The following is a 56,837-nucleotide window of genomic DNA, read 5'->3' as shown; positions in this document are numbered from 1 at the left end:
GGGTGAGCTCACGCTCGCCGCCCCGGGCGCGCCGCATCTCCGTCGCGCCCGACAACTCCCGCGCGTCCGGGCCCCGTTGCGCTTCCCGCCCTTCAGCCGGACCCACCACATCGGCCCCGCGGCCGGGGGCGGGCGGCCTCGGCACGCGGGCCGTACGGACGGCGAGGGCCCGCCCCCGCCGGAGCGGAAGCGGGCCGGGGCGTGAGCGGGCCGGGCCGGGGCGGGGGCCATCGGAGCGACGGTACGCCGGGGCGGATGCCGGTCAGGCCGGGCGGACGGCACCCATGTACGGCATCGCGGAGATCGGCAGCACCTCGATGTTCTTGCCGCTGCGCGGCGCGTGGATCATCTTGCCGTCGCCGATGTACAGGCCGACGTGGTGCAGGTCGTTGTAGAAGAAGACCAGGTCGCCCGGCTGGAGGTTGGCGCGGTCGACGTGCGGGCCGTCGTTCCACTGGTCCTGGGACATCCGCGGGATGGTGACGCCCGCCGCGCGGTACGCCTGGCTGGTGAGCCCCGAGCAGTCGAAGCTGGCCGGGCCGCTCTTGCCCCAGCCGTACGGCTTGCCGAGCTGGGCCTGGGCGAAGGCGATGATGGCGGCGGCCCGGCCGCCGGCGGCCGGCACCGGGGCGTTCATGTCCGGGCGCTCGGAGGAGCGGGAGGCCCGGTCGGCCGCGGCGGCGCTCGCGGCCTGCTTGGCCTCGGCCTTGGCCTTCTCGGCGGACTGCTGGGCGTTGATCTTGGCGCGGTCCTCGGCGCTGAGCTTGTTGAGCATCTCCTGCGCCTGCGCCAGCTTGGTCTGGATGTCGTTCTTCTGCTCCACCAGCTGCTTGCCGACCGAGTCGAGCTGGGCGAGCGTCGCCGTGGCCTCGGCACGGTCCTGGTCGAGCCTGCGCTGCTCGTCCTGGGCCTGCTTGAGCAGGTTCGCCTGGGAGTCGGAGACCTGGTTCTGCACCGCCGCCCGCTCCAGGTAGCCGGCCGGGTCGGAGTCGAGCATCAGCTGGACCGAGGCGTCGATGCCGTTGGAGCGGTACTGCTCGGCGGCGACCGCGCCGAGCCGGGTGCGCAGCTCGTTCATGGTCTCCTGGCCGCGGACGACCTTCTCCTGGATCCGGTTGGCCTCGCCCTGGAGCTTCTGCTGCTTCTCCTGGAAGCCGTTGTAGCGCTCGATGGCCTGCTCGGCCTGCTCGTTGAGCTGGTCCACCTGCTCCTTCACGGAGGCGAGGGTGGGCGTCGGCTCGGCGTGCGCGGTGCCGGAGGCGAGGACCGCGCCGCCGGCCGCCATGGCCGTGGTGAGGACCGCCATGCGGGCCCGGCTCGGGGGGCTGGGCTTGCGGCGCTTTCCCATCGCGGCGGCTCTCCTTCGGGGGAATTTCGGCGGCGGATCCGGGGGACGGCTCGGTCGGACCAGGGGACGGCGCGGTCGGGCCGGGCCACGGCGAAGGCGGGCAGGACGGGCAACGGGGGGATGCCGACCTCCCGCCCGCCTTCTTCGAAGTAACTTAATAGATGAGGGCAGGGGTTCCGCAATCCCCCTGATCATGACGTTTCAGGGCCATGACGGGACATCGACCGCGTTCCGTGCCATCGGTGTTGACTACGGACGCCGCGCGGACCTCGGTTCAACAGCACCGCGGCACCCCGGCCGCGGCTCGCGGCACTCCCCGCCGCACGGAGTGCTGAGAACACGCCAAAATCGAGGGCAAGGTCACACGCGTCTCCCCTCCTACGGCTCTGCGAACGGGCGCTAACCTGCGGACATGAAGGTCCCGCCCGAAGGGCTCCCCCTCGCCGCCGAATTCCCGGCCGCGCACCGTGAGCAGTGGCAGCAGCTCGTCCAGGGCGTGCTGCGCAAGTCCGGTGCCCAGCCCGAGGACGGCGCCGCGGCCGAGCAGGCACTCACCAGCACGCTCCAGGACGGGCTCAGCGCGCGCCCGCTGTACACGGCCGAGGACACGACCGTCGATCCCGGCTACCCGGGCTTCCCGCCCTTCGTCCGCGGTGGACGGCCGCAGGGCTCGGCCGTCGCCGGGTGGGACGTCCGGCAGCGGCACGCCGACCCGGACCGCCGACGCACCAACGAGGCCGTCCTGGCCGACCTGGAGAACGGTGTCGGCTCGCTCTGGCTGGAACTGGGCGGCGGGGCCCTCCCGGTGGACGCCCTGCCCGAGGCGCTGACCGGCGTGTACCTCGACCTGGCCGCCGTGGCGCTCGACGCCGGACCGGAATTCACCGCCGCCGCCGGGCAGTTGTTCGCGCTCTACGAGCAGCGCGAGGTCTCCCCCGCCGCCGCCTCCGGCAACCTCGGCGCCGACCCGCTGGGCCTGCAGGCCCGGACCGGCGACACCGCCCGCACCGACGCGCTGCTCGCCGAGGCCACCGCGCTGGCCGCCCGCTGCGCCGCCGGCTACCCGCACGTCCGGGCGCTGACCGTGGACGCCCTGCCCTACCACGAGGCCGGCGCCTCCCCGGCCCAGGAACTCGCCTGTTCGCTCGCCACCGGCGTGGCCTACCTGCGCGCGCTCACCGCGGCCGGGCTGTCGGTGGACGCCGCGCTCGGCCAGCTGGAGTTCCGCTACGCCGCGGACGCCGACCAGTTCCTGACCATCGCCAAGTTCCGCGCCGCGCGCCGGCTCTGGGCCCGCGTCGCGCAGGCGTCCGGGGCATCCCCGGAGGCCTCGGCGCAGCGCCAGCACGCCGTCACCTCCCGGGTGATGATGACCGCCCGCGACCCGTGGGTGAACATGCTGCGCACCACCGTGGCCTGCCTGGCCGCCGGGGTCGGCGGCGCCGACGCCGTCACCGTGCTGCCCTTCGACACCGCCCTCGGCCTGCCGGACGCCTTCGCCCGCCGGATCGCCCGCAACACCCAGTCGATCCTGCTGGAGGAGTCGCACCTGGCCCGGGTCGTCGACCCGGCCGGCGGCTCCTGGTACGTCGAGCAGCTCGGCGAGGAGCTGGCCAGGGCCGCCTGGGCCTGGTTCCAGGAGATCGAGCGGGCCGGCGGCCAGCAAGCCGCGCTCGGTTCGGGCCTGGTCGGGGAGCGGATCGCCGCGACCTGGGCCGAGCGCTCGGTCTGGCTCGCCCGGCGGCGCGAACCGGTCACCGGCGTCAGCGAGTTCCCGCACCTGGACGAGCAGCCGCTGGTCCGCGAGCCCGCCCCCGCCGCGCTCGGCGGCGGCCTGCCGCAGGTGCGCCGCGCCGAGGCGTACGAGGCGCTGCGGGACCGCTCGGACGCCCGGCTCGCCGCGACCGGCGAGCGGCCGACGCTGTTCCTCGCCTCGATCGGCACCGCCGCCGCGCACACCGCGCGCACCACCTTCGCGGCCAACCTGTTCCAGGCCGGCGGCATCGCCACCACCGCCCTGGAGTCCGTCGACCCGGCCGCCTTCGCCGAGGCCTTCCGGGCCTCCGGCGCCACCGTCGCCTGCCTCTGCTCCAGCGACGCCCTGTACGGCGAGCACGCCGCGCCCGTCGCCGAGGCCCTGAAGGCGGCCGGCGCCCGGCGGGTGCTGCTGGCCGGACGGCTCGGCGAACTTCCCGACGGAGTGGACGCGTTCATCCACGCGGGCGGGGACGCGGTCGCCGTCCTCACCTCCCTGCTGGACCTGATCACCGGCGCGAGCGGCGCCGACGAGAGCGAGGCGGCCCGATGATCCCCGACTTCACCGGCATCGGGCTGGACGGCGACGCCGCCCCGGACGCCACCGAGGACCAGTGGCGGTCCGCCTGGCGGCAGTCCACCGGCAAGGACGTCGACGAGCTGGTCTGGGACACCCCCGAGGGGATCGGCGTCAAGCCGCTGTACACCGCGGCCGACCTCGCCGGGCTGGACTTCCTGGAGACGTACCCCGGCATCGCCCCGTACCTGCGCGGGCCGTACCCGACCATGTACGTCAACCAGCCGTGGACCGTCCGCCAGTACGCGGGCTTCTCCACCGCCGAGGAGTCCAACGCCTTCTACCGCCGCAACCTCGCCGCCGGGCAGAAGGGCCTGTCGGTCGCCTTCGACCTGCCGACCCACCGCGGCTACGACAGCGACCACCCGCGCGTCACCGGCGACGTCGGCATGGCGGGCGTCGCCATCGACTCGATCTACGACATGCGCCAGCTGTTCGACGGCATCCCGCTGGACCGGATGTCGGTGTCGATGACCATGAACGGCGCCGTGCTCCCCGTGCTGGCGCTGTACATCGTCGCGGCCGAGGAGCAGGGCGTGCCGCCGGAGAAGCTGGCCGGGACCATCCAGAACGACATCCTCAAGGAGTTCATGGTCCGCAACACGTACATCTACCCGCCGCAGCCGTCGATGCGGATCATCTCGGACATCTTCGCGTACACCTCGCAGAAGATGCCCCGGTACAACTCGATCTCCATCTCCGGCTACCACATCCAGGAGGCCGGTGCGACGGCCGACCTGGAGCTGGCCTACACCCTGGCCGACGGGGTGGAGTACCTGCGCGCGGGCCTGGACGTGGGACTGGACGTGGACGCCTTCGCGCCCCGGCTGTCGTTCTTCTGGGCGATCGGCATGAACTTCTTCATGGAGGTCGCCAAGCTGCGCGCGGCCCGGCTGCTCTGGGCCAAGCTGGTCAAGCAGTTCGACCCGAAGAACCCCAAGTCGCTGTCGCTGCGCACCCATTCGCAGACCTCCGGCTGGTCGCTCACCGCGCAGGACGTGTTCAACAACGTCACCCGCACCTGCGTCGAGGCGATGGCCGCCACCCAGGGCCACACCCAGTCGCTGCACACCAACGCCCTCGACGAGGCGCTCGCCCTGCCCACCGACTTCTCCGCGCGCATCGCCCGCAACACCCAGCTGCTGCTGCAGCAGGAGTCGGGCACCTGCCGGGTCATCGACCCGTGGGGCGGCTCGGCGTACGTCGAGAAGCTCACCCACGACCTCGCCGCCCGGGCCTGGCAGCACATCCAGGAGGTCGAGGCGGCCGGCGGCATGGCCAAGGCGATCGACGCCGGCATCCCCAAGATGCGCGTCGAGGAGGCCGCCGCCCGCACCCAGGCACGCATCGACTCAGGCCGCCAACCCGTGATCGGCGTCAACAAGTACCGGGTGGAGAGCGACGAGCAGATCGACGTGCTCAAGGTCGACAACTCCGCGGTGCGGGCCCGGCAGATCGAGAAGCTGCGCCGGCTGCGCGCGGAGCGCGACGAGGCCGTCTGCCAGGACGCCCTGCGCGCGCTGACGGCGGCCGCCGAGGCCGGTCCGCAGCGCGGCGGCTCGCTGGACGGCAACCTGCTGCACCTGGCCGTCAACGCGGCCAGGGCCAAGGCCACCGTGGGCGAGATCTCGGACGCCCTGGAGAAGGTGTACGGCCGCCACTCCGGCCAGATCCGTACCATCTCCGGTGTGTACCGAGACGAAGCGGGCCCGTCGGCCTCCCTGCAGCGCACCCGCGACCTGGTCGAGCGGTTCGAGCGGGCCGAGGGCCGCCGGCCGCGCATCCTGGTCGCCAAGATGGGCCAGGACGGCCACGACCGCGGCCAGAAGGTGATCGCCACCGCCTTCGCCGACCTGGGCTTCACCGTGGACGTCGGCCCGCTGTTCCAGACCCCGGCCGAGGTCGCCCGCCAGGCCGTCGAGGCGGACGTGCACATCGTCGGCGTCTCCTCGCTGGCCGCCGGCCACCTCACCCTGGTGCCCGCCCTGCGCGCCGAACTCGCCGCGGCGGGCCGCGAGGACATCACCATCGTGGTGGGCGGGGTCATCCCCCCGCAGGACTTCGAGGCGCTCCACGCGGCGGGCGCGGCGGCGGTCTTCCCGCCCGGCACGGTCATCCCGGACGCGGCGTACGACCTGCTGAAGTCCCTGGCGGCCGACCTCGGCCACGAGCTGTGAGCCGGGACCTCTAGGCCATGCCTCCTCGGACGATCGACCTCGACGCGTATGTGACGGGTGTCCTGGACGGCTCGCGCGCCTGGATCGCGCGGGCCGTCACCCTCGTCGAGTCCACCCGGCCCGACCACCGCGCGCTCGCGCAGCAGCTGCTCCGGCGGCTGCTGCCGCACGCGGGCGGCGCGGTCCGGGTGGGTGTCACCGGGGTGCCCGGGGTCGGCAAGTCGACCTTCATCGACTCCTTCGGGACCATGCTGACCGGGCTGGGGCACCGCGTCGCGGTGCTCGCCGTCGACCCGACCTCCAGCCGCACCGGCGGGTCCATCCTGGGCGACAAGACCCGGATGGAACGCCTCGCCGTCGACCCCGACGCCTTCGTCCGCCCCTCCCCCACCTCCGGGACGCTCGGCGGGGTCGCCAAGGCCACCCGTGAGTCCATGGTGGTGATGGAGGCCGCCGGGTACGACGTGGTGCTCATCGAGACGGTGGGCGTCGGCCAGTCCGAGACGGCGGTGGCCGGGATGGTGGACACCTTCCTGCTCCTCAGCCTCGCCCGCACGGGCGACCAGCTGCAGGGCATCAAGAAGGGTGTCCTGGAGCTCGCCGACGTCATCGCGATCAACAAGGCCGACGGCCCGCACGAACGCGACGCCAAGGCGGCTGCCCGCGAACTCGCGGGCGCGTTGCGGCTGTTGCACTCCCCCGACGCGGCCTGGACCCCGCCCGTGCTCACCTGCAGCGGCCGCGAGAACATCGGCCTCGACGTGCTCTGGGAGCGCCTGCAGCAGCACCGCAAGGTGCTGGACGCGACGGGCGCCCTGGCGGCGAAGCGCCGCGAGCAGCAGGTGGAGTGGACCTGGGCCATGGTCCACGACCAGCTGTTCGCGCGGCTCCACGAGCACCCCGAAGTGCAGCGCCTGGCGCCGGAGTTGGAGACCCAGGTCCGCGCCGGCACCCTCCCGGCGGGACTGGCCGCCCAACAGATCCTGGACGCCTTCTTCGGCTGACCGACGGCAGGAAGGCCGAGCGCCGTGCCCCACCCGCGCGTGGGGCACGGCGCTTCGCCGGTTTCGCGGCACTCGAACCACACCACCGTGCCCGCCCCGCCGTGCCCGCCCCGAGCGTGCGCCGGCCCCTCCACGGGCATGAGCCCACGTCCGCTCGTCGCCTCGTCGTCACGCCCGCTATCCGGCGGCTCCGCACGCCGGTCGGGAGACGCGGTTCGGGCGGCCCGGGCGGCCTCGGGACGCTGCGGCATCGCGCCCGGACGTCGGCGGGCTCCTCGACTGGACCTGCCGGGCGGCAAGGTGGGGGGCGCAGCGGTTCAGGGGGTGGTCTGGACGGGGAAGCCGGTGGGGCGGCCCTGGGCCTTCAGCCAGGTGAGGACCTGGTCGAGGGCTTCGACGGTCTGCTGGCGGTCGCCGCCGCCGTCGTGGAAGAGGATGGTCGGGCCGAGGTGGAGTTCCTTCTTGACCGTGTCGACGATGGCGGCGGTGCCGGGCTTGTTGAAGTCCTTGGAGTCGACGTTCCAGCCGAGCGGGCGCATGCCGTTCGCGGCGGCGATGCGGCGGCTGTCGGGGGTGAAGGAGCCGCCGGGGGCGCGGTAGTAGAGCACCTTGGCCCCGCCCGCGGCGTCCTCGATCATCTTCTTCGCGTCCAGGATCTCCTTCTCCTGGTAGGCGACGGGCTTCTTGTCCATGGTGGTGTCGTGGTGCACGGTGTGGTCGCAGAGCCGGTGGCCGGCGGCGACGACCTGCTTGACCAGGTCGGGGTGGGCCTTGGCCTGCGGTCCGATCATGCAGAACGTCGCCGTCACGCCGTGCCGCTTGAGGACGTCGAGGACCTTCGGGGTCCAGGTGGGGTCGGGGCCGTCGTCGATGGTGATGTTGACGGCGTTGCCGCCGCTCTCGGAGGCGTGGGCGATGCCGTCGGGTATGCCGCTGCCCTGCTGGGTGCCGCCGTCGCCGCCCTTGGCGCCGTCCCCGCCGCCCTCCCCGCTGCCGTCGGAGGAGGCGTCCTGGGCGATGCTCTGCCGGGGGACGCCGTCCGGCCCGGCGAGGGTGGCGACTCCCCAGGCTCCCGCCGCCAGGGCGACGGCCGCCACCGCGAAGGCCACCCGACTGCCGGCCAGGTCCTGCACGCGTCCTTTGAGGTCCATCGATCGACCGCTCCCCCACACCTGTACGAACTCTCCGAGGTTCATGACGCGAACCCCGTCGGCCGGGTTGCACCGGGGCGGGCCCCGGACCGCCCGACCGGTCCGGGGCCCGCCACCTCACCGGACGCGGTCAGGCGCCCTGGACGGCCGCGAAGCGGGCCGACACGTCCTGCCAGTTGACGACGTCCCACAGGCGGGTGACGTAGTCCGGGCGGACGTTGCGGTACTGCAGGTAGTAGGCGTGCTCCCAGGCGTCGAAGGCCAGCAGCGGGGTGGTGTTCTGGCCCACGTTGCCGTGGTGGTCGTAGACCTGCTCCACGATCAGGCGCTTGCCGAGCGGCTCCCAGGAGAGGATGCCCCAACCGGAGCCCTGGACGCCGGTGGTGGCGTTGGTGAGCTGCTTCTTGAAGGCCTCGAAGCTGCCGAAGTGCTCGGTGATGGCGTCGGCCAGCTCGCCCTCGGGGCGGTCGCCGCCCTCCGGGGAGAGGTTCTGCCAGAACAGCGAGTGCAGCACGTGGCCGGACAGGTGGAAGGCGAAGGTCTTCTGCAGGCCGACCAGGCCGCCGAACTGCTCCTTGTCGCGCGCCTCGGCGAGCTGCTCCAGGGTGTCGTTGGCGCCCTTGACGTAGGCGGCGTGGTGCTTGGAGTGGTGCAGCTCCAGGATCTCGGCCGACATGGCCCGCTTCAGCGCGGAGTAGTCGTACGGGAGGTCGGGAAGCGTGTAGGTGCCCATCAGGACACGGCCCCTTTCGGCGGGTTGGACGTTGCTGATCGTGCCGGGACAACACTATTGCGTATGGGTTGCAGGAACGAGGCATGGGCTCCTGCTTATTCCTCACATCGCGTCGGGCACAATGGTCCCCGGTATCGGTAATGGGCGAAACGGGTGGCTGACCATGACGGGCGCAGCGGTGGTGCTGGGCATCGAGTCCTCCTGCGACGAGACCGGCGCGGGCCTGGTGCGCGACGGCGTGCTGCTCGGGCAGGCGGTGGCGTCGAGCATGGACGAGCACGCCCGGTACGGCGGAGTGGTGCCCGAGATCGCCGCCCGGGCACACGTCCACGCGGTGGCTCCGGTGGTCGGGGAGGCGCTGCGACGGGCCGGACTGACGCTGGGTGACGTCGGCGCGGTCGCCGTGACGACCGGTCCGGGTCTGGCGGGCGCCCTGCAGGTCGGGGTGGCGGCGGCGAAGGCGTACGCCTTCTCGCTGGGCGTCCCGCTGTACGGGGTGCACCACCTGGCCGGGCACGTCGCCGCGGCCGGCCTGGAGGGCGGGCCGCTGCCGGACCCGTGCGTGGTGCTGATCGTCTCCGGCGGGCACACCTCGCTGCTCCTGGTCCGGGACCTCGCCCGCGACCGAATCGTCCACCTCGGGGACACCCGGGACGACGCGGCCGGCGAGTGCTTCGACAAGGTGGCCCGGATCCTGGGGCTCCCCTACCCGGGCGGACCGGCCGTCGACCGGGCCGCCCGGGACGGCGATCCGGCGGCCGTCCGCCTGCCGCGCCCGCTGACGGGGCCCCAGGACGACCCGTACGCCTTCTCGTTCTCCGGACTGAAGACCGCCGCCGCCCGCTGGGTCGAGGCGCAGCGGGAGCCGCACGTGCCGGACGCGGCGGCCGCGCTGCAGGAGGCGATCGCGGACGTGCTGACCCGCAAGGCCGTCCGGGCGTGCACCGATCACGGGATCGGCACGCTGGTGGTGGTCGGCGGGGTCGCGGCCAACTCCCGGGTGCGGGCGTTGGCAAAGGAGCGCTGCGCGGCGGCCGGGATCGCCCTGCGGGTGCCGCCGTTGCGGCTCTGCACGGACAACGGCGCGATGGTCGCGGCGATCGGGGACCTGCTGGTCCGGTCGGGGGCGGAGCCGGCGCCGGCGGGACTCTCGGTGGACCCGTCGGCGCCGCTGGAGTTCGCAGCCCTGACCCCGACCGTCCGGGCGGCCGCCTGACGGGGCCTCCGGTCCGAGCGCGGGGCGGCGGAGGGGGCGGCGGAGGACGGGGAGCCGGGGAGGCGGGAGACGGCGGCGGGGAGGTGGCGGCGGGGCCGGGCCGGAGACGGCAACGGTTCGGTCAAGCCGGTCGAATTTCCGTTCCCGGGGCTTCCCTCCGCGTCAAGCCGTGTGCCATTTTACATGTCACACATCAGGACCCGTGCGTCCCACACCGCACGAGACCCCCCACGGCCTGGAGGCCCCCACCCCATGCGTCCCTTCCGGATAGCGAAGGCGAACGCGCGCAGGCTCCCTGCGCTCGGCGCCGCCTTCTTCCTCGCCCTCGGACTCTTCGCACCCCAGGCCCACGCCGCCGCCGACACCCCGTCGGCTCCCCCAGCGAAGCCGGCCGCGCCGCACGCGATTCCCGTCCCCAAGTCCCCCGACACCCCCAAGGACGCCCGCCCGCTCGCCGCCGACACGCTCGCCAAGCCCGCCGCTCCGACGGGGGGCAGCACCGTCGGGGCGACCGGGGCGCCGGCCGCGGCGAAGCGGCTCTCCGCCGCGGCGAACGCCTGCGACGTCTCCTCCTTCACCGGCACCTCCGGTGCCGCGCTGGTCCGGCAGGTCGAGTCCGCCAGCCTCGACTGCGTCAACACGCTGTACAACCTGACCGGGACCGACGCCAAGGGCGCCTTCGCCGAGGCCCAGATGGCCACCGTCGCCGACGCCCTGCGCGACGTCTCCGCCGGCTACCCCGGCGACGACTCCACCTCGGCCGGCCAACTGGTCGTCTACCTCCGCGCCGGCTACTACGTCCAGTGGAACAACCCCGACGTGGTCGGCCCGTACGGCACCACCCTGCAGACCGCGATCCGGGGCGCGCTGGACGGCTTCTTCGCCGCCCCGCACAGCAAGGACGTCACCGAGGCCAACGGCCAGACCCTCGCCGAGGCCGTCACCCTGATCGACAGCGCCCAGGAGAACGCCCGCTACACCGGCGTCGTCAAGCGCCTGCTGAACGACTACACCGGAGCCTGGACCGGCTCGATGGCCGCCGCCGTCGCCAACACCGAGACGGTCATCCGCCGGGGCCTCGACCTGCCGGCCTTCACCGCCGCCCTGCAGGCCGACCCGTCGTTCGCCACCGCCATGGCGTCCTTCGTCACCCGCAACAGCGACCAGATCACCGGCGGCGACCCGGTCACCTCGATCGGCATGCAGATCGGCAACCTGCTCACCCAGGACGCGCTCAAGCCCCAGGCCCGCCCGCTGGTCAAGGACCTCGTCAACCGCTACCCGCTGGTCGGCAGGACCGGTCCGCTCACCATGAACCTGCTCTGGTTCGCGGAGAAGAAGGACGCCGGCAACTGCTCCTACTACGGCACCTGCGACGTCCCCGCCAAGCTCGTCCCGCTCGTGCTCACCGTCGACCACACCTGCAACGCGCACCTGCGCATCCGCGCCCAGGACATGACCGCGCAGCAGCTCGCCGACACCTGCACCAGCCTGGTCAACCAGGACGCCTTCTTCCACAAGCTGGTCAAGGACAGCGGGCCGGTCGCCGACGACAACAACACCAGCCTGGAGGTCGTCGTCTTCGACGACTACTACAACTACAGCCTCTACGCCTGGGAGATGTACAAGATCGACGTCGACAACGGCGGCATGTACGAGGAGGGCGACCCGGCCAAGGCGGGCAACCAGGCCCGCTTCATCGCCCACGAGGCCTCCTGGCTGCGCCCCCAGTTCCAGATCTGGAACCTCAACCACGAGTACACCCACTACCTCGACGGCCGCTACGACTTCTACGGCGACTTCGAGGCCGGGATGACGACCCCGACCGTCTGGTGGGTCGAGGGCCTCGCCGAGTACGTCTCCTACAGCTACCGCGGCGTCCACTACGACGACGCGGTCGCCCAGGCCGGCAAGGGCACGTACGCGCTGAGCACCCTCTTCGACAGCACCTACGCCAACGCGGACTCCACCCGGATCTACAACTGGGGCTACCTCGCCGTCCGTTACATGCTCCAGTCGCACCCGCAGGACGTCACCGCGCTGCTCGCCAAGTACCGCGTCGGTGACTGGAACGGCGCCCGCGCCCTGCTCAAGAACACCATCGGCACCGCCTACGACGCCGACTTCGCCGCCTGGCTCAAGCAGTGCGCCGCCGACAACTGCGGCTCCCTGCCCGCCGACCGGGCCCCGCTGTGCACCGCCGCCGACACCCGGCAGTTCGACAAGGACTGCCGCCGCGACGGCGTGGCCGCCACCACCGGGAACTACAGCTACAGCTTCCTGTACCTCCCGGCCGGCGTACAGCAGCTGACCATCACCACCAGCGGCGGCACCGGCGACGCCGACCTCTACTACAACGGCGGCGGCTGGGCCACCACCGGCTCGTACCAGGCCAAGTCCACCAACGACGGCAACGGCGAGACCCTCACCATCGCCAACCCGCCGTCCGGCTGGGTGTACTTCAGCCTCTACGGCCGGCAGGGCTTCGGCGGCGTCACCGTCACGACGACCTACCACTGACGCCGTCCCGACGACCCGTCACCGACCGGCTCCGCCGGCAGGCAGCAGGGCCCCGCGGCGACGCGGGGCCCTGCGCCGTTCGCGGCGGCGCGGGGCCCCGCGCCGTCCGTGGCTACCCCGGGCCGGGGTCGCGCCCCCGGCCCGCGCCGGCTCCACGCCTCACGCGGACTCCCCGCCGCGCTGGACGGGGACGGACCGGTCGCGCTGCAGGTCGAGCAGTTCGCGGAACAGGCCGTCCGGCCGCTCCGCCAGTTCGGCCCAGGTGCCGGCCTGGACGATCCGGCCCTTGTCCATCACGATCACCCGGTCCGCCACCGCCGCGTTGGCGATGTTGTGGGTGACCAGGAGGGTGATCCGGCCCGGGGCGAGGCCGCGCAGGGCGTGCAGGATGCGGTGCTCGGCGCGCGGGTCGAGGTCGGAGGTCGGCTCGTCCAGGATCAGCAGGCCCGGGCTGCGCACCGTCCGGTAGAGCGCCCGGGCGACCGCCGCGCGCTGCCAACCGCCGCCGGACAACTCGGCGCCGCCCCACCAGCCCTGGGCGAGCAGGGTGCGCCAACCGGAGCGCAGCCGGGCGACGGTCTCGTCGAAGCCGGTCCGCTCCGCCGCCCGTTCGACGTCCGCCATCACCCGGTCGGTGAGGTGGCCGAGGTGGATGTTCTCGGCGGCGCCCAGCGGCCAGCGGGCGAACTCCTGCGGCACCCGGGCCACCCGGTTCCACATGCCGTCGGCGTCCAGTTCCTCGACCGGCACGCCGTCCCAGGTGATCCGCCCCGCCTGCGGCAGGTAGAGGCCGGAGAGCAGCTTCAGCAGGGTCGACTTGCCGCTGCCGTTCTGCCCGATGACGGCCACCACCTCGCCCGCCCGCAGGGTCATGCTGACGCCGCGCAGGGCCGGCTCCTGCTGCTCGCCGGGGTAGGCGTGGCTCAGGTCCGTCACCTCGACCAGCTGCGGGGCGCCCGGCACGCGGTGGCCGCGCCGGATCCGGTGGCCGCCGGCCTCGTCCAGGAAGGTGAAGTAGTCGTCCAGGTAGAGACCCATCCGGTACAGCCGGGCGCCGTTGCCGACCAGGCCCTGCAGACCCGAGGAGGCCGTGCGCAGCGCGAAGGTGGCGGTGCCCGCGGCGGCCAGGTCGATCCGGCCGCTCGCCACCAGGTAGAGCAGGGTGCCCCAGATCAGCGCGCTGCCGGCCCCGGTGCCGAGCGCGGCCAGCAGGGACACCTTGGCCGCCTCCCGGGTCGCCCGGTCGGTGGCCGCGACGATCTTGGCCTCGGCACGACGGTACTTGGCCATCAGGAAGGGGGTGACCTGGTCCGAACGGACCTGGTCGGCACGGGTCTTGTCGATCAGGAACCAGCGGTAGACGCGCAGCGCGCCGCGGTCCTCGTTGGTGGTCACCGCCGCCAGGTAGTGGATCCGGGCGGTCCGGACGGCGGCCACGCCGGTCGGCACCGAGCCGAGCAGCAGCAGCGGCACCAGCCAGGGGTGCAGCGTCGCCAGGACGCCGGCCGCGGCGGCGAGCGAGACGGTGGAGGCGATCACGTCCTGGGCGTTGGAGAGCAGGTCGGGCGTGGTTGACGCGCCCCGGTCGGCGGCCTCCCATTGCTCGTTGTAGCTGGGCTCGTCGTACGCCTTCAGCTCCGCCGCGCACCCGGCGGCGATCAGCGCCAGTTCCGCCTCCCGGGTGATCCGCGGCGACACCCGGCCGGACAGGCCGACCACGGCGATGCTCAGGACGGCACGCAGGGCGGCCGAGACGGTCAGCAGGAGCAGCGAGGGCGCGGCGGTGCGCAGGTGGTCGGTGACCGGGCCGGGGACCAGCAGCGCTGCCAGCGTGCCGGTGGTGGCGTACAGCGCGAGCGCCCCGAACACGCCCGCCAGCGCCTGGCAGACCAGCAGCAGCACGGTGGAGGTCCGGTCCGCCGCCCAGGCCAGGGTCATCGCCCGGCGCACCAGGTGCGGCAGGCGTCGCAGCATGGCGCTCGCGGACATCGAGGCGCCGGCCTGGGCGCGGCGGTCGCCGGGGAAGCGGAGCCGCAGCTCCTCGTCGTGCTCCCGTTCCGGGTGCTCCCGCTCGGGGTGCTCCCGTTCGGGGTGCTCGTCGTGCCGCTCGTCGCCCCGGCCCTCGTGCCGGTTCTCGTCGTGCCGGTCGTCGTCGGGGGTGGTGGCGGGTTTCTCGGGTTCCGCGATCTGCTCGGACACAGTGCTCCCTGTTCCCTGGTACGGCGGCCCCGCGGCCGCGGTGGATCCGCGCCCGAGCAGCCCTCGACGCCGGGTGGGCGTGCGGGGTCGACAGCGGTGCCCGCGGGCACTGCGGGGGTCGGGCCGCCGGTGCGGACCCCGATCCTGGCAGCGGCCCGCGGGGCGCTTCGGCGTGTCCCGGGCGGTCTCACTCGATCCGGGCAATTCCGTGTCGCGGACGGCGAGTTGGTGGCGAACGATCAGCGGCGAGGTATCCGGTGTTCGATTCCGGGAGGCTGGTGCGGCAAGCTGCTCGGCATGCGATCCGACGATCGGAACGCATGCCGAGGGGTCGCCGCCCGGGCGGTGGGCCATCGCCCGAGGGGGCCTCGACGCGACGCCCGGCCGGCGCTCGGCCGGCGCTCGTCCGGCCGGTGTCGAGCCGGTGCCCTCCGTACCGGGTCAGGAGGTCGTCGGCGGGTGCAGGGCGAGGAGGGAGGGGACGCGGTCGGGGGCGGCGAGGCGGAGGAGACCGTGGCCGATGCCGGCCAGCCCGACCATCAGGGACGGGCTGTGGACCCCGTGGGGCAGTCCGCAGACCCAGCCGCGGCGGTCGAGGGCGTCCAGGGTGGCGCGGGCCTGTGCCCGCCAGGGGGCTCCGGCCAGGTGGAGGGCTTCGAGGTTGCCGAGGTCGCCGTGGCACAGGGAGAAATTGAGGCCGAAGCCCTCGCGGCGCACCGTGTCCAGCGCGGTGTCCCGTTCCTTGCCGAGCAACTCGGCACCTTCCGGGAGGAGTTCGGCGAGTTCGACCCGGGCGAGGGCGATCCCGGAGGCGCCGTGGCACCACAGGGTGGGGAAGGAGGGGCCGTCCGGGGCGCCGTCCTCCCGGACGTCGCGCCAGTTGGCGGCGGACGGGTCGAACAGGATGCGCTCGTAGTCGAGGGCGGCCAGGGCGAGTTCGGGAAGGTCGGGGCGGCCGAGGCGGTGGCCCGCACGGGCGAGGGCCCAGGCGATGCCGGAGCCGCCGTGGGCGAAGCCGGCCAGCGGACGCTTCGCCGCCTCGGCGAGGGAGGCGGGGAGCCAGCCGACACCGCCTTCCGGATGCGGAGCGGCGGACCGGGCGAGGCGCTCGGCGCACGCGGCCAGGGCCGCGGTGACGGCCCGGCCGGGTCGGACGGCTTCCCAGGCCAGCAGGCCGCCGATGGTGCCCGCGTTGCCGGAGAGGAGGTCGTGCAGGGTGTCCTCGGACGCGGTGGCCGCGATGCGGTCGAGCACCAGCCCGGCCAGGGCGTCGAGTTCGGGGTCCGGATGGTGGGCGGCCAGCTGGGCGAGCGCGTAGAGCACGCCGCCCGCTCCGGACAGCCCGCCGCCGAGCCGGTCGGCGCGTCGGCGGATCTGGCGACGGAGCGTCAGTTCAGCGGCTCGGGCGGCACTCCGGTACGAGCGGTCACCGGTGACCGCGCCGAGCTGGTGCAGGAAGAGGGTGATGCCGGCCGTGCCGCTGTACAGGTCCGGGCCGAGTTCGGCGGGCGCCCAGCGGCCGGGCGCGGTCCAGTTGGGGCCGGCCCAGGCGAGGTCGGCGCTGCCGCGGAAGGCCTCGCGGAGCAGCTGGTCCCCGGCCTCGACGGCCTTGGCGAGCGCGCGGTCGGCCAGACCGCGATCGGCCGGGGCGCGGTCGGCCGACGCGTGGTCGACCGGCACGCGTTCCGGCTCGGCCGCTGTACCGGGCACCGCCGTCCCGTCGGACACCGTCGTCCTGCCCGGCGCCGCCGCAGCCCCCGGTCGGCGGGGCTCCCGCGCTCCGTCGGCCGTGGTCACCGACAGTCGCAGGAGCTGGAGTTGGCGGGCGAGGTCGCCCTCGCCGAGGCCGTCCGCCTTGGCGAGCGCGAGGTCGAGCGCGGGCCGGTCGGTGACCCCGCGGATCACGGCGCCGGTGGCGGAGCGGGCGTCGACGCCGTCCGGGCGGATGGTGAAGACGGGCACGTCCCCGCGCCACAGGTCGGCGCGCTCGTGCTCGACGAAGGCGACTGCCCGCTCCTCCCAGGCGGCGAGCGCCCAGAGCCGGTCGAGGTGGCGGTCCTGGTCGAGCGCGTCACGGAGCAGGTCGGGGTGGCAGGCGGTGTTGAGCAGGCTGCGGTACTCGTAGGTGTCGCGGCGCAGCATCCGCGTCTCGTCGGCGGCGAACGCCCGCAGCGACGTGCGGAGTCGCTCCTTGTCGGCGGCGAGCAGCCGGTACGCCTCGGTGAAGCCGGCCTCCAACGCCCCGAGGTGGTCGGCCGGTCGCAGCGGCTGTCCGGCCGGCACCGGCCGGCTGCCGGGCGCCTCGACGGGCAACCGGCGGTACTCCAGGCGCAGTTCGTCCGTTCCCTGGCCCACCAGGACGGGCGCGGGCCGGGGTGGCAGGGAGGCCGGGTCCCAGCCGAGGGCGGAGAGGTCGGTGCCGCCGTTGCCCTCGTCCCACATCCGTTCGGGGAGCAGGCCGGAGCGCAGCACGGAGTGCCGGGCGTGCCGGCGGGCGAGGCGCTCGGATTCGGACAGGTCCTTGGCGGGCTCGTGCAGGTCGGGGTGGAGGAGCGCCTCCAGGTCGATGAGGACCGGCTGGTCGCGCACGGCGATCAGGTTCTGGGCGTGGCAGTCGACCGCGTCCAGGACGTACATCAGCGCGGCGAGGGTGCCGGCCCGGTGGTAGAAGGCGCCCAACTCGGTCTCGTCGCGGGCCGGTTCGGCGGTGATGTGGGCGACCCAGCCGTAACCCTGGCCGGCCAGGTGCACGAGTTCGTACAGCGGGAGGCTCAGCTGCGGATTGAGCCAGCGCAGGAGTTCCTGGAAGTGGGTCTCGGCACCGAGCGGGCGCGGCTTGTAGACGATCCGGACGCCGTGCTCGAAGCGGAGCGAGCTGACCGTCTGGCCGCCGCGGTGCGGATCGCCCAGGCCGGTGGCGAGCTCGGTGAGCCGGCCGAGCGGGCGGCCCTGCGCGAAGGCGGCGCGGAGGGCCGGCAGGTCGGCGGCGAGGCGGCGGAACAGGGTGAGGGTGGTGTCCGTCCACTGCTCGGCGGCGGTCGTGAGGCGGTAGGCCAGGACCGGGTACTCGGCGAGGAGTTCCAGCGCCCGTCCGGGGCGGGTGATCCGGTCGAGGAAGTCGCGGTAGCGCAGTTCGGGGGTTTCACCGGCCAACCCGCCGCTGAGGCGGGCGACGTGGAGTTCGGTGATGACGGTCCGGGTGGCCATCCCGTGGACGGCGGCGGTGAGCGCGGGCAGGGCGAGCGCGGTCAGCTCCTCGGGGGTGCCGAGGGCAGGGGTACCGAGTGCGGGCTCGCCGAGGGCGGCGATCCCGGCGCACAGCCGATCGCGGGCGTCGGCGAGCAGGGGGGCGACGAGCCGGGCGAACGCGTGCTCCTCGGGGACCTCCGGGGCCGCCGGGACGTCCCCGGCGGCCCCGCGACGGAACGCGGCGACGAGGCGCTCGGCCCACGGCTGCGCCCCGAGGCGGTCGGCGAGTGCCTCCGGCTGCTCGGCGAGGAGCGCGCGCAGGGCATCCGGGTCGAGTCCGTCGGCGGCGAGACGGCGCTCGAACCAGTCGTCCCGGTCGAACGGTGCCTGGGTGCGCCAGCGCTCCAGCTTCCGGGCGGCCCGCTCGGCACGCTCCGCCCGTTCGTTCCCCTCGTCCCGCTCGTCCCGCTCGTCCCGCTCGGCGGAGTCCGGGCCGGATCCGTCGTCGTCGGGCACCCGGCCGCGGGCGGGCAGCGGGACGGCTCGGGCGGAAGCCCGCAGGAGTTCGGACGCTTCGGCCACGGGGCGGTGCTGCCTCTCTCGTCTGTTCGGCACTGTTCCCTCGATGGGGGCGGGAGGCGCCCCGGCCGGGCCGGAGCGCCTCCCGCGGAGTCGGCTCACCTGCCGCGCGTGCGTCCGCGACTCGACGGACCGCGGCAGGCGGAGGAGCCGCTCTCCGGTCGCGCGGCGGCGGGCGTCAGAAGCTGCAGACGTGCCCGCAGCTCGACCAACCGGCGCAGGTGCTCGCCTGCACCGCGGCGGTCACGTAGAGCTCGTCGGACAGTTCGCCGGCCGGGTGGACCTGGTGGCCCTGGCCGAGGGTGAGCCGGAAGTCCTCGTCCTTGAGCGCGCGAACCTGGTCAGCCGTGGGCTGCATGGTGCCTCCTCCAAGCGTTCGAGTGCGGCACGGATGTGCCGAACCGGGATCCTGGCAGCGCACCACCCGTCACACCAGGGTTCGCGGACCGCCGATCCGAAATTCGGCCAGGATCGAAATAGCGCCCGCTCGGCCGCTTCGCGCCCCTTTCCCAGGCCACACTCCGTCCACTCCCGCCACGTCCCCCCGGAGGCCTCCGTACACCTGGCCGAATCCGCACGTCGACGGCCGGGTCGGCCCCGGCCGAGGTTTGAGCGCCGCCCTCCTGTGGCAGCGCGCCGCGCCGGAGGCCAGGATGAAAGCCCGGCCGAGGCCGGTCCCGGCCCGATCGGAGTGCGATGAGCGAGCAGCACAACGCCGTCCTGCTGACCTTCCCCGACGCCGCCGGCTGGCGTCCGGCCTTCGACGAGGCGGAGCACCTGCCGGGTCTGCGGATGGCGGCCGCGCTGGAGCGCGGCGCGGACGGCGTGCTGGAGGTCAAGGACACCTTCACCCGGGGCGCGGGCGTGGCCACCGTCGGTTCGGGGGTGCTCGGCGGGCTGGTCGGCCTGCTCGGCGGGCCGATCGGCGTGCTGCTGGGCTTCACCGCGGGGGCGGCCCTCGGCAACGCGGCGGAGGAGCGCCTCGCGAGCGGGGCCGGCGCCGCGCTGATCGTGCTCTCGGCCCGGGTGCCGGACGGCGGCGCGCTGATCGCCCTGGACGTCCGGGAGGCCTCCCCCGGCCCGGCCGACGACCTGGCCGCCCGGCACGGGGCGACGGTCGAGCGGATCGACGCGCCCACCTTCGCCGAGCAGGTCCGGGCGGCGGAGCGGAGGGCCGAGCAGCGGACGGCCGAGGAGTCGACGGCCGGGCAGCGAACGGCCGACGAACCGACGGCCGACGAACCGACAGCCGAGCAGCAAACCGCCGAAGCACCGGACGGCGGGCCGCGGTAGGCGTCGTCGGACACGCGCCGGGCGCCCGGCGGGCCGGTGACAACGGCGGGAGCCCGGGGGCCGTGGCCCCCGGGCTCCCGCCGTCCGTTGCGGCCCGTGGGGGCCGGTCGGATCAGGCCAGGTCGAAGCGGTCCGCGTTCATGACCTTGACCCAGGCCGCGACGAAGTCCGTCACGAACTTCTCCTTGGCGTCGTCACTCGCGTACACCTCGGCGATGGCCCGGAGTTCGGCGTTGGAGCCGAAGACCAGGTCGGCCCGGGTGCCGGTCCAGCGGACCTTGCCGGAGGAGTCCCGGCCCTCGAAGGTGTGCGAGTCCTCCGAGGTCGCGGACCACCGGGTGTCCAGGTCGAGCAGGTTGACGAAGAAGTCGTTCGTCAGCACGCCCGGGGTCCCGGTGAACACGCCGTGCGCGGACTGGCCGTGGTTGGCGCCCAGCACGCGCAGGCCGCCGACCAATACGGTCAGCTCGGGGGCGCTCAGGCCCAGCAGGTTGGCCTTGTCGAGCAGCAGGTACTCGGCCGGCAGCCGGTTGCCCTTGCCGACCCAGTTCCGGAACCCGTCGGCCTTGGGCTCCAGCGCGGCGAAGGACTCGGTGTCGGTCAGCTCCTGCGGCGCGTCGACCCGACCGGGCGCGAACGGCACCTCGACGGCGAGGCCGGCCGCCTTGGCCGCCTGCTCGACGCCGACGCCGCCGGCCAGCACCACCAGGTCGGCCAGCGAGACCTGCTTGTCGCCGGCCTGGGCGTTGAACTCCTGCTGCACGCCCTCCAGGGTGCGCAGCACCGAGGCCAGCTTGTCCGGCTCGTTGACCTCCCAGCCGATCTGCGGCTGCAGCCGGATCCGGCCGCCGTTGGCGCCGCCGCGCTTGTCGCTGGAGCGGAAGGAGGAGGCCGCCGCCCAGGCGGTGGAGACCAGCTCGGCCACCGAGAGGCCGGTGGCGCCGATCCGCCGCTTGAGGTCGGCCACGTCGGCCGGCTCGATCGTCCGGTAGGTGGCCTCCGGCAGCGGGTCCTGCCAGAGCAGCTTCTCGGACGGGACCTCGGGGCCGAGGTAGCGGACGACCGGGCCCATGTCGCGGTGGGTGAGCTTGTACCAGGCGCGGGCGAAGGCGTCGGCGAACTGCTCCGGGTGCTCGAGGAAGCGCCGGGAGATCGGCTCGTACACCGGGTCGAAGCGCAGCGACAGGTCGGTGGTGAGCATGATCGGCACGTGCCGCTTGCTCGGGTCGTGCGCGTCCGGGACGGTGCCCTCGCCGGCGCCGTCCTTGGGCTTCCACTGGTGGGCACCGGCCGGGCTCTTGGTGAGCTCCCACTCGTAGCCGAACAGCGTCTCGAAGAAGCTGTTGTCCCAGGTGGTCGGGGTGGGCGTCCATGCGCCCTCCAGGCCGCTGGTGATCGCGTCGCCGCCCACACCGGTGCCGAAGCCGCTCTTCCAGCCGAGGCCCTGCTGCTCGATCGGGGCGGCCTCCGGGTCCGGGCCGACGTGGTCGGCCGGGCCGGCGCCGTGGGTCTTGCCGAAGGTGTGGCCGCCGGCGATCAGCGCGACGGTCTCCTCGTCGTTCATCGCCATCCGGTAGAAGGTCTCGCGGATGTCGCGGGCGGCGGCGATCGGGTCCGGGTTGCCGTTGGGGCCCTCGGGGTTGACGTAGATCAGGCCCATCTGGACGGCGGCCAGCGGGTTCTCCAGCTCGCGGTCGCCGGTGTAGCGCTCGTCGCCCAGCCAGGTGGTCTCCGGGCCCCAGTAGACGTCCTCGTCCGGCTCCCACTCGTCCACCCGGCCGCCGCCGAAGCCGAAGGTCCGCAAGCCCATGGTCTCCAGGGCGACGTTGCCGGCCAGGATCATCAGGTCGGCCCAGGAGAGCGCGCGGCCGTACTTCTTCTTCACCGGCCAGAGCAGCCGGCGGGCCTTGTCCAGGCTGGCGTTGTCCGGCCAGCTGTTCAGCGGGGCGAAGCGCTGCTGGCCGCCGCCGGCGCCGCCGCGGCCGTCACTGATCCGGTAGGTGCCGGCGCTGTGCCAGGCCATCCGGATCATGAACGGGCCGTAGTTGCCGTAGTCGGCCGGCCACCAGTCCCGGGAGGTGGTGAGCACCTCCTGGATGTCCCGCTTGACGGCCGGGAGGTCGAGGGTGTTGAACGCCGCCGCGTAGTCGAAGTCCCCGCCGAGCGGGTTGGCCACCGCGGGGTTCTTGGCGAGGATCTTCAGGTTGAGCCGTTCCGGCCACCACTGGCGGTTGCCCCCGCCCTGGGTGGGGTGCGGCGCGCGCCCGTGGTTCACCGGGCAGCCCTCCGCATTCGCATCCGTGCCGGCTGCATCGTGGATGTCAGACATGGGAACCCTTCCCTCACAAGGCGGATCACGGTGTCTTCTGTGCTACCTACGGCATCTACTGCATCTCGTGCATCTGCTGCTGCTACCTAGGCTAGCGCCGGAGCCGATCCTACGATGGACGGAATCCAAGTCAAGAATGACACCAAACCCATATCCGATCGGGATCCGGATGACTCAGGATGTGTATTGGTAAACTCCGGTCTTCCCCTTGACCTGAATAGGTGAACCGATATGAGTGACCTGCTGGAGCGGCTGCGCGGGCGCGGCTGGCGTCTCACCTCCCAGCGGCGTGTCGTGGCCGAGGTCCTGGACGGCGAGCACGTGCACCTGACCGCGGACGAGGTGCACGCCCGCGCCGCGGAACGCCTCCCGGAGATCTCCCGGGCGACGGTCTACAACACCCTCGGCGAGCTGGTCACCCTCGGCGAGGTCATCGAGGTCTCCACCGACGGGCGCGCCAAGCGCTACGACCCCAACGCCCACCGCCCGCACCAGCACCTGATCTGCACCGGCTGCGGCACCATCCGCGACGTCCACCCGCTCGGCGACCCGCTGGCCGACCTGCCGGCCGAGCAGTGCTTCGGGTTCACCGTCGCGCAGGCCGAGGTCACCTACCGCGGCTTGTGCCCGAACTGCGCGGGCTGACCGCCCCGCCCGCGGGCCCCACGCGCACACGGCGGCGCCACCCGGGTTCGGGTGGCGCCGCCGCCGTGCCGGACGACTCCGCGGACCGGCGGCTCCGCCGCCCGCTCGCAGGCCCGCAGGCCCTCAGGCCGGCAGCAGCGCGCAAGGGGGCGGTGCGACGTCGGGGGCCGCGCATCACGGGAGTCGGAGTCTCCGGTCCCGTGGCTCCTCGGGCCCCCGCTCCGGGCCGCCCGGGGTGACCAGCCCGGTCTCGTAGGCGAGGACGACGGCCTGGGCCCGGTCCCGGAGGTTCAACTTGGCGAAGATCCGGGCCACATGGGTCTTCACCGTCGACTCGCTGAGCGTCAGCTCGTCCGCCAGCTCGGCGTTGGACAGCCCGCGCCCCAACAGGGTGAGCACCTCCGCCTCGCGCGGCGTCAGGGGTGCGAGGTCGCGGTGCGGCGCCGGGCCGTGGCCGGAGGAGGGCCGTGGGGCGCCGGCCGCGAAACGCTCGACCAGACGGCGGGTGATCGACGGCGCGAGCAGCGCGTCACCGGTGTCCACCAGCCGTACGGCTGCGGCGAGGTGGGCCGACGTGACGTCCTTGAGCAGGAAGCCGCTGGCGCCGGCGGCGAGGGCCGCGTACACGTAGTGGTCCAGGTCGAACGTGGTCAGCATGATCACCCGGCAGCGCGGGACCCGGGCGAGGATGCGGCGGGCGGCCTCCAGGCCGTCCATGGTGGGCATCCGGATGTCCAGCAGGGCGACGTCGGGGCGGTGCGCGACGGCCGCCGCGACCGCCTCGGCGCCGTCGGCGGCCTCGGCGACGACGTCGATTCCGCGTGCGGTGAGGATCATGCGGAAGCCGGTGCGCACCAGCTCCTGGTCGTCCGCGATCACCACCCTGGGGCGGCGCTGCGCATCGACCTCCGGGACCGCCCCCGTCACGGCCGGTCCAGAGGGATGCGCGCGCGGACCCGGAAGCCGCCGCCGAGCCGGCGCCGGGCGTCGAGGTCGCCGCCGTACACCGCGACCCGCTCGCGCAGGCCGACCAGCCCGCGCCCGGCACCGTCGGCCGGCTGCCGTCCGGCCGCCGCCTCGCCGGCGAGCACGCTCGGTCCGCTGTTCAGCACCTCCACCCGCAGGTAGTGGTCCGCGTACCGCACCGTCACCTCCGCCGTCACCCCGTCCCCGTGCTTGAGCGCGTTGGTCAGCGCCTCCTGGATGATCCGGTACGCCGTCACGTCGATGCCGGCGGGCAGCGGCTGGGGCTCCCCGGAGATCCGCACCTCCACCGGCAGGCCGGCGAAGGCGAACCGGTCGATCAGCGGGCTGAGCCGGCTCAGGCTCGGCTGCGGCGCGAAGTCGGCCTCCTCCGGCTCGTCACGGCCGTCCGCCGCCGGGGCCAGCAGGCCGAGCAGGTGCCGCAGTTCGGTCATCGCGTCCCGGCCCGCGGATTCGACGGCGGCCATCGCGACGGCCGCCTCCTCCGGCATGGTGGCGAGCACCTCGCGGGCGGCCCCGGCCTGCACCACCATCAGGCTCACGTTGTGGCTGACGATGTCGTGCAACTCGGCCGCGATCCTGGCCCGCTCGGCGTCGACCGCCGTGCGCGCCGCGCTCTCCCGCTCCCGCTCCAGCAGCCAGCCGCGCGCGCCGACGGCCGCCCGGTGGGCCCGCCGCGCCCTGCCGAGCGCGACCCCCGTCCAGCCGGCCGCCCCCGTCGCCACCAGGGCGGCGATCCACCCCGTCTCCGTTCCCCACACGCCGCCAGCCTCCCAGCTCACGCCATGATCCACATCATCCGGGAGTGCCACCCGGGTACATCCCCGGTACTACGCCCCGGACGGTTACACCCGGGGTGGGACGCCCGGGCGGGGGCGCTGCTCCTACGGTCGGGTGCCATGAGCAATGATCACGGTGGTAGCACCCGGCGGGACGGCGCGCAGATCGTCGTCGAGCTGTCCGGGGTCCACAAGGAATTCGGGGACACCAAGGCGCTGGACGGAGTCGACCTGCGGATCGGGGCCGGTGAGGCGGTCGCCGTGATGGGCCCGTCGGGCTGCGGCAAGTCCACCCTGCTGAACATGGTCGCCGGGCTGGACCGGCCCACCTCGGGCACGGTCCACGTGCGCGGCGAGGACCTCGGGAAGCTGAACGAGACCGGGCTGGCGCTGTTCCGCCGCCGCCACATCGGCATGATCTTCCAGTTCTTCAACCTCATCGACGACCTGCCGGCCCTGGACAACGTGGCGCTGGCCGCCCAGCTGACCGGCACCTCCGCCCGCCAGGCGCGCCGCCGGGCACTCGAACTGCTCGACGAACTCGGCGTCGCCCACCGCAGGAACACCTACCCGGCCGCGCTGAGCGGCGGCGAGCGCCAGCGCGTGGCCGTCGCCCGGGCGCTGATGAACCGCCCGGCGCTGCTGCTCGCGGACGAGCCCACCGGCGCCCTGGACAGCCGCTCCGGCGAGCAGGTGATGGATCTGCTGATCGACCTCAACCAGATCGGGCAGACGCTGCTGATCGTCACCCACGACCCGCACCTGGCCACCCGCTGCGCCAGCCGGCTGGTCGAGGTGGCGGACGGCCGGGTGGCCCGCGAGCGGTCCCTGGAGCACACGGCATGACCGGGGCGGTGTGGCGGGCCTCGCGCGCGGCCGTCCGACGGCGCAAGGTCCAGACGATCGTGATCGGACTGGTCGTCTTCTGCTCGACCACCACCATCCTGCTGGCGCTGGCCGTGATGAGCGCCGCCCGGGCGCCGTTCGACGCGGCCTTCGGCGCGCAGCGCGGCGCCCACGTGGTCGCGACCTTCGACGCCGCCCGGGCTCCGGCGGAGCAACTGGCCGCCGGCGCCCGCCGGCCGGGCGTCGAGGCGGCCGCGGGGCCGTTCGCCCAGGTCACCCTGGACATCCCGACCGACTGGTTGGGCCACCCGCCCGGGTCGATCACCCTGGTGGGCCGGGCCGGCCCGGCGGGCCCGGTGGACCGCGTGGAGCTGACGGCAGGCCACTGGGCCACCGGACCGGGCGAGGTCGTCGTCCAGATGGGCTTCCGAGGCACCTTCGACACCCTGCTGGGCCGGACCATCGCGCCCACCGGCGCCCCGCCGCTCACCGTGGTCGGCGTCGCCGACAGCATGAGCGGCTCGGCGGGCGGCTGGGTCACCCCCGAGCAGATGGCCGCCCTGCATCCCACCGCCGAGCAGATGCTCTACCGCTTCGCCGACGCCTCGACGGACGAGGCGCTGACGGCGGGCCTGGCGAAGGCCACCGAGGGCCTGCCCGGGAACGCGCTGACCAGTGCGCAGTCCTACCTCACCCTCAAGCGCGCGTTCTCCGCCTCGGCCGACGCCTACCTGCCGTTCATGTCGGTCTTCGGCGCGCTCGGTCTGGTGGTCGCGGTGTTGATCGTCGGAAACGTGGTCAGCGGTGCGGTGGTGTCCGGCTACCGCCACATCGGCGTGCTCAAGGCGCTCGGCTTCACCCCGCGCCAGGTGGTCGCGGTCTACCTCGCCATGGTCTCGGTACCCGCGATCGCCGGCGCCGTCCTCGGTACGGCCGTCGGCTGGGCGCTGGCCGGCCCGATCATCGACACGGCGTTCAACGGGATCGAGACCGGCACCGCCGCGCTCGCGCCCCCGGCCTGGCTGCCCGTCGCCTCCCTGGTCGCCGTGCCCCTGCTGGTCGCCCTCGCCGCGTTCCTGCCGGCCTCGCGCGCCCACCGGATCTCCGCGGCCGAGGCGATCACCGCCGGCAGCGCGCCGCGCACCGGGCGCGGCCTGCGGGTCCAGCGCCGGCTCAGCGGCACGCGGCTGCCGCGCTCGGTCAGCCTCGGCCTCGGCCAGCCCTTCGCCCGTCCGGCCCGCACGGCGCTCACCATGGCCTCCATCGTGCTGGGCGTGGTCACGGTGACCTTCGCCACCGGCCTGACCGGCACGCTGCTCGCCTCCATGCAGCCGCCGGACGGGGACGACGGCCGCACCTTCGTCCACGTGCAGGTCGGCGCCGCCGACGCCCACCAGACCGTGCCGACGCTGACGGACGCCCAGATCGAGGCCGTGCTGCGCGCCGCGCCCGGATCCGAGCAGGTGACCTCGCGCGCGTTCGAGCGGGTCGGCCTGGTCGGCTACGCCCAGCCGGTGTTCGCCGACTTCTACGGCGGAGACGCCCCCGAGCGGCCGCTGCGCGTGGTCAAGGGGCGCCCGGCGACCGGGCTGGGCGAGGTGATCGCCGGACCGGCGTTCCTGGACCAGCACGGACTCGCGCTCGGCGACCGGATCACCCTGGACGTCAGCGGCCGGCTCCTGCCCGTGACCATCGTCGGCGAGCCCCTTGAGGGCAACGCCCGGGCGGTGGCGTCCAACGCGGCGACGCTGGCCGCCACCGGAGTGCGACTGCACGTGGTCGAGTACGTCGTGCGGCTCGCCCCCGGCGCGGACGCCGACGCCTACGTCAAGGCGGTCAAGGACGCCGACCCCGGCCTCTACCCGAACGCGGTGACGCCCGACGTGAGCGGCCCGATCGCCTCGGTGATCAGCTTCTCGACGATCTTCACCACGCTGCTGTGCACGGTCGCCGCCCTCGGCGTCTTCAACACCGTGCTGCTGAACATCCGGGAGCGCCGCCGGGACCTCGGCATGCTCAAATCGATCGGCATGACGCCGCGCCAGGTGGTCGCGATGACGATGACCTCGGTCGCCGGGCCGGGTCTGGTCAGCGGGATCATCGGCGTCCCGCTCGGGATGGCCGCGCACCGGCTGATCGTCGAGAACATCACCATCCTGGCGTTCACGGACTCGATGATCGACGTGTGGCATGCCCCGCTCCTGACCGCCGTCGCGCTGGCGGGCGTCCTCATCGCCGTCCTGGGCGCCCTGGTCCCCTCCCGCACGGCGGCCCGGCTGCCGATCGCCGAGGTCCTCCACAACGAGTGACACCGCGGGCCGGGCGTTCGGCGGGGGCGGGTGGCGGACGGGGGTCGCCACCCGCCCCCGCCGGCTGGTGGAACCGCTGCGCGGCCGGCCGCCCCGCGCGGAACGGTCGGGGTCCACCGCCCGCGATCGGGGCGCCGCCCGGTCCGTTGCCCCCGCCCGCCCGGCAACCTCACCGGCCGGTTGCGCCGATCGGGCGCCGGGATCCCGTAGGGTCGGCCAATGGCGAAGTACTTCGACGTGCACCCAGAGTCCCCGCAGCCGCGCACCATCGGAACCGTGGCCGACAGCCTCCGGTCCGGGGCCCTCATCGCGTACCCGACCGACTCCTGCTTCGCGCTGGGCTGTCGGCTCGACAACCGGGAGGGCCTCGACCGCATCCGGGCGATCCGGCGCCTCGACGAGCGCCACCACTTCACCCTGATGTGCGAGGACTTCGCGCAGCTGGGGCAGTTCGTGCAACTCGACAACACCGTGTTCCGCGCGGTCAAGGCCGCGACGCCGGGCAGCTACACCTTCATCCTCCCGGCGACCAAGGAGGTGCCCCGCCGCCTGCTGCACCCGAAGAAGAAGACGGTGGGAGTGCGGATCCCCGACCACGCCGTCACCCGGGCCCTGCTCGCCGAGCTCGGTGAGCCGCTGGTCTCCAGCACCCTGGTCCTGCCCGGCGAGGACGAGCCGATGACCCAGGGGTGGGAGATCAAGGAGCGCCTCGACCACGTGCTGGACGCGGTGCTGGACTCGGGTGACTGCGGCACCGAGCCGACCACGGTCGTCGACTTCTCGGGCGGCGGGCCGGAGATCGTCCGCCGGGGCGCCGGGGACCCGAGCCGCTTCGAGTGACCGGCCCGGCACTCCCGCCGTCGCCTCGGCCCCCCGCTCGCCGGGGGACGGTTTCGGCCCGGGAAAGCGCGCGCAGGGGACTCGCCCGCCGAGGGTCGTCGGGAGGAGGATCGGACGGGCACGCACGCCCGGTCGGGGTCACCTCGCCAGGCGGTGCCGCTGAGTCTCCAAGACGGCATGGACGGTGAAGAGTTGTTCGAGATGAGCGGGGTTTTCGGGGCGGTGGACGGCCTCCTCGACGGCGGCCGGGAGGACGGGGCCGCGCAGCCGGTCGGCGAAGGCGCGCTAGCCCGGCGCGCGGCGGTCCCGGAACGCGTTCCGGGGCTCGGTGCCGTTGTGGAGGAGGAACTCGTGCAGGCGCTCGACGGCGGTCGGCGTCGCAAGGGGAGCCCATTCTGCTAGGGCCCGTCGTCAAACCCCCGCCTGCGGGCCGACGCCGGGGCACGCGCGTCGCCGAGGACGTCCTGCCGGAGCGCGTCGAGCAGCCGGCGGAGGTACGGGGCCTCGGGCCGGTCCTGCCACGCCGCCCGGGCGAGCGTGAGGCAGAACGATTCCAGGTCGGGGAAGGCGAGTTCGCCGGTGAGCAGGAGCTGCGGGATGCGGGGCGCGAAGGAGCGCAGGTCCGCCGGGGAGCCGACGGTGGTCAGCGCCGCGGCGGCGTCGTGCGTCCGCGCCGTCGACCGCGAGGTCCGGGAATCGCGGCGGGCACCGCGTGGTTGACCCGGGGCGACGGGCCCGACGACCCGGGACGGACCCCGCGGAGTTCGCAGTCTCCGCGGATCCCACCGGACTCGCAGCATCCGCAGGACTCGCAGCACTCGCAGACGAGGGGCTTTCCATGAAGATCGGCATCATCGGCGCGGGCAACATCGGCGGCAACCTGACCCGGCGGCTGACCGCGCTCGGGCACGACGTCTCGGTCGCCAACTCGCGCGGCCCGGAGACGCTGAAGGAGCTGGTCGAGGAGACCGGCGCCACGGCGGTTCCGGTCACCGAGGCGGCGCGGGACGCGCAGGTCGTGGTGGTGACCGTCCCGCTGAAGAACGTGCCGGACCTGCCCGCCGGGCTGTTCGACGAGGCCGCCGAGGGAGTGGCCGTGATCGACACCGGCAACTACTACCCGAAGGAGCGTGACGGCCGGATCGACGCGATCGAGGACGGCGGGCTCACCGAGAGCCGGTGGACGGAGCAGCACCTGAAGCACCCGGTGGTGAAGGTGTTCAACGGCACCTACGCGCAGGACCTGCTGGACCGCCCGCGCCCGGCGGGCGACCCGGAGCGGCTCGCCGTGCCGGTCGCGGGGGACGACGAGGCGGCCAAGCGGGTCGTCCGGGCCCTGGTCGACGAGCTGGGCTTCGACACGGTGGACGCGGGCGGCCTCGACGAGTCCTGGCGCCAGCAGCCGGGCACCCCGGTGTACGGGCTGCGCGCCGGGGTGGAGGCGGTGACCCGGGCACTCGCGGAGGCGTCCCCCGAGCGGCCGGCGGCGCACCGGGCCTGAGCCCGCCCTGAGCGGGAGGGCCCACTCCTGACCGGACGGGCGACCGGGCGCGCCCGGTCGCCCGGCACCGCACACCGAGGCAACAGGCGCCCGGCGGCCCGGCCACAGGCACCGGCCGGCCCCCCGCACCGTTACCCGCTGCTCCCCCGCACCACCAGCTCGGTCGGCAGCTCCCGCCCCGTGTCCGGCGCCCCTTCCCCGCGCACCTGGCCCAGCAGCCGGCCGACCAGCGCGGCGGCGATCTCCCGCAGCGGGAGCCGGACGGAGGTCAGGGCCGGGTACAGGTGGCGGCAGAGCGGCGTGTCGTGGAAGCCGGTGACGGCCACGCCGCCCGGCCCGACCGCCAGCCCCTCCGCCCGCACCGCCTCGTACACGTCCAGCGCCAGCAGGTCGCTGCCCGCGGCGACGGCGGTCGGACGGTCGGGCCCGCGCAGCAGCGCCCGGACGGCGTCGACCGCCGACGGGGGCACGGGCACCTCGGGAGGGGTCGCGGCCGGCCCGGTGCCGCCGACCGAGGCCGGTCGCACCGTCCCCGCCGCCCCGACCGCGCGCGCCGCCCCGACCGTCCCCGCCGGTCGCCGCCGTCCCGCTGTCCCGGGCGCCGCCACCGCGGTCGCGGCGAGCCCCAGCCGGCCGGCCTCGGCGAGGAAGCCCGCCCGCCGCGCGGCCATCCAGGGCAGCTCCTCGGCCGCCCCGAGGTAGCCGATCCGCCGGTGGCCGAGCGCCGCGAGGTGCCGCACCACCTCGGCCATCGCCGCATCGTTGGCGATGTCCACCCAGTGCTGCGGCCCGCCCGGGCCGGTGCGGCCGAAGCTGACGAAGGGCACGCCGAGTCCGGCCACGTGGGCGATCCGGGCGTCCTCGCGCAGCACGTCCGCCAGCACCAGCCCGTCCACCTGACGGGCCGCCACCAGTTCGTCGATCGCGGCCACCGGATCGGTGCTGCCCTGCCCGGGTCGGAACAGCAGCACCCGCTGCCCCTCGGCCCCGGCCGCGTCGACCAGGGCTTCCAGGAAGCCGGCCATCAGCGGGTTGGGGTCGAGCGGGTCGTCCACCGGGACGAGGTAGCCGAGGGTGCGCCGGGCGCCGCTGCGCAGCGAGCGGGCCGACTGGTCGGGCTGGTAGCCGAGTTCGCGGATCGCCGCGCGCACCCGCTCCAGCGTCTCCGGGCGGACCCGGTGCGCGGCGTTGAGCGCGTTGGAGACGGTCTGCCGGGAGACGCCGGCCGCGCGGGCGACCTCCTCGATCGTGGTGGCGCCGCGGCGGGCTCGCTGCGGTCCCTCGGTCATCCGGTCCTCCAAGCGTGCTCGGTCCCCGACGGCCCTCGGCGGTCGGGCCTTCGGCGGTCGGGCCCTTTCGGCGCGGCCGCCGGCGGTCGGGCCCCGGGGCGCGGTCAGCGGCGCAGGGTCAGCAGCCCGCCGCGCGGCACGGGGATCGCGTCCGCCCGGTCCAGCTCGACCTCGCCCTGCCGGACGATACGCCCTCGGGCGTCCTGCACGGTCATCGCGGCCGTCCCGCTGCCGCCGGTGAGGCGGACGTCGGGATCGGCGTCGGCGTTGGCGACCAGCAGGGTGCGCCAGCCCGCGCCGGAGGCGTCCACGGGCAGGGCCGCGTAGCGGGCGACGGCGACGGTGTCGGCGCCGCGCGCGGTGACCAGCGGGTAGCCGAGGTCGGGGCGGGCCGGCAGCAGTTCGCCGAGCTGCAGGGTCGCGGTGTGCTCGCGGACGACGCCGAGCCAGAAGGCGAGCGCCTCGCGCTGCCCGTCGCTCAGCGCGGTGAGGTCGACGGAGACCTGCGGGACGGAGAACAGCACGTTGATCAGGTGGCAGGCGACCTGCTCGGGCGGCTCGGCCGGGTGCCACATCAGCATGTCGGCGTGCACCGGGACGGGCCCGGCGGCGAGCCGCACGTCGATGGTCCGTTGCCGGTTCTCCTGCGGGCTGAGCGGGCAGTCGGTGGCGCGGACCATGGTGACGTACGGCCACAGCCCCGGGCTCACGTACGGCTGGCGGTGCTCGACCATCGCCTCCGGGTTCGCGGCGGTGATCCGCGCGCGGATCGCGGCGAGCAGCCGCTCCACGCCCTCGTCCACGCTCGCGCAGTCCGCCTCGGGCGAGGGGTGCGGCGCGTCGGCCCGGGCGAACCGGTCGACGAAGTCGATCTTGAGGCCGTCCATGCCCCACTCCTCGACGGCGCGGGCCAGCCGGTCGGTGAGGAACTCCCGGACGGCGGGGTAGCGGGGGTCGGCGACGACCGCCCCGAGGTGGGCCGCGTCGGCGAGCACGTAGCGGCCGATCCGCTCGTGGGCGGCGCTGTCCTTGCCGATGAACGGCAGCGCGTACCAGAGCAGGTAGCGCACCCCGAGGTCGTGGACGCGCCGCACGTGGGCGGCGGTGTCGGGCAGCGAGACCGGCTCCCAGTCGCCGCAGTGGGCGTAGCCGCGGGTGCGGTCGGCGGTCATCCAGCCGTCGTCCACGATGATCACGTCCAGGCCGAGCTCCTTGCCGAGGGCGGCCTGGGCCTCGACGCCCTCGGGCGAGACGTCCTGGTGCATCGCGTACCAGGTGGAGTAGGCGGGGCGGCGGGCCGCGTCGGGGATGCGCACGGCGCGGCCCTCGCCCCACCAGGCGGCCAGGTCGGCCAGGCTGCGGGCGTAGTGCCGGCGCGAGGTGTCGATCCGTACCGTGAGCCGGTCGGCGGCCTGGGCCCAGAACCGGAACTCCCCGCTCTCCTCCACCACGCCGGCGCCGGCCCACACGTCCGGACGCCCGGCGGCGAAGGCGCAGAGCGTGACGTCCCCGGTGCCGACCAGGGCGGCGATCGGCGCGCCCTCGGCCAGGCCGGTACGGCGCGGGGCGCTCCAGGCGGCCGGCAGCCGGGCGGTGCCGCGCGGTTCGGGCGTCCAGAAGGCGGTGGCTTCGACGCAGGGCACCCGCCACTCGATCCGGACCGGGCCGGCGCCCTCGGCGCTCACCTCGACCACGCCGTCGGCGAGTTCCCGGGCGGTGGCGGCGCCGCTCACCCGCAGGTCCAGCCCCTGGGCGTGCAGCGCACGCAGGCCACCGGCGGGGGTGGGGGCGTGCGGCTCCCAGATGTCGGGCGTGCTCTCCGTCATGTCTAGCCCTTCGTCGCGCCGGCCAGCAGGCCGGAGATGAACTGCCGCTGCAGGACCAGGAAGAGGACCATCATCGGCAGGGTGGACAGCGCGGTGCCCGAGAGGATCGCGCCGTAGTCGGTGTTGGACTTGTTGCCCTGCAGGGTGGCCAGGGCGACCGGCAGGGTGTGCATCTCGGGGCTGCGCAGGGCGATCAGCGGCCAGACGAACTGGTTCCAGGAGCCCAGGAAGAGGAAGATCGCCAGGGCCGCCAGCACCGGGCGCATGACCGGCACCACCACGCTGAACAGCACCCGGAGTTCGCCCGCGCCGTCGACCCGGGCGGCGTCCAGGAGCTCGTCCGGCAGGCTGCTCAGCGACTGCCGCATCAGGAAGACGGCGAAGGGCACGCACAGCCCCGGCAGGATCAGCGCCTGGTAGGTGTCGAGCAGGCCGAAGTCCGTCATCATCGTGAACAGCGGCACCAGCATGACCTGTTCGGGCACCACCAGGGTGGACAGCAGCAGCGCGAACAGCAGGGTGCGGCCGCGGAAGCGGAACTTGGCGTAGGCGTAGCCCGCCAGCAGCGCCACGACCAGGGCGCCGAGGGTCTGGGCCCCGGCCACCAGCAGGGAGTTGCCGACCACCCGCAGCAGGCCGATCTTGTGCTGGAGGTGGCTGAGGTTCTCGCCGAGGCTCCCGCCGGGCAGCAGCGCGGGCGGCCAGTCGAAGATCTCGGTGTCCTTGCGGGTGGCGGCGGTCACCAGCCAGGAGAAGGGGCCGACGGACAGTCCGGTGACGCCGGCCAGCAGGAGGGTCAGCGGCCAGCCGCGCAGCTTCCGCAGGGCCGGGTGCCCGGTCCTCGCGCGCCCGGGATCGGCGTGCCCGGGGTCCGCGCGCCCCGGATCGGCGTGCCCGGGGTCCGCATGTCCGGGGTTCACACGCGTGGGGGTCATGTCTCACGCTCTCCCATCAGGCGCATCTGGACCGCGCCGAGCACCGACACCAGCAGGGTGAGCGCGTAGGCGATGGCCGAGGCGTAGCCGAAGTCGAAGTACCGGAAGCCGTTCTGGTACAGGTACATGGACACGGTGAGGGTGGCGTTGTCCGGGCCGCCTCCGGTCAACACGTACGGCTCGTCGAAGAGTTGGAGCGTGCCGATGGTGGACAGGACGAGCGTGAAGAGCAGCACCGGGCGCAGGCCGGGCAGCGTGATCGCGGTGAAGCGGCGCAGCGGGCCGGCCCCGTCGACCATCGCCGCCTCGTACAACTCCCGTGGGATGGACTGCAGTCCGGCGAGGTAGATGACGGCGTTGTAGCCGGTGTAGTGCCAGGTGAGCACCAGGACGACGGCCATCCGGGCCCAGAACGGCTGGCCCAGCCAGTCGACGGCGGGCAGGCCGACGGCGCCCAGCAGCCGGTTGACCGCGCCGTCGTCGGCCCTGAGCAGGAAGGCGAAGATCACGCCGGTGGCGACCAGTCCGGTGACGGAGGGCATGAAGACGCCGAGCCGCCACACCGCGCGCCACCGCACCAGCGCGGAGTTGATCCCGACGGCCATCAGCACGGCCAGCGTGAGCATCAGCGGGACTTGGACGACCAGGATCTCGGCGGTGTTGCGCAGCGCCGTCCAGAACAGTGGATCGTCCAGCAGGCGGCGGTAGTTGGCGAGTCCGGCGCCGTGGGTGGCCGCGCCGGAGCCGGTGGTGAAGGAGAGCAGCAGGGAGTCGACGACCGGGTAGGCCTTGAACACGCCGAAGGTGAGCAGGGCCGGCGCGAGCAGCAGGTACGGCACGGCGGTGCGGCGCCACCCGGGGGCGCGGCGCGACCGCGCGGCCGCGGCGAGGGGGACGGACGGGGTGTCGGCGGTCATGCGAGGCCGCGCCCGGTCTGCTGGGCGAGCTGCTTGGCGGCGTCCTGGAGGACGGCGGCCGGGTCGGCGCCCTTGAGCAGGACCTTGGTCTGGGCGTCGCTGACGAGCTTGAGCGCGCGAGCGTAGTCGCCGGAGTAGTTGGTGGGGTCGCCGCCCTCGGTGGCGAGGTCCGCGAAGGTCCTGAGCACCGGCTGACCGCCGTAGAAGGCGCTCGGCGCCGAGTACAGCGGGTCGGTGTAGGCCGCGGTGAGGGCGGGGAAGACGCCGCCGGCGTTGAACATGGCGTTCACCGAGGCGGGGCGGGTGAGCGCGTACTCGACGAACCTCCACGCGGCGCGGCGGCGCGGACTGGAGGCGGACACGGCCAGGTGGGTCGAGTTGACCAGGGCGGTGCGCCTGCCGCCGGGGGTGACCGCCAGCGGCTTGGCGAGGCGCCAGTCGCCGCTCTGGTCGGGGAACTTCTTCTCCAGGTAGTGCGCGACCCAGACGGGCATCGCGGCCACCGCGAGCTTGCCGGCCTTCATCACGGGCGGCCAGCTCTGCACCCCGGGGGTGTCGCCGATCAGCCCGGCCTCCTCCAGCCGCTTGACGACGGTCAGGGCGCGGACGGCCGGCTCCGAGCCGACGGTGATCCTCCCCTGCAGGTCGAAGTAGAAGGCGCCCTGGAGCTGCATCAGGGACTGCGCGAAGTCCAGGTCGGGGGTGGGGTTGGCGGCCTTGTTGAGGCCGATCAGGGCGATGCCGGGGTTGGCGGCCTTGAAGCGGTCGGCGGTGGCGATCAGGTCGTCCCAGGTGGTGAGGGAGTCGACGTCGATGCCGGCCTTGTCGAAGTAGTCCTTGCGGTAGAAGAACCCGAGCGGGTTGACCTCCCAGGGCAGCGCGTAGGCGTGGCCGTCCTTGCCGGTGACGACCGGCCACAGGCCCTTGGCGAACGCGTCCTTGTGCGCGTCGGCGCCGAAGCCGGAGAGGTCGGCGAGGCCGCCGGGGAACTTCTCCAGGTACCCGGGCAGGTAGTCGCAGCCGATGTGCAGGACGTCGCCGAGGCCCTGCCCGCCGGCCGCCAGGCCGACGGTGATCTTGTCCCAGATGGCGGGTTCGCCGATGTCCTGGACGTCGACCTTGATGCCGGGGTTGTCCTTCTCGAAGGCCGGGACGACGCCGCGCAGGGCCTCGGCGGCGGTGGCCCAGGACCAGACGGTGACGGTGCCGCTGTCGGCGTCCCCGCCCGAGGAGCTCCCCGCGCCGGAACCCCCGCAGGCCGTGAGGGCGCCGCCGGCGGTGAGGGCCAGCAGGCCGGCTCCGGAGGCGCGGAACAGGTCGCGACGGGAAAGGTGTGACATTGCATTCCTCTCGATGGAGCGGCGAGGGGTGGGAGAAGGGGGCGGGTTCCACGCTCGAGGCGGCGGTTGAGCAATGCTTTGAACGTTCAAACACACACAACAAACCAGAACCGAACAGGTTCCAACGAGCGGGACACAGCAAACGCCCGCCCTCCCCGCGCCGTCAAGACCTGCGCACGGGAAGGACGGGCTCCGCAACCGTTCCGTTATCCGCTCGTTCCGTTATCCGCTCGTACCGTCATCCGCTCGTCAGCGCCCGACCTCGCGCGACCGGAAGTCCTCGACCGTCTCCCGCCGGATCAGCAGCCGCGCCCGGCCGTCCCGCACCGCGGCCACCGCCGGACGGCCGACCAGGTTGTAGCCGGAGGCCATCGACAGCTGGTAGGCGCCGGCCGCGGGCATCGCCAGCAGGTCACCCGGGCGCAGGTCGGCGGGCAGGGCGGCGTCGCGCACCAGCACGTCGCCCGCCTCGCAGTGGCGCCCGACCACGTCCGTCCGCGCCTCGCCCGCCTCCGAGCGACGGCCCACCAGCCGCACGCCGTACGGCGACCCGTACAGCGCCGGGCGCGGGTTGTCGCTCATGCCGCCGTCCACCGCGGCGAAGCAGCGGCCGTCCGCGGCGTGCTTCACCGACAGCACCCGGTACACCGCCACCGCCGCCGGCCCGGCGATCGCCCGGCCGGGCTCGACCAGCAGCCGCGGCACCTCCAGGCCCGCCTCGGCGCAGCGCACCGCCAACCGGTCGGTCACCCGGACGGCGAAGTCGGCGAGGTCCAGCTCGGCGTCCCCGGGCAGGTAGCGGATGCCGTGGCCGCCGCCGAGGTCCAGTTCGGGCAGCTCGACGCCGTGCCGCTCCCGCACCTCCGCGAGCAGCCGCACCAGCGCGTCCACCTCCCGCAGGAACGGCTCGACCTCGGTGATCTGCGAGCCCAGGTGGCAGTGCAGACCGGCGAGTTCCAACCCCGGCTGGTCGAGCACCCGGGCGATCGCGTCGGCCGCCTCGCCGCCCTCGGTCGGGAAGCCGAACTTCTGCCCGCCGACCCCGGTCCGGACCGCCGCGTGGTGCCCGGCCGCGATCCCCGGGACGACCCGCACCAGCACCCTCTGCGGCGCGTCGGCCGCCACCAGCGCGGCCAGCCGGGCGATCTCCGCCGGACCGTCGATCACGATCCGCCCGACCCGCAGCCGGCGGGCCAGCCGCAGCTCCTCCGGGGACTTCGCGTTGCCGTGCAGCAGGATCCGCTGCGCCGGGAAGCCGGCCGCCACCGCCAGCCACAACTCCCCGGCCGAGCAGACGTCCAGGCCCAGGCCCTCGTCGGCCACCCAGTCGGCCATCGCGCTGCACAGGAAGGCCTTGGCCGCGTACAGCACCTCGGCGTGCGGCAGCGCCCGCCGGTACGCCCGCGCCCTCGCCCGCACCTCGCCCTCGTCCAGCACGTAGAGCGGCGTGCCGAACCGTTCGGCGGCCTCGGCCAGCCCGACGCCGCCGACCAGCACCTCGGCCCCCCGGCCGGGCCGCGCCGAGGCGGGCCAGGGGGCGCCGAGCGCGTCGGCGGGGGCGGTGCCGACGCGCCCGGCGGGGGCGGTCACCGAGGAGGGGGCGACCGCCGGAGAGGGGACGGACGGGGCGGTGAGCTGGGTCATGGCTGCTGCTCCTACGGACGGGTCGTGCGGGGTGGGTCGTCGCCTCGGGTCGTCGGCTCGGGGCCGTCGGCCCGGGGCGGTGCCTCGGGCGGTGCCTCGGGCGGTGCCTCCGGCCGTCGCCTCGGGGCGGTGCGTCGGGGTGCGCGGGACGGGGCGACGGGGCGCCAGGGCGTCGGGGCCTGTCCTGGGCGTCGGGGCCGGTCCTGGGGGTCAGTCCTCGTAGTGCATCGCGAAGCGGCAGTGCGCGGGCCGGGCGCGGAGGCGGTCGCGGTCGTCCCCGGCCGCCGAGCCGGCCGGCCCGACCGGTTCCGGCGGCTCGGGGCGGTCCCGGCGTCCGGCGGCGGACACCAGGCGGACGGTGCGCTCCAGCGGCTGGTCGACGGCGATGACGGCGGTGGCGGTGGTCACGGCGGGCTCCTCGGGTCCTTCGGCGGGCCGCCGGGCGCGGCCCCGCATCCAGTGGAGACCCTCCGCGGGCCGTCGGCACCCGGCCTTGACGCCCGGCCTACGCGTCGGGGGCGCACCTTGACGGTTTCCTGACATCCACGGGGCCGTTCCGCCGGCCTCCGCCCCACGAACGCCCGTGCGTGCCGGCAGCAAACCTGGATCGGCCGGGGAAGGGGCCCGGGACCGGCCTCGGGGGGAGGCCGGCGCGGCCCGGCCCGGCCGCCGTGTCAGGGAAACATCAAGGACCGTCGGCCCGGCGCCAATCCCGCGTCAAGACCGGCATGGCGGAGGGGAATCCGGTGGTGGGCTGTCCGCCGTCCCCCGCCGTTCCCGAACCGCCGCCCCACCCGACCGGGCGGCCCGGAAGGTCCCCCGAGACGATGCGCCGTTCGGCCCGCAGCACACCGGACTCCACCACCGCCCCCGCCACCCGAACCGACTGGTTCCGCCGCCCGGAGCGCGGTCCCGAGCACCCCGCCGGGCAGGCCCCGGGGCACCACCCGACCCACGACCCGTACCACAGGCACGGCTCCGGCTCCGGCTCCGGCACCGGCTCCGGCCACCGGCCGAGCCACCGCCCGTCCGGCCACGGCACCGGCCGCCGCCGGCTCATCACCCGCCGGCAGTTGGCCGAGGCCCTGCCCGCCGCCGTCCGCAAGCTCCACCCGCGGGTCATGCTGCGCAACCCGGTGATGCTGGTGGTCGAGACCGGATCGGCGCTCACCACCATCAGCGCCGTCGTCCACCCGAGCGTCTTCGCCTGGGTCATCTCCTTCTGGCTCTGGCTGACCGTGCTCTTCGCCAACCTCGCCGAGGCCGTCGCGGAGAGCCGCGGCAAGGCGCAGGCCGACTCCCTGCGCCGCGCCCAGGCGGGCACCACCGCGCGGCGGCTGCTGCACTGGCGGGTCGGCACCCGCGACCGGCGCCACGAGGTCATCCCCGCCGAGGAGTTGCTGCTGCACGACATCGTGCTGGTGTCGGCCGGCGAGGTGGTCCCGCAGGACGGCGAGGTCGTCGAGGGCGTCGCGTCGGTGGACGAGTCGGCGATCACCGGGGAGTCCGCGCCCGTCATCCGCGAGTCCGGCGGCGACCGCACCGGCGTCACCGGCGGCACCAAGGTGCTCTCCGACCACCTCGTCGTCCGCGTCACGTCCCGGCCCGGGCAGAGCTTCGTCGACCGGATGATCGCCCTGGTCGAGGGCGCGAACCGGCAGAAGACCCCGAACGAGATCGCGCTCAACATCCTGCTCGCCTCGCTCACCATCGTCTTCCTGCTGTCCGTGGTCTCGCTCCAGCCGATGGCCATCTACGCGAACGCGCCGCAAACCACCATCGTGCTGGTCGCGTTGATGGTCGCGCTCATCCCCACCACGATCGGCGCCCTGCTCTCGGCGATCGGCATCGCCGGCATGGACCGCCTGGTGCAGCGCAACGTGGTCGCCCTCTCCGGGCGCGCCGTGGAGGCCGCCGGGGACGTCGACGTCCTGCTGCTCGACAAGACCGGCACCATCACCCACGGCAACCGCCGGGCCGTCGCCCTGCACCCGCTGCCCGGCGCCACCACCGAACAGCTCGCCGAAGCCGCCCAGTTGGCCTCCACGGCGGACGAGACCCCGGAAGGGCGCTCGCTCGTCGAACTGACGAACCGTCAGTACTGGGTGCCACCCCGCTCCCCCGGTGAACTCGGCGAGCGGCAGCCCGTCCCCTTCACCGCCCACAGCCGGATGAGCGGCGTCGACCTGCGCTGGCCCGACGGCACCACCTGCCTGATCCGCAAGGGCGCGGCGAACGCCGTCGCCCGCTGGGTCGTCGACTCCGGCGGACGCCTCCCGATCGAGGCCAAGCCGCTGGTCGACCGCATCGCCGAAGCCGGCGGCACCCCGCTGCTGGTCGCCGTCCACGACCGGCACGGCGCCCGCGCGCTCGGCGTCGTCGAGCTCAAGGACGTGGTGAAGGAGGGCATCGCCGAACGCTTCGCCGAGCTGCGCCGCATGGGCATCCGCACCGTGATGGTGACCGGCGACAACCCGCTGACCGCCAAGGCGATCGCCGCGGAGGCGGGCGTCGACGGCTACCTCGCCGAAGCCACCCCCGAGGACAAGCTCGCCCACCTGCGGCGCGAGCAGGCCGCCGGGAACATGGTCGCGATGACCGGCGACGGCACCAACGACGCCCCCGCCCTCGCCCAGGCCGACGTCGGCGTCGCCATGAACTCCGGCACCCCAGCCGCCAAGGAGGCCGGCAACATGGTCGACCTCGACTCCAACCCGGCGAAGCTCATCGACATCATCCGGGTCGGCAAACAACTCCTCATCACCCGCGGAGCGTTGACCACCTTCTCGATCACCAACGACGTGGCCAAGTTCTTCGCGATCATCCCCGCGATGTTCGCCGACGCCTACCCCGGGCTGCACCACCTCAACATCATGGAACTGCACAGCCCCACCTCGGCCATCGCCTCCGCGATCATCTTCAACGCCCTGATCATCGTCGCCCTGATCCCCCTCGCGCTGCGCGGCGTCCGCTACCAACCCGCCTCCGCGACCGACCTGCTCCGCCGCAACCTGCGGGTCTACGGCCTCGGCGGGCTGATCCTGCCCTTCCTCGGCATCAAGGCCATCGACCTGCTGGTCCGGTTCGTCCCGGGGCTGGGCTGACCCCTTCGGGGCGGCGCCCGTCAGCGGACCGTCAAGATGGACGTGACCTGCGTCATGGTGGTGTCAGCGGCGGTACGGACGGGGTGGTTCCGGGGTTCACTGGAGTCATCCGAAGCACGGAGCACCGAACCGGAGGACCCCACCGAACCGGAGCACCCCGCCGGCACGAGAACCGGAGCGAAACCGGCCGAACCGGAGCGGACCCGGAGCGAATCCGGAGAGACGGAGGCGAACGGCCATGACCGGGACCACCCGAGTGATCGTCGGCCTGAGCGGGTCACTGAGCAGTCTGGCCGCCCTCTACCACGCCGTCGGCGAGGCGGCCCGGCACCAGGCGGTGCTGGTGCCCGTCGCCGCCTGGACCACCGCCGAGCGGGAGGGGCTGCGCCCGCGCCCCGAACCGGAACACGCCGCCCGCCGCCGTCTCGACGTCGCCTTCGAACAGGCCTACGGCGGCTACCCGTCCGGCCTGGTCATCCACCCGCTGGTGGTCAACGCCGACCCCGGCCCGGCCCTGGTCGGCGCCGTCACCGGCCCGGACGACCTGCTCGTCCTCGGCGCCGCCGGCCGCCGCCGCTTCGACCTCCTGCGCCACGGCTCGGTCGCCCGCCACTGCCGCCACCGCGCCGCCTGCCGCATCGTCGAGGTCTCCCCCTCCGCACTCCTCACCCGCCTCGAACTGCCCGCCCGCACCGGCGCGCCGCTGCCCCTGCTCGCCCGCTGAGCACCGCGCACCGGCGGAGCCCCGGACCACCGGCGCCCCCGCACCAGCGGCGCCCCGGACCACCGGCGGGGGCGGGCGGCTCGAAGCCCCGCCCCCGCCGGGTCACTCCCGCCCCACCCCGGCGCCCCGGGGCGGGGCGATCGGCCCGCAACTTCGACAACGCTGTCGAAGTTGGCATGCTCGGGCTATGCTGGCCGGAGGCGGCCATCGGCCAAACCACGCCATTCGCACAGCTTTTGACGGAACGTCAACTCCGATCCCCGCCGTTCACCGCCACGCCCGCCACGGCGTGCCCCGGGCCGCTCGCCGCCGTTGTACGGAAGGTGAATCGCCGCGCCCGCCCGAACGCCCCGGCTACCCTGCCGAGGAAGAGGTTCCGCATGACGACGTCCCGGCTCCACCCGCGCCCCGCCGAAGCCGCCGTACTGTTCACCGTGCTCGGCCTGCTCGTCCTCGAAGAGATCGCGCTCGGCCTCGCCGAGGACGACGAGCGCCCCGTCATCGGCGGCATCCTGATCGGCGCCTCGGGCGCCGGGCTCCTGCTCGTCGGCGCCGTGCTGCTCAGCCGCTGGTGGGACGCCCGCCGCCCGCTCCCGCTGCCCCCGCTGGGCCCCCACGGCCGCGAGTACAGCGCCCGCGCCCTCGAAGACTTCCCGATGGAGGCCGTGCGCCCACTCCTGCTCGCCGAACACTCGCCCCAGCTCAGCCAGTTGTACTCCGCCTGGATGCTCGCCAAGTCCGGCCGCCCCGCCGCCTGGATCGCCCGCCGCCTGGACATCCCCCTCGACGCCGCCCACCTCCTGGTGGACACCGCCCGCTCGGCGGCGCTCGATCAACCCCGCTGAGCCGAACCGGCGTTCGCCTGCGCCACCAGGAACGGCACCAGCCCGCGCTCGGCCAGCGCCGCCCGCCAGGCCTCCCGCGCCCGCGGCAACTCGCCCGGCCCGTCCGCCTGCACGACCGGCTCCGCCGTCGACCGGGCCGCCGCACCCAGCAGCCCGAGCCCGCCGACCAGCAGGCTCACCGCCGCCACCACGCCGGCCACCCACCCGGCCGTGAGCAACGCGTCGGCCAACACGTCCATGTCCTCGACCAGATCCAGCATCCAGCCCATCAGCAGGAAGACCGCCGCCGCCACCCCGGCGGTGATCGGCACCACCACCCCCAGCACCCCCCACCATCCCGACGCCCGCTCCCGCCCCGGCGCGTCCCCCGGAATCCGCGCCGCCGCGTCCGCGTCCGCCCGTAGCGCCGCGTACCGCTCGTACTCCGCCGCCGCCGCGGCCAGCACGGACTCAGCGTTCTCCCGCGCCGCGCGCCGCAGCCACTCCACCCCCCGCGCCTCGCCCCCGCCGTCCCGCAACGCCGCCCGCACCTGCGGAGCGCCGAGCGCCCGCCCGAGCTCCGTCTCGAAGTCCGCCCGATCCTGCTGCGACAGCCGAAGCGGCTTGGTCATCTCGCGTCCCCGTTCGCCGGTGGATCCGTTCTACAGCACTGTAGAACAAGGGAGCGCATCGTAGCAGGCCCGCTCACCAGCGGGATCACGGTTCCCGGGGGTCCGGAGGCGGCATCGGCGGCGGCAGTGGCGGCGGCAGTGGCGGCGACGACGGCAAGGCCCCGCCGATGGCGAGGCCTTGGGGCGATGCCGGGGTCAGGACGCGGCGCCGGGGGCGCTGGGTGCGGCGGGGGCGGGCGCGGCGAGGGTGACGCGTTTGGCGTCGGCCGCGGCCGGCGGGGTGGCGCCGAGGTTGGCGACGGTGGCCGTGAGGACGGCGTCGGCGCCGGGGATCCAGTTGAAGGTCTTGGACTGGACGACGATCTGGCGCTGCTGTGGCGTCCCGTCGCAGATGACGTCCGCCTCGGCGGTGCGGCTGGAGCCGAAGGCGATCGACGAGGAGTCCTGCGGGTCCTTCTGCTCGACGGAGACGGTGAGCGAGCGGGCCTCGGCGGCGACCGAGCAGAGGTAGCCCACGTCGACCCGGACGCGCCCGGGGAGCTTCGGGTCGATCGTGGCGTCACCGAGGGTGACGGTGGTGGCGGGCGCCGGGTCCGGGTCGGCGGCCCGGGCGGGTGCGGCGAGACCGGTGAGGGCCGCGCCGACGACCGTCAGAATGATCCACCGTTGCACTGCAACCTCCCGCTGCTGGAGACGTGTTGCGCCCGACGCTAACCGTCCGGCCGGACGGCCGCGCGCCGGGCCGTCCGGGTGTCACACCAACAGCCCAGTCCCCCGGCGCCCCGCCCCGGCGCCTCAGCGCCGCCGGAGCCAGACCGCCCAGGTCAGCACCGAGCAGAGCACGTACGCCACGAGGAAGGCCAGGTAGGCCGGGTCCCCGTTGTGGCCGACAAGGAAGGACTGCCGGAACGCCAGGTTCACCAGCACCCCGCCGAACGCCCCGATCGCCCCCGCGAGCCCGATCAGCGCCGCGGAGCGCCGGCGGGAGTCGGCCTCGGCGGTCGCCGGATCGGCGCCGGCCTCGACCGACCGGCGGGCGACGGCCTGGTAGTGCGCCGGGATCAGCTTGTACGTCGAGCCGTTGCCGAGGCCGCTCAGCACGAACAGTGCGATGAATCCGCCGAGGAACAGCGGGAGCGAGCCCTCCCGCGAGGCGACCAGCACCACGCCCGTCCCGGCCCCCATGCCCAGGAAGGTGCAGAGCGTGACCGCCGCCCCGCCGTAGCGGTCCGCGAGCCGCCCGCCGACCGGCCGCAGCAGCGAGCCGAGCAGCGGCCCGAGGAAGGTGAGCGCGGCCGCCTTGACCGGGGTGTCGAAGCGCTCGTGGAACTGCACCTGCAGCACCTGCCCGAAGGCGAAGCCGAAGCCGATGAACGAGCCGAAGGTCCCGATGTACAGCGTCGAGACGGCCCAGCCGTACGGGTCGCGGGCCACCTCGCGCAGGGCGCCGCCCTCGCCCGGCCCCCCGGACGCGACGGGCAGGTTGTCCATCCGCCACCACGCCCCGGCCGCCGCGAGCACGATCAGCGGCAGGTAGAGCAGCGGCAGCAGCCGGGGGTGGGCGGCGCCGGCGGTGGCCAGGACGAGCAGCCCGAGCAGTTGCACGGCCGGCACCCCGAGGTTGCCGCCGCCCGCGTTGACGCCGAGCGCCCAGCCCTTGAGCCGGTGCGGGTAGAAGGCGTTGATGTTGGCCATCGAGGAGGCGAAGTTGCCGCCGCCGACGCCGGCCGCGCAGGCGACGGCCAGCAGCGTGCCGTACCGGACGCCGGGTTCGAGCACCAGGGCGGCGAGCGCGGTGGGGACGAGCAGCAGCAGGGCGCTGATCACCGTCCAGTTGCGGCCGCCGAAGCGGGCGACGGCGAAGGTGTACGGCAGCCGGAGCAGGGCGCCCAGCGCGGTGGGCAGGGCGGTGAGGGTGAACTTCCCGGCGGGGTCGATGTGGTACTCCGGCCCGAGGAAGAGGACGAGCACCGACCAGAGGCTCCACACCGAGAAGCCGATGTGTTCGGAGAGCACCGAGAAGGCCAGGTTGCGGCGGGCGATCCGGGCACCGGTGTGCTGCCAGAACTCCTCGTCCTCCGGGTCCCAACCGGCCGACGGGACGGACCTTCTCGCGTCGAGGGCGGTGGTCACACGGCACCTCCGGGAGCGCCGATCCGCACCGGCCAGCGCCGGAGGACGGCCGGGGCGCCGTCGGGGGCGGTGTCCTCGTCCAGGCAGCGCCCGTCGGTGAGGTCGTAGACCTGCTTGTACATCGGCGAGATGAGCGTCGGGCGGTCGCCGCGGCTGCCGAGCAGGCCGCGGGAAAGGACCGGGGCGCCGCTGAAGGGGTCGAGGTTGTCGACGGCGTGGAGCGTTCCGGCGCGGTCCAGGAAGAGGGCGATCTGCGCGGCCCGGTCGGCTCCCGGCGCGTCCTCCCGGAGCAACACCGCCACGCCGCGGCCGGGTTGGAGCTCGGCGAGGGTGCAGACGGTCTGCCAGCCGCTGCCGTCGTGGATCTGTACGGTCACGGGGTGAGCACCTCCAGTCGGGCCCCGGCGACGAGCACCGGGGAGTCGAGGGTGTGGCCGGCCTCGCCGGGGCGGGCCGGGCGGATCTGGCCGCGTTCGGGGACGAAGGTCACGGCGGGGTCGGGGGTGCCGGGGGCGTTGACGAAGGAGGCGAACCGCCGCAGCCGCTCCGGGTCGGCCAGCGTCTCGGCCCATTCGTCCCGGTAGCCGCCGATGTGGCGGGCCATCTGGTCGTCGAGTTCGGCCGCGATGCCGAGCGAGTCGTCGAGCACGACGGCCCGCAGGTGGTCCAGGCCGCCTTCCAGCCGCTCCAGCCAGACGGAGGTGCGCTCCAGCCGGTCGGCGGTGCGGATGTAGAACATCAGGTAGCGGTCGATGGTGCGGATGAGCGTCTCGCGGTCGAGGTCGGCGGCGAGCAGGTCGCCGTGGCGCGGGGTCATGCCGCCGTTGCCGCCGACGTAGAGGTTCCAGCCGGCCGAGGTGGCGATGATGCCGAAGTCCTTGCTCTGCGCCTCCGCGCACTCGCGGGCGCAGCCGGAGACGGCGGCCTTGAGCTTGTGCGGGGAGCGCAACCCCCGGTAGCGCAGTTCGAGTTCGATGGCGAGGGTGGTGGAGTCCTGGACGCCGAAGCGGCACCACGTCTCGCCGACGCAGGACTTCACGGTGCGCAGCGACTTGCCGTAGGCGTGCCCGGACTCGAAACCGGCGTCGACCAGCTTCCGCCAGATCACCGGGAGTTGGTCTACCGTCGCGCCGAACATGTCGATCCGCTGGCCGCCGGTGATCTTGGTGTAGAGGCCGTGGTCGCGGGCGATCTCACCGATCGCGATCAGGCCCGCGGGGGTGATCTCGCCGCCGGGCACCCGGGGAACGACCGAGTAGGAGCCGTTGCGCTGCAGGTTGGCGAGGAAGTGGTCGTTCGAGTCCTGCAGCGCTGCCTGCTCGCCGTCCAGGATGTGGCCGTTGCCGAGGCTGGCCAGGATGGAGGCGACGGTCGGCTTGCAGATCTCGCAGCCCTCGCCGCCGCTGCCGTGCTCGGCCAGCAAATCGGAGAAGCTGGTCAGCCCGGTGACCCGGGTGATCTCGTACAACTCGGCCCGCGTGTGGGCGAAGTGCTCGCACAGGCCCGTGGCGGTGCTGACCCCGGCGGCCTCCAGCTCCTCGGCGACGACGCTACCGAGCTGCTTGAGACAGCTGCCGCAGCCGGTGCCGGCCCGGGTGCACTTCTTGACGGCGGCGACGCTGTCGGCACCCTGCTCGCGGACGGCGGCCCGCACCGCTGCCTGGGTCACGTGGTGGCAGGAGCAGAGCACCGCGTCGTCGGGCAGCGCGAGCGGTCCGGCCGAGGCGAACCCGGCAGGCAGCACGAGCTGTTCGGGGGCGACGGTGAGCGGCTTGCCGGCCACGGCGAGCGGGCGCAGGGCGCCGTAGCCCTCGGTGTCGCCGACCAGGACGCCGCCGAGCAGGGCGCCGTCGGCACCGATGACGAGCTTGCGGTAAACGCCGCTGCGGCTGTCGCTGTAGAGCACGTCGAGGGCGCCCTCGGCGGTGCCGTGGGGGTCGCCGAAGCTGGCGACGTCCACGCCGAGCAGCTTGAGCTTGGTGGAGGTGTCGGCGCCGGTGAACCCCTGACCGACGGGACCCGAGCCCTCGCCCGCGGGGCCGTCGGCGGTCAGCGCCGCCACCGTGCGCGCCGCGGTCTCGGCCATCTGGTAGCCCGGGGCGACCAGGCCGTAGACCCGGCCGTCGACGGCCTGGGCGCACTCGCCGATGGCGAGGACCGCCGGATCCTCGGTGCGGCAGTGGACGTCCACGACCACGCCGCCGCGCGGGCCGACCGGCAGTCCGCAGTCCCTGGCGAGCTGGTCGCGGGCGCGCACGCCGGCCGAGAACACCACCAGGTTGGCGGCCAGTTCGCGCCCGTCGGAGAGCGCGAGGGCGCGGACGGTGCCGTCCGGGCCGGTGAGCACGCCGGCCGCGCCGACGCCGGTGTGGACGGTGACGCCGAGCTCCTCGATCCTGCGGCGCAGCGCCGCGCCGCCGCCGTCGTCCACCTGAACGGCCATCAGCCGGGGCGCGAACTCCACGACGTGGGTGTCCAGTCCGCCGGCCCGCAGGGCGCCGGCCGCCTCCAGGCCGAGCAGTCCGCCGCCGACCACCACGCCGGTGCCGGCGGTCTGCGCCCCGGCGCGGATCGCCTCGACGTCCTCGATGGTGCGGTAGACGTGGCAGCCTGGGGCGTCCGTGCCGGGCACCGGCGGGACGAACGGCACCGAGCCGGTGGCCAGCACCAGTACGTCGTACCGGACTTCGGCGCCCGAGCGGGTGCGCACCAGCCGGCCGTCCCGGTCGATCGCGGTGGCCGGGTCGCCCAGGCGCAGGTCGATGCCGTGCTCGGCGAGGAAGCCGGGCGGGCAGAGCGCGAGGTCCTCGGCGGCGCTGCCGGAGAACAAGGAGCTGAGGTGGACCCGGTCGTAGGCGGGCCGGGGCTCCTCGGCCAGCACGGTGACCCGCCAGCCGCGCGCGGCCGGCTGTTCGGTCCAGGCCTCCAGGAAGCGCTGGCCGACCATGCCGTGGCCGACCAGGACGAGGTCCCGCGTACTGCGGTGGTCAGGGGTCAACGCGCTACTCCAGTCATGGCGGTTCCTCCGGTGAGCAGGTTCAGGGGGTGGCCGGCCAGTGCGCCGCCGTCGGCGAAGGCGCCGGCCAGCGCGTCCACGGTGGCCAGGTCGCCGAGCAGGACGGCGCCGACCAGCCGGTCGCCGCGTAGGACGAGCTTCTTGTAGCTGCCGCGGGTGGCGTCGGTGAGCCGCAGCACGTCGAGCCCGGGGTCGAGGGTCTCGTCCACGGTGCCGAAGGCCGCGTACTCCAGGTCGCCGGTGCTGAGCCGGGCGCGCGGGCTGGTGCCGGGGTAGCGGGCCTCGGGCTCGGCGCCGGAGAGCCGGCGGGCGAGCACGTCGGCCTGCTCCCAGGCGGGGCCGGCCAGGCCGTGGACGGTGCCGCGGTGTTCGGCGCAGTCGCCGATGGCGTGGACGTGCGGGGCGACGGCGAGCCGGTCGTCCACCCGTACGCCGGTGCCGACGGGCAGTCCGGCGGCGTGGGCGAGCGCGGTGCGCGGGCGGGTGCCGCAGGCGAGCACGACCAGGTCGCAGTCCAGCCGGTAGCCGTTGGCGAGTTCGACGGCGCCGACCCGCTGCGGGCCTTCACCCCGGGGCGCCACCGGGTCGCCGTGCACGGCCCGGGCGCGGTTGCCGGTGTAGCACTCGACACCGAGCGCCCGCAGCCGCCCGCGCAGCACGGTGGCCGCCTCCTCGTCCAGCTGACGATCGACCAGGTACGGTGCCTGGTGGACGATTTCGGTCCGGACCCCGAGCACGGCCAGCGCCCGGGCGGCACTCACCCCGAGCACTCCGCCGCCGATCACCACGGCCCGCTCGGCACCGACGGCCTGCTCGGCCAGCCGGGCGCAGTCCTCCAGGGTGCGCAGCGTGTGCACCCCTTCGGTCAGCCCGTACCCGTCGGTGCGGCGCAGTCCGCGCACGGGCGGCAGCACCGGGTTGGCGCCGGTGGCGAGGACCAGCTCGTCCCACTCCTCGACGCTGCCGTCCGCGAGCCGCAGGGTGCGGGCCGCGGTGTCCAGTGCCACCACCTCGCAGCCGGGCCTGGCCAGCGCTCCGCCGAGCGGCAGCGCGATCGACTCCGCGTCGTAGCGCCCGGTCAGCACCTCGGCGAGCAGCACCCGGTTGTACGGGGCGCGCGGCTCGGCGCCGTACACGGTGACGGCGCCGGGCCCGCCGAGCGCGCCGTAGCGCTCAGCGAAGCGGGCGGCCGCCATGCCGCCGCCCACGACGGCGATCCTCGGGGTCACGGCGTGGCCTCCTTCCTGGCGGGTTCCACCCGCACCGCGCAGAGCTTGAACTCGGGCATCCGCGACACCGGGTCGAGCACCGGATTGGTGAGGCTGTTGGCCCGGCCGGCGCCCGCCCAGTGGAAGGGCATGAAGACGGTGTCCGGCCGGATCCCGTCCGAGAGCCGCGCCGGGGCGACGGCCCGGCCGCGTCGGCTGGTGACGGCCACCGGCTCGCCGTCCGTGATCCCGAGCCGCGCGGCGAGCCCCGGGTGCAGCTCGACGTACGGACCGGGCGCGGCCGCGTTGAGCTCGGCGACCCGACGGGTCTGCGCGCCGCTCTGGTACTGGGAGAGCACCCGGCCGGTGGTCAGGTACAGCGGGTACGCCTCGTCCGGCTCCTCGCCGGCCGGGCGGTGGGTGACGGCGGCGAAGCGGGCCCGGCCGTCCGGGGTGGCGAAGCGGTCCAGGAACAGCCGGGGCGTGCCGGGGTGGTCCTCGGCCGGACAGGGCCAGAACACCCCGTCCTCGGCGGCGATCCGGGCGTAGCTGACGCCCGCGTAGTCGGCGTCGCCACCGGCCGAGGCGCGCCGCAGCTCGTCGAAGACCCGCTCGGCCTCGGCGGGGAAGCCGTCCGCCGGGAAGCCCTCCGGCACCCCGAGCCGGGCGGCCAGTTCGCGCAGCACCCACAGCTCGCTGCGCACGCCCTCCGGAGGATCGAGGGCGCGGCGGCGCAGGATCACCCGGCCCTCCAGGTTGGTGGTGGTGCCGTCCTCCTCGGCCCACTGGGTGACCGGCAGCACGACGTCCGCGAGCCGGGCGGTCTCGGAGAGCACCGGGTCGGCGACGACCAGCAGGTCCAGGGCCCTCAACCGCTCGGTGACGTGCCCGGCGTTCGGGGCGGACACCGCCGGGTTGGAACCCGCCAGCAGCAGCGCCCGCACGCCGCCGGGGCGGCCGAGGCCGTCCAGCAGCTCGTAGGCGGACCTGCCGGGGCCGGGAATCGTCGCCGGGTCGACCCCCCAGACGGCGGCGACGTGCTCCCGCGCCGCCGGGTCCTCGATCGAGCGGTAGCCGGGCAGCTGGTCGGCCTTCTGGCCGTGCTCGCGGCCGCCCTGCCCGTTGCCCTGGCCGGTCAGGCAGCCGTAGCCGCTGAACCGGCGGCCGGCCTTGCCGGTGGCCAGGCAGAGGTCGATCCAGGCGCCCACGGTGTCGGTGCCCTTGCTCTGCTGCTCCGGGCCGCGGGCGGTGAGCACCATGCCGGTCGCAGACTCGCCGAACATCCGCGCGGCTTCCCGGAGTCGGTGCGCCGGGACGCCGGTGATCCGCTCCACCCGGTCCGGCCAGTGGGCCATCGCCGACTCGCGGGCCCGCTCGAAGCCGGTGGTCCGCTCGGCGACGAACTCCTCGTCCACCAGACCGTCCGCGATCACCAGGTGGAGCAGGCCGAGGGCCAGCGCCAGGTCCCCGCCGGGGCGCGGCTGCAGGTGCAGGTCGGCCAGCTCGGCGGTCCTGGTGCGGCGCGGGTCGACCACGATCAACCGCCCGCCGTTCTCCCGTAGTTCGCGGAAGTAGCGGACGGCCGGCGGCATCGTCTCGGCCGGGTTGCCGCCGACCAGGATCAGGCACCCGGTGTGCGGGATGTCGGCGAGCGGGAACGGCAGCCCCCGGTCCAGGCCGAAGGCCCGCCGGTGCGCGGCCGCCGCCGAGGACATGCAGAACCGGCCGTTGTAGTCGATGTTGGCGGTGCCCAGCACCACCCGGGCGAACTTGCCCAGCAGGTACGCCTTCTCGTTGGTCAGCCCGCCCCCGCCGAACACGCCCACCGCGTCCGGCCCGTACGCGGCCCTCGTCCCCGCCAGCCCGGCGGCCACCCGGTCCAGCGCCTCCGGCCAGCCGGCCGAGCGCAGCGGACCGCCCGGGCGGTCCCGCAGCAGCGGACCGGTCAACCGCACGTCGCGGGCCAGCAGCGCGGGCGCCGAACGGCCCTTGCCGCACAGCGCACCCCGGTTCACCGGGAAGTCCGGGCGCTCCAGCACCTCGACCGGGGCGTCTGCCGCCAGGGCGCCGGCGGGCACGGCGGACGCTCCCGGGGCGCCGGGCACGCCGGGTACGCCGGGCACGGGCGCAGTCGGCGACAGCCGCATGCCGCACTGCAGCGAGCAGTACGGGCAGTGCGTGTCGGTGGCGGCGACGGCCGCCTCGGCCCCGGCCTTCGGACTGGTGAGCGTCATGCTGAGAAAGGTCGCCGCCCGCTGTTTCGCGATCGGGTCGCCGGTGTTGCGGGCGCGGTACGCCTCGCTCACACCGCGCCCACCCCGGGGTGCGCGGCCGGACATCTGCCGTAACCGGAGCGGCACTTTCGCTCACCGGCAGGTGACGCCCGGGCAACGCCGCCGTAACACGCACGGCGGAGGCTGACCCCCATGGCAGCAACCCTCCCCCAGCCCGGACCGCTCACCGGCTTCACCGTCGGGGTCACCGCCGCCCGCCGCCGCGAGGAACTCACCGCCCTGCTGAACCGGCGCGGCGCCCAGGTGGTCGAGGCGCCGGTGCTGCGCATCCTGCCGCTCGCCGACGACCTCGCCCTGCGCGAAGCCACCGACCACTGCCTCGCCGCGCCGCTCGACTACGTGGTCGCCACCACCGGGGTCGGCTGGCGCGGCTGGATGAGCGCCGCCGAGGGCTGGGACCGCGGTGCCGCGCTCGCCGAGGCCTGCCGCGGCGCGGTGGTGCTCAGCCGCGGCCCCAAGGCCACCGGCGCGGTGCGGGCGAGCGGCCTGGACGAGAAGTACTCGCCCGGCACCGAGGCCACCGACGAACTGCTCACCTGGCTGCTCGCCCGCCCGCTGGCCGGGCGCCGGATCGCCGTCCAGGAGCACGGTGTCCGGCTGGACGCCTTCGCCGCCGCCCTGCGCGAACGCGGCGCCGAGGTCATCTCCGTCCCGGTCTACCGCTGGGCGCCGCCGGAGGACCCGGGCGCGGTGAGGCGCCTGCTCGACCAGACCGTCCGGCGCCGGCTGCACGCGCTCACCTTCACCAGCGCCCCCGCGATCAGCGCCCTGCTCGCCACCGCCGAGGCCGAGGGCCGGTACGGGGCCCTGGTCGACGCCCTGCGCTCGGACGTGCTGCCGGTGTGCGTCGGCAGCCTGTGCGCGCGCCCGCTCACCGACCTGGGGCTGCCCGCCGTCCACCCCGAACGCGGCCGGCTCGGCGCCCTGGTCCGGCTGCTCGCCGACACCTTGCCGGGCCGCACCCGGCGCGAAGTCGCCCTCGCCGGAAGGGTGTTGACCATCCAGGGGAACGCCGCACTGGTCGACGGCGAGAGCCACTGGCTCAGCCCGCGCGGGGCCGCCGTGCTGCGCGCCCTCGCCGAACGACCCGGCCGGGTGCTCAGCCGCTCCGAACTCCTGCGCGCCGCCTGGCCGGACGCCGCGGCCGACGAACACGCCGTCGAAGCCGCCGTCGGGCGACTGCGAGCCGCCCTGGGGCCGCACGCCGCACTGATCCGCACCGTCCCCAAGCGCGGCTACCGGCTGGCGGCGGGCTGATGCTGCTCGCCGTGGCACACGGCAGCCGGGACCGAGCCGCGAGCGCCTCGATCCGCGCCCTGCTCCGGGCGGTTCGCGCCCTGCGCCCCGAGCTGGCCGTCCGCTGCTGCTTCCTGGACCTCGCCCGCCCCACCCTCGCCGAAGCCCTCGCCCGGCTCTCCGGCGCGCGCCCGATCCTCGTCCCACTGCTTCTCGGCACCGGCTACCACCTGCGGGTCGACATCCCCGGAGCGCTGGCCGCCGCCGGACTCCCGGACGCCCACCTCGCCCCCGCCCTCGGCCCCCACCCGCTGCTCGCCGAAGCCCTCGCCGACCGCCTCACCGAGGCCGGCGCCCCCGCCGACGCCCCCGTCGTCCTGGCCGGAGCCGGCTCCTGCGACCCCACCGCGCTCGCCGACACGACCCGGGCGGCCCACCTCCTGGCCACCCGACTCGGCCGCCCGGTCACCCCCGCCCACCTGTCCGCCGCCACCCCCACTCCCCACCAGGCCGTCACCGACCTCCAGGCCGCCGGCCACCCCCGGGTCGCCCTCGCCACCTACCTCCTCTCCCCCGGCTTCTTCGCCCGCCGCGCCGCCGCCACCCCGGCCACCTGGACCAGCGCCCCCCTCGCCGACCACCCGGCCGTCGCCCGCCTGGTCCTGCACCGCTACGACCAGGCCCGCGCCACCACAACCCTCCCCACCGCCGCCTGACCCTCCCCAGCCCCCCCGCCGCGACCCGGCCCAACACCCCTTCACCAGTCGCCCCGTTCCGCTGCGCTCCTTCCGTCCGCTCGTTAGTGTGAAGACCAGAAGAAGACCGGAGCCGTAGCCGGACTCGGGAGGGCACAGGGTGGGGGGTTACATCTCGGAGCCGGAGCGCCTCCCGGTGGCAGCAGGCAAGCTGGACGAGGCAGCGGACACGCTCTCGCAAGCGGACACCGGCTTCGGCGAGTCGGCGGCCGCCGCCACCCGGCACAACGAATGGACCATCGGCACAGCCCTGGGCACCTGCGTGAACGACTGGTCCAAGGAGACCGGCAAGATCACCGAGGCCGTCCGCCGGCTCGCCGAGGGCCTACGCGTGACCGCGACCCACTACTACCGACAGGAAGCCGCCGTCGCCGAGCAACTGCGCAGCGCTGCCGCCCTCCTGGAAGGCACCGACTGATGCCGTCCGTCTACGCCGAGGATGCGGACGGCCGCCGCAAGGTCTCCGAACCCACCCATGAACGCCGCTTCGCACAGCCGGTCACCCTGCAGCAGATCCGCTCCTGCGACCCGGAGGCCTTCCACCCGGCAGCGGAGGAGTGGGACGAGGTCGCCAGTGACGCCCGGACCAGGAGGCTCTGAGGTGGCGGTCGGGGGTGCCCGTGGCAGGCCGTGGGCGCGTCGCCTGTTGGGGACCTTCCTGGCACTGTGCGTGCTGATCACCGTCGGGTGCGTCTGGTGGGGCGTGGCCGGGTTCCTTCGGAGGGCCGATCCGCCGGAGACCGACGTCGACCGGGCGGAGCGGCTGGCGGGTCTGCACCGCGGACAGCACCCCGGGAAGGGGCGGTACTACATCCCCGAGGACGCCGTGCTGTCCCGGACCGCCGACGGGTCGCCGGTCGCGTACCTGCGCTACGGACTCGCCGGCGGCGACGACGTCAACATCGACGACTTCCTCCGCACCTACGACCTGTCCGAGACCGGCGCCGCCCTCGCCCCGCTGCCGGGGGACCTGCGGGCCGAACTGCCGGGCGACGAGCCGGCCAAGGGCCTGCTGCTGCCGCAGGGGCCGGCCGGGCGGCAGATCTTCGTGGTGGAGCGGCCGCCCGCCGGCACGGTCACGCGGGGCGCCGCCGACGTCTACGTCCGGGCCACCGGTACCTGAAATCCCGCCACTTCCTGAACTGCCGCCCGCACCGTGCCGGTTGAGCCCCTGCGCCGGGCGGCCTCAGGGGGAGGGGACGCCGGGGAGGCCGGTGGGGAGGTCGTCGAGGGCGTGCGAGCAGGGGCAGTCGCGGTCGGCGGGGAGGGCCTCCAGGGCCTTGAACAGGACGGTGCGCAGCCGGTCGACGTTGCCCGCGAAGACCTTCAGCACCTCGGCGTGGGTGACGCCCTCGCCGGTCTCCACTCCCGCGTCGAGGTCGGTGACCAGGGCGAACGAGGTGTAGCAGAGGCCGAGTTCGCGGGCGAGCACGGCCTCCGGGTGCCCGGTCATGCCGACCACCGACCAGCCGTTGGCGGCGAACCAGCGGGACTCGGCGCGGGTGGAGAAGCGCGGGCCCTCGATCACCACCAGGGTGCCGCCGTCCACCGGGGCCCAGGCCGCGTCGCGGGCCGCGTCCAGGGCCGCCCGCCGCCCGGCCGGGCAGTACGGGTCGGCCATCGACACGTGCACCACCTCGGGGACGGAGCCGTCCGGCAGCGGCAGCCCGTCGTAGAAGGTCTGCACCCGCCCCGAGGTCCGGTCGACGAACTGGTCCGGTACCAGCAAGGTGCCCGGCCCGTACTCCGGCCGCAGCCCGCCCACCGCGCACGGCCCGAGCACCTGCCGCACCCCGAGCGAGTGCAGCGCCCACAGGTTGGCCCGGTAGTTGATCCGGTGCGGCGGCAGCCGGTGGCCGCGGCCGTGCCGCGGCAGGAACGCCACCCGGCGCCCCGCCACCTCCCCCACGAACAGCGCGTCGCTCGGCTCGCCGTACGGGGTGTCCACCCGTACCTCGGTCACCTCGTCGAGCAGCGCGTACAGCCCGGAACCGCCGATCACGCCCAACTCGGCCCGCACGGTGCCCAGATCGATCGCCATCGTTCGTACCCCTCCTCATCGGAATGTCCCGCCCGCCACTGTAGAGCGGTGCTCGGAGGACCGTACGGCCGGATGGCCGCGGGCCGGCGGGGTGGTCCGGGACGGCCGTGCGGGTGACTTGCCGGACGTGTCGGCGGCGGCCTGCCCCACCGGTCGTGCGTCGGTGGGAGGGCGCCGCCTCCGGACGGCGCGCGTCCTGTCCCCGGATCTGAGAGCCGCCGATGCCTCCCACCGCTCGACTCCGCCGCCTCGTCCCCACCGCGCTCTGCGCCCTCGCCGTGACGCTCTCCGCTCCCACGGCCCACGCCGCGCCGCCGGGCCACGGCGCCGGGTCCGACCCCGGCCGGCCCGACGGCGACCGGTACGACTGGGACCGGGTGGCGGCCTGCGAGAGCAGTGGCGACTGGCGCGTCAACACCGGCAACGGCTACTTCGGCGGCCTCCAGTTCGACCAGCCCACCTGGCGCGAGAACGGCGGCCTGGCGTACGCCCCGCGCGCCGACCTCGCCACCCGCGACCAGCAGATCGCCGTCGCGGAGCACCTCGCCGGCCGCCGCGGCCTCGCCCCCTGGCCGGTCTGCGGCGCCCGCGCGGTCAGCGGCCCCGGGGCCACCCGCGGCCACGAACGCGATGCCGTGCTGCCGCCGCCCGCTTCCGCGTCCGCCCCCGCGTCGGCGTCCACGGCGGCGTCCAGGGCGGACGGCCGGTGGACCGTCCGCGAGGACGACACCCTCGCCGACCTCGCCGACGACCTCCGCGTCCCCGGCGGCTGGCCCGCCCTCTACGCCCTCAACCGCGCCGCCATCGGCGCGGACCCGGACCTCATCCAGCCGGGCACCGTCCTCGACCTCCCCGCCTGACAGTGAGGATGTGACGTGGTGATGTTGCCGGTGGGTCTGACCCTCCGCCTGACTGACGTCTCGACTGTCCTGTTTGGGATTTGTC

The 56,837-nt window shown here is 74.6% G+C and carries 46 protein-coding genes (1 of these 46 running past the window's edge); 21 read left to right on the top strand and 25 right to left on the bottom strand.

Features of this window, described 5'->3' with window-relative positions:
* Nucleotides 1–37, bottom strand: partial view of a TetR/AcrR family transcriptional regulator gene (locus ACZ6Y7_RS34280; RefSeq protein WP_465761857.1) — the 5' end (the start) only. Its footprint begins 299 nt before the window's first position; 37 of the gene's 336 nt are visible here — the first part of the coding sequence; the start codon lies at nt 35–37; its stop codon lies off the left edge, out of view.
* 225 nt (nt 38–262) lie between these two features.
* Entirely contained in the window at nt 263–1,348 is a 1,086-nt protein-coding gene (locus ACZ6Y7_RS34275) for a C40 family peptidase (RefSeq protein WP_465761856.1), read from the bottom strand.
* A gap of 412 nt (nt 1,349–1,760) precedes the next feature.
* On the opposite strand from ACZ6Y7_RS34275, the gene ACZ6Y7_RS34270 reads away from it, so the two are divergent.
* From ACZ6Y7_RS34270 to meaB, 3 genes are read left to right on the top strand one after another with little or no spacing between them, the layout of a single operon-like run.
* A complete protein-coding gene (locus tag ACZ6Y7_RS34270) occupies nt 1,761–3,656 on the top strand; it encodes a methylmalonyl-CoA mutase family protein (protein WP_465761855.1) in 1,896 nt (631 codons plus the stop codon).
* Nucleotides 3,653–5,857, top strand: a complete 2,205-nt coding sequence (gene scpA / locus ACZ6Y7_RS34265) for a methylmalonyl-CoA mutase (RefSeq protein WP_465761854.1) — start codon at nt 3,653–3,655, stop codon at nt 5,855–5,857. The genes ACZ6Y7_RS34270 and scpA overlap by 4 nt, the downstream gene beginning before the upstream one ends.
* A gap of 17 nt (nt 5,858–5,874) precedes the next feature.
* Complete coding sequence (gene meaB, locus ACZ6Y7_RS34260) at nt 5,875–6,861, top strand: methylmalonyl Co-A mutase-associated GTPase MeaB (RefSeq protein ID WP_465761853.1); 987 nt, start codon at nt 5,875–5,877, stop codon at nt 6,859–6,861.
* Between the two features lie 317 nt (nt 6,862–7,178).
* On the opposite strand, the gene ACZ6Y7_RS34255 is transcribed toward meaB, so the two are convergent.
* Both ACZ6Y7_RS34255 and ACZ6Y7_RS34250 read right to left on the bottom strand, forming a co-directional pair.
* Nucleotides 7,179–8,012, bottom strand: coding sequence for a polysaccharide deacetylase family protein (locus ACZ6Y7_RS34255; protein ID WP_465761852.1), 834 nt, complete (start codon nt 8,010–8,012; stop codon nt 7,179–7,181).
* A gap of 130 nt (nt 8,013–8,142) precedes the next feature.
* A complete protein-coding gene (locus tag ACZ6Y7_RS34250; RefSeq protein ID WP_465761851.1) occupies nt 8,143–8,745 on the bottom strand; it encodes a superoxide dismutase in 603 nt (200 codons plus the stop codon).
* Nucleotides 8,746–8,908: 163 nt separating this feature from the next.
* Here ACZ6Y7_RS34250 and tsaD point away from each other — a divergent pair, with 163 nt between their 5' ends.
* Together tsaD and ACZ6Y7_RS34240 are read left to right on the top strand one after the other, a co-directional pair.
* Entirely contained in the window at nt 8,909–9,961 is a 1,053-nt protein-coding gene (tsaD, locus tag ACZ6Y7_RS34245; RefSeq protein WP_465761850.1) for a tRNA (adenosine(37)-N6)-threonylcarbamoyltransferase complex transferase subunit TsaD, read from the top strand.
* A gap of 252 nt (nt 9,962–10,213) precedes the next feature.
* On the top strand, nt 10,214–12,481 hold the full coding sequence (locus ACZ6Y7_RS34240) for a M9 family metallopeptidase (protein ID WP_465761849.1): 2,268 nt from the start codon (nt 10,214–10,216) through the stop codon (nt 12,479–12,481).
* Nucleotides 12,482–12,640: 159 nt separating this feature from the next.
* Here the strand turns inward: ACZ6Y7_RS34240 and ACZ6Y7_RS34235 are convergent, their stop codons facing one another.
* From ACZ6Y7_RS34235 to ACZ6Y7_RS34225, 3 genes are all read right to left on the bottom strand, one after another.
* Nucleotides 12,641–14,680 (bottom strand): ATP-binding cassette domain-containing protein, encoded by a 2,040-nt coding sequence (locus tag ACZ6Y7_RS34235; RefSeq protein WP_465761848.1) that lies wholly within the window; start codon nt 14,678–14,680, stop codon nt 12,641–12,643.
* A gap of 441 nt (nt 14,681–15,121) precedes the next feature.
* Entirely contained in the window at nt 15,122–18,451 is a 3,330-nt protein-coding gene (locus tag ACZ6Y7_RS34230) for a type 2 lanthipeptide synthetase LanM family protein (protein ID WP_465761847.1), read from the bottom strand.
* 175 nt (nt 18,452–18,626) lie between these two features.
* A complete protein-coding gene (locus ACZ6Y7_RS34225; protein WP_465761846.1) occupies nt 18,627–18,806 on the bottom strand; it encodes a hypothetical protein in 180 nt (59 codons plus the stop codon).
* 338 nt (nt 18,807–19,144) lie between these two features.
* On the opposite strand from ACZ6Y7_RS34225, the gene ACZ6Y7_RS34220 reads away from it, so the two are divergent.
* Nucleotides 19,145–19,741, top strand: coding sequence for a histidine kinase (locus ACZ6Y7_RS34220; protein WP_465761845.1), 597 nt, complete (start codon nt 19,145–19,147; stop codon nt 19,739–19,741).
* A 112-nt stretch (nt 19,742–19,853) separates the two neighbouring features.
* Here the strand turns inward: ACZ6Y7_RS34220 and katG are convergent, their stop codons facing one another.
* Complete coding sequence (katG, locus tag ACZ6Y7_RS34215; RefSeq protein ID WP_465761844.1) at nt 19,854–22,070, bottom strand: catalase/peroxidase HPI; 2,217 nt, start codon at nt 22,068–22,070, stop codon at nt 19,854–19,856.
* A 231-nt stretch (nt 22,071–22,301) separates the two neighbouring features.
* Here katG and ACZ6Y7_RS34210 point away from each other — a divergent pair, with 231 nt between their 5' ends.
* Nucleotides 22,302–22,715, top strand: a complete 414-nt coding sequence (locus ACZ6Y7_RS34210) for a Fur family transcriptional regulator (protein WP_402213325.1) — start codon at nt 22,302–22,304, stop codon at nt 22,713–22,715.
* 174 nt (nt 22,716–22,889) lie between these two features.
* On the opposite strand, the gene ACZ6Y7_RS34205 is transcribed toward ACZ6Y7_RS34210, so the two are convergent.
* The gene (locus tag ACZ6Y7_RS34205) at nt 22,890–23,642 is read right to left on the bottom strand and encodes a response regulator (protein WP_465761843.1); all 753 of its coding nucleotides are present in this window, start codon (nt 23,640–23,642) and stop codon (nt 22,890–22,892) included.
* Nucleotides 23,639–24,481 (bottom strand): sensor histidine kinase, encoded by an 843-nt coding sequence (locus ACZ6Y7_RS34200; protein ID WP_465761842.1) that lies wholly within the window; start codon nt 24,479–24,481, stop codon nt 23,639–23,641. Before ACZ6Y7_RS34200 ends, ACZ6Y7_RS34205 begins: the two co-directional genes overlap by 4 nt.
* 117 nt (nt 24,482–24,598) lie before the next feature.
* On the opposite strand from ACZ6Y7_RS34200, the gene ACZ6Y7_RS34195 reads away from it, so the two are divergent.
* The 5 genes from ACZ6Y7_RS34195 to ACZ6Y7_RS34175 all read left to right on the top strand — a co-directional run bounded on the left by ACZ6Y7_RS34195 (nt 24,599) and on the right by ACZ6Y7_RS34175 (nt 29,974).
* The gene (locus ACZ6Y7_RS34195) at nt 24,599–25,324 is read left to right on the top strand and encodes an ABC transporter ATP-binding protein (protein WP_465761841.1); all 726 of its coding nucleotides are present in this window, start codon (nt 24,599–24,601) and stop codon (nt 25,322–25,324) included.
* Nucleotides 25,321–27,633 carry an FtsX-like permease family protein gene (locus tag ACZ6Y7_RS34190; protein ID WP_465761840.1) on the top strand — a complete coding sequence of 771 codons (2,313 nt, stop codon included), beginning with the start codon at nt 25,321–25,323 and terminating at the stop codon, nt 27,631–27,633. The genes ACZ6Y7_RS34195 and ACZ6Y7_RS34190 overlap by 4 nt, the downstream gene beginning before the upstream one ends.
* Nucleotides 27,634–27,852: 219 nt before the next feature.
* Nucleotides 27,853–28,473: an L-threonylcarbamoyladenylate synthase gene (locus ACZ6Y7_RS34185; RefSeq protein ID WP_465761839.1), complete on the top strand. Its 621-nt coding sequence runs from the start codon at nt 27,853–27,855 to the stop codon at nt 28,471–28,473.
* A gap of 177 nt (nt 28,474–28,650) precedes the next feature.
* On the top strand, nt 28,651–28,875 hold the full coding sequence (locus tag ACZ6Y7_RS34180; protein ID WP_465761838.1) for a hypothetical protein: 225 nt from the start codon (nt 28,651–28,653) through the stop codon (nt 28,873–28,875).
* A gap of 436 nt (nt 28,876–29,311) precedes the next feature.
* Nucleotides 29,312–29,974: an NADPH-dependent F420 reductase gene (locus ACZ6Y7_RS34175; protein WP_465761837.1), complete on the top strand. Its 663-nt coding sequence runs from the start codon at nt 29,312–29,314 to the stop codon at nt 29,972–29,974.
* Between the two features lie 131 nt (nt 29,975–30,105).
* Here the strand turns inward: ACZ6Y7_RS34175 and ACZ6Y7_RS34170 are convergent, their stop codons facing one another.
* The 7 genes from ACZ6Y7_RS34170 to ACZ6Y7_RS34140 all read right to left on the bottom strand — a co-directional run bounded on the left by ACZ6Y7_RS34170 (nt 30,106) and on the right by ACZ6Y7_RS34140 (nt 38,333).
* Nucleotides 30,106–31,263: a LacI family DNA-binding transcriptional regulator gene (locus ACZ6Y7_RS34170; RefSeq protein ID WP_465761836.1), complete on the bottom strand. Its 1,158-nt coding sequence runs from the start codon at nt 31,261–31,263 to the stop codon at nt 30,106–30,108.
* A gap of 104 nt (nt 31,264–31,367) precedes the next feature.
* Nucleotides 31,368–33,089: a glycoside hydrolase family 36 protein gene (locus ACZ6Y7_RS34165; protein WP_465761835.1), complete on the bottom strand. Its 1,722-nt coding sequence runs from the start codon at nt 33,087–33,089 to the stop codon at nt 31,368–31,370.
* Between the two features lie 2 nt (nt 33,090–33,091).
* Nucleotides 33,092–34,024: a carbohydrate ABC transporter permease gene (locus tag ACZ6Y7_RS34160; RefSeq protein ID WP_465761834.1), complete on the bottom strand. Its 933-nt coding sequence runs from the start codon at nt 34,022–34,024 to the stop codon at nt 33,092–33,094.
* Nucleotides 34,021–34,941, bottom strand: coding sequence for a carbohydrate ABC transporter permease (locus ACZ6Y7_RS34155; RefSeq protein WP_465761833.1), 921 nt, complete (start codon nt 34,939–34,941; stop codon nt 34,021–34,023). Before ACZ6Y7_RS34155 ends, ACZ6Y7_RS34160 begins: the two co-directional genes overlap by 4 nt.
* Nucleotides 34,938–36,281: an ABC transporter substrate-binding protein gene (locus ACZ6Y7_RS34150; protein WP_465761832.1), complete on the bottom strand. Its 1,344-nt coding sequence runs from the start codon at nt 36,279–36,281 to the stop codon at nt 34,938–34,940. Before ACZ6Y7_RS34150 ends, ACZ6Y7_RS34155 begins: the two co-directional genes overlap by 4 nt.
* Nucleotides 36,282–36,530: 249 nt before the next feature.
* The gene (gene lysA, locus ACZ6Y7_RS34145; protein WP_465761831.1) at nt 36,531–37,925 is read right to left on the bottom strand and encodes a diaminopimelate decarboxylase; all 1,395 of its coding nucleotides are present in this window, start codon (nt 37,923–37,925) and stop codon (nt 36,531–36,533) included.
* 210 nt (nt 37,926–38,135) lie between these two features.
* A complete protein-coding gene (locus ACZ6Y7_RS34140; RefSeq protein ID WP_465761830.1) occupies nt 38,136–38,333 on the bottom strand; it encodes a hypothetical protein in 198 nt (65 codons plus the stop codon).
* A gap of 419 nt (nt 38,334–38,752) precedes the next feature.
* On the opposite strand from ACZ6Y7_RS34140, the gene kdpB reads away from it, so the two are divergent.
* The 3 genes from kdpB (at nt 38,753) to ACZ6Y7_RS34125 (ending at nt 42,598) form a co-directional block, all read left to right on the top strand.
* Complete coding sequence (gene kdpB, locus ACZ6Y7_RS34135; RefSeq protein ID WP_465761829.1) at nt 38,753–41,029, top strand: potassium-transporting ATPase subunit KdpB; 2,277 nt, start codon at nt 38,753–38,755, stop codon at nt 41,027–41,029.
* Between the two features lie 238 nt (nt 41,030–41,267).
* The gene (locus tag ACZ6Y7_RS34130; protein WP_465761828.1) at nt 41,268–41,753 is read left to right on the top strand and encodes a universal stress protein; all 486 of its coding nucleotides are present in this window, start codon (nt 41,268–41,270) and stop codon (nt 41,751–41,753) included.
* Between the two features lie 380 nt (nt 41,754–42,133).
* Nucleotides 42,134–42,598 (top strand): hypothetical protein, encoded by a 465-nt coding sequence (locus ACZ6Y7_RS34125; RefSeq protein ID WP_465761827.1) that lies wholly within the window; start codon nt 42,134–42,136, stop codon nt 42,596–42,598.
* Here ACZ6Y7_RS34125 and ACZ6Y7_RS34120 read toward each other — a convergent pair.
* From ACZ6Y7_RS34120 to ACZ6Y7_RS34090, 7 genes are all read right to left on the bottom strand, one after another.
* Nucleotides 42,586–43,209: a hypothetical protein gene (locus tag ACZ6Y7_RS34120; protein WP_465761826.1), complete on the bottom strand. Its 624-nt coding sequence runs from the start codon at nt 43,207–43,209 to the stop codon at nt 42,586–42,588. The genes ACZ6Y7_RS34125 and ACZ6Y7_RS34120 overlap by 13 nt on opposite strands.
* A gap of 195 nt (nt 43,210–43,404) precedes the next feature.
* The gene (locus tag ACZ6Y7_RS34115; RefSeq protein ID WP_465761825.1) at nt 43,405–43,881 is read right to left on the bottom strand and encodes a hypothetical protein; all 477 of its coding nucleotides are present in this window, start codon (nt 43,879–43,881) and stop codon (nt 43,405–43,407) included.
* A gap of 123 nt (nt 43,882–44,004) precedes the next feature.
* Nucleotides 44,005–45,342, bottom strand: a complete 1,338-nt coding sequence (locus tag ACZ6Y7_RS34110; RefSeq protein ID WP_465761824.1) for a nitrate/nitrite transporter — start codon at nt 45,340–45,342, stop codon at nt 44,005–44,007.
* Nucleotides 45,339–45,719, bottom strand: a complete 381-nt coding sequence (locus tag ACZ6Y7_RS34105) for a nitrite reductase (NAD(P)H) small subunit (protein ID WP_465761823.1) — start codon at nt 45,717–45,719, stop codon at nt 45,339–45,341. Before ACZ6Y7_RS34105 ends, ACZ6Y7_RS34110 begins: the two co-directional genes overlap by 4 nt.
* Nucleotides 45,716–48,289: a nitrite reductase large subunit NirB gene (nirB, locus tag ACZ6Y7_RS34100; RefSeq protein WP_465761885.1), complete on the bottom strand. Its 2,574-nt coding sequence runs from the start codon at nt 48,287–48,289 to the stop codon at nt 45,716–45,718. Before nirB ends, ACZ6Y7_RS34105 begins: the two co-directional genes overlap by 4 nt.
* Before the next feature lie 47 nt (nt 48,290–48,336).
* Nucleotides 48,337–49,587 carry an NAD(P)/FAD-dependent oxidoreductase gene (locus ACZ6Y7_RS34095; protein WP_465761822.1) on the bottom strand — a complete coding sequence of 417 codons (1,251 nt, stop codon included), beginning with the start codon at nt 49,585–49,587 and terminating at the stop codon, nt 48,337–48,339.
* On the bottom strand, nt 49,584–51,800 hold the full coding sequence (locus ACZ6Y7_RS34090; protein ID WP_465761821.1) for a molybdopterin oxidoreductase family protein: 2,217 nt from the start codon (nt 51,798–51,800) through the stop codon (nt 49,584–49,586). The genes ACZ6Y7_RS34095 and ACZ6Y7_RS34090 overlap by 4 nt, the downstream gene beginning before the upstream one ends.
* Before the next feature lie 192 nt (nt 51,801–51,992).
* On the opposite strand from ACZ6Y7_RS34090, the gene ACZ6Y7_RS34085 reads away from it, so the two are divergent.
* The 5 genes from ACZ6Y7_RS34085 (at nt 51,993) to ACZ6Y7_RS34065 (ending at nt 54,974) form a co-directional block, all read left to right on the top strand.
* The gene (locus ACZ6Y7_RS34085; protein ID WP_465761820.1) at nt 51,993–53,117 is read left to right on the top strand and encodes a uroporphyrinogen-III synthase; all 1,125 of its coding nucleotides are present in this window, start codon (nt 51,993–51,995) and stop codon (nt 53,115–53,117) included.
* Between the two features lie 11 nt (nt 53,118–53,128).
* A complete protein-coding gene (locus ACZ6Y7_RS34080) occupies nt 53,129–53,812 on the top strand; it encodes a sirohydrochlorin chelatase (RefSeq protein ID WP_465761819.1) in 684 nt (227 codons plus the stop codon).
* A gap of 139 nt (nt 53,813–53,951) precedes the next feature.
* Nucleotides 53,952–54,269, top strand: coding sequence for a type VII secretion target (locus tag ACZ6Y7_RS34075; RefSeq protein WP_465761818.1), 318 nt, complete (start codon nt 53,952–53,954; stop codon nt 54,267–54,269).
* Nucleotides 54,269–54,451: a hypothetical protein gene (locus ACZ6Y7_RS34070; protein WP_465761817.1), complete on the top strand. Its 183-nt coding sequence runs from the start codon at nt 54,269–54,271 to the stop codon at nt 54,449–54,451. Before ACZ6Y7_RS34075 ends, ACZ6Y7_RS34070 begins: the two co-directional genes overlap by 1 nt.
* Before the next feature lie 46 nt (nt 54,452–54,497).
* Nucleotides 54,498–54,974, top strand: coding sequence for a hypothetical protein (locus ACZ6Y7_RS34065; protein ID WP_465761816.1), 477 nt, complete (start codon nt 54,498–54,500; stop codon nt 54,972–54,974).
* Nucleotides 54,975–55,037: 63 nt separating this feature from the next.
* Here the strand turns inward: ACZ6Y7_RS34065 and ACZ6Y7_RS34060 are convergent, their stop codons facing one another.
* Entirely contained in the window at nt 55,038–55,892 is an 855-nt protein-coding gene (locus ACZ6Y7_RS34060; protein ID WP_465761815.1) for an S-methyl-5'-thioadenosine phosphorylase, read from the bottom strand.
* Between the two features lie 221 nt (nt 55,893–56,113).
* Between ACZ6Y7_RS34060 and ACZ6Y7_RS34055 the strand changes: the two genes are divergently transcribed.
* A complete protein-coding gene (locus ACZ6Y7_RS34055) occupies nt 56,114–56,752 on the top strand; it encodes a transglycosylase family protein (protein WP_465761814.1) in 639 nt (212 codons plus the stop codon).
* Nucleotides 56,753–56,837 lie beyond the last annotated feature (85 nt).

The organism is Kitasatospora sp. NPDC053308, from assembly GCF_055585785.1.
This window is presented reverse-complemented; position numbering and strand designations above follow the sequence as displayed.

Excerpts from the sequence above, each read along its gene's own strand:
- ACZ6Y7_RS34275 (WP_465761856.1), bottom strand. The coding sequence starts at position 1,348 with ATGGGAAAGCGCCGCAAGCCCAGCCCCCCGAGCCGGGCCCGCATGGCG.
- ACZ6Y7_RS34270 (WP_465761855.1), top strand. The coding sequence starts at position 1,761 with ATGAAGGTCCCGCCCGAAGGGCTCCCCCTCGCCGCCGAATTCCCGGCC.
- scpA (WP_465761854.1), top strand. The coding sequence starts at position 3,653 with ATGATCCCCGACTTCACCGGCATCGGGCTGGACGGCGACGCCGCCCCG.
- meaB (WP_465761853.1), top strand. The coding sequence starts at position 5,875 with ATGCCTCCTCGGACGATCGACCTCGACGCGTATGTGACGGGTGTCCTG.
- ACZ6Y7_RS34255 (WP_465761852.1), bottom strand. The coding sequence starts at position 8,012 with ATGGACCTCAAAGGACGCGTGCAGGACCTGGCCGGCAGTCGGGTGGCC.
- ACZ6Y7_RS34250 (WP_465761851.1), bottom strand. The coding sequence starts at position 8,745 with ATGGGCACCTACACGCTTCCCGACCTCCCGTACGACTACTCCGCGCTG.
- tsaD (WP_465761850.1), top strand. The coding sequence starts at position 8,909 with ATGACGGGCGCAGCGGTGGTGCTGGGCATCGAGTCCTCCTGCGACGAG.
- ACZ6Y7_RS34240 (WP_465761849.1), top strand. The coding sequence starts at position 10,214 with ATGCGTCCCTTCCGGATAGCGAAGGCGAACGCGCGCAGGCTCCCTGCG.
- ACZ6Y7_RS34225 (WP_465761846.1), bottom strand. The coding sequence starts at position 18,806 with ATGCAGCCCACGGCTGACCAGGTTCGCGCGCTCAAGGACGAGGACTTC.
- ACZ6Y7_RS34220 (WP_465761845.1), top strand. The coding sequence starts at position 19,145 with ATGAGCGAGCAGCACAACGCCGTCCTGCTGACCTTCCCCGACGCCGCC.
- katG (WP_465761844.1), bottom strand. The coding sequence starts at position 22,070 with ATGTCTGACATCCACGATGCAGCCGGCACGGATGCGAATGCGGAGGGC.
- ACZ6Y7_RS34210 (WP_402213325.1), top strand. The coding sequence starts at position 22,302 with ATGAGTGACCTGCTGGAGCGGCTGCGCGGGCGCGGCTGGCGTCTCACC.
- ACZ6Y7_RS34195 (WP_465761841.1), top strand. The coding sequence starts at position 24,599 with ATGAGCAATGATCACGGTGGTAGCACCCGGCGGGACGGCGCGCAGATC.
- ACZ6Y7_RS34190 (WP_465761840.1), top strand. The coding sequence starts at position 25,321 with ATGACCGGGGCGGTGTGGCGGGCCTCGCGCGCGGCCGTCCGACGGCGC.
- ACZ6Y7_RS34185 (WP_465761839.1), top strand. The coding sequence starts at position 27,853 with ATGGCGAAGTACTTCGACGTGCACCCAGAGTCCCCGCAGCCGCGCACC.
- ACZ6Y7_RS34180 (WP_465761838.1), top strand. The coding sequence starts at position 28,651 with ATGGACGGTGAAGAGTTGTTCGAGATGAGCGGGGTTTTCGGGGCGGTG.
- ACZ6Y7_RS34175 (WP_465761837.1), top strand. The coding sequence starts at position 29,312 with ATGAAGATCGGCATCATCGGCGCGGGCAACATCGGCGGCAACCTGACC.
- ACZ6Y7_RS34170 (WP_465761836.1), bottom strand. The coding sequence starts at position 31,263 with ATGACCGAGGGACCGCAGCGAGCCCGCCGCGGCGCCACCACGATCGAG.
- ACZ6Y7_RS34165 (WP_465761835.1), bottom strand. The coding sequence starts at position 33,089 with ATGACGGAGAGCACGCCCGACATCTGGGAGCCGCACGCCCCCACCCCC.
- ACZ6Y7_RS34160 (WP_465761834.1), bottom strand. The coding sequence starts at position 34,024 with ATGACCCCCACGCGTGTGAACCCCGGACATGCGGACCCCGGGCACGCC.
- ACZ6Y7_RS34155 (WP_465761833.1), bottom strand. The coding sequence starts at position 34,941 with ATGACCGCCGACACCCCGTCCGTCCCCCTCGCCGCGGCCGCGCGGTCG.
- ACZ6Y7_RS34150 (WP_465761832.1), bottom strand. The coding sequence starts at position 36,281 with ATGTCACACCTTTCCCGTCGCGACCTGTTCCGCGCCTCCGGAGCCGGC.
- lysA (WP_465761831.1), bottom strand. The coding sequence starts at position 37,925 with ATGACCCAGCTCACCGCCCCGTCCGTCCCCTCTCCGGCGGTCGCCCCC.
- kdpB (WP_465761829.1), top strand. The coding sequence starts at position 38,753 with ATGCGCCGTTCGGCCCGCAGCACACCGGACTCCACCACCGCCCCCGCC.
- ACZ6Y7_RS34130 (WP_465761828.1), top strand. The coding sequence starts at position 41,268 with ATGACCGGGACCACCCGAGTGATCGTCGGCCTGAGCGGGTCACTGAGC.
- ACZ6Y7_RS34125 (WP_465761827.1), top strand. The coding sequence starts at position 42,134 with ATGACGACGTCCCGGCTCCACCCGCGCCCCGCCGAAGCCGCCGTACTG.
- ACZ6Y7_RS34120 (WP_465761826.1), bottom strand. The coding sequence starts at position 43,209 with ATGACCAAGCCGCTTCGGCTGTCGCAGCAGGATCGGGCGGACTTCGAG.
- nirB (WP_465761885.1), bottom strand. The coding sequence starts at position 48,289 with ATGGTCGGCCAGCGCTTCCTGGAGGCCTGGACCGAACAGCCGGCCGCG.
- ACZ6Y7_RS34090 (WP_465761821.1), bottom strand. The coding sequence starts at position 51,800 with ATGACGCTCACCAGTCCGAAGGCCGGGGCCGAGGCGGCCGTCGCCGCC.
- ACZ6Y7_RS34085 (WP_465761820.1), top strand. The coding sequence starts at position 51,993 with ATGGCAGCAACCCTCCCCCAGCCCGGACCGCTCACCGGCTTCACCGTC.
- ACZ6Y7_RS34070 (WP_465761817.1), top strand. The coding sequence starts at position 54,269 with ATGCCGTCCGTCTACGCCGAGGATGCGGACGGCCGCCGCAAGGTCTCC.
- ACZ6Y7_RS34060 (WP_465761815.1), bottom strand. The coding sequence starts at position 55,892 with ATGGCGATCGATCTGGGCACCGTGCGGGCCGAGTTGGGCGTGATCGGC.
- ACZ6Y7_RS34055 (WP_465761814.1), top strand. The coding sequence starts at position 56,114 with ATGCCTCCCACCGCTCGACTCCGCCGCCTCGTCCCCACCGCGCTCTGC.